The following is a 57,387-nucleotide window of genomic DNA, read 5'->3' as shown; positions in this document are numbered from 1 at the left end:
CCCGGAGCTCGCCGGAGCCGGCACCCTGCACGTCGGCGGCACCCGCGCCGAGATCGCCGCGGCCGAGCGCGACGTCGTCCAGGGCCGGCACAGCGAGAACCCGTACGTGCTGGTCTCGCAGCCCTCCGTGCTGGACCCGACCCGCGCGCCGGAGGGCAAGCAGGTCCTCTGGGCCTACACGCACGTGCCGCGCGACTCGCCGGCGCACCAGCGCGAGGCGATCACCGCGCAGATCGAGCGCTTCGCCCCGGGCTTCCGCGACCGCGTCCTCGCCGTGTCCTCGATGACGGCCCGCGACATGCAGGCCTGGAACCCGAACTACATCGGCGGCGACATCGCGGCCGGAGCGGCGAGCGTCGCGCAGCTGCTCTCGCGGCCGATCCCCTCCTCCGACCCGTGGCGCACGCCCGCGAAGGGGCTCTACCTCTGCTCGTCCTCGACGCCGCCCGGCCCGGGCGTGCACGGAATGGCCGGCTGGCACGCCGCCCGCAGCGCGCTCCGGCACGAGTTCGGGATCCGGCGGGCGCCTGATCTGTCGCCCTCGCCCGATCAGAACCGCTCGCCCGATCTGGCACCCTGAGGGTCGGGCGGCATGACCCGCCCGACCCGCCCGACCCCGCCCTCACGACAAGGAGCCCGCGATGTCCCGCAACACCCGCGTCTTCCACTGCCCGCCCGAGTCCGTCTTCGCCGTCTTCGCGTCCGGCTGGCTCTTCCCCTCCTGGGTCGTCGGCTCGTCCCGGATGCGCCGGGTCGGCCGAGACTGGCCGCACGTCGGCTCGAAGCTGCACCACTCCTTCGGCGTCTGGCCGCTGGTGATCGACGACGAGACGACGGTCCTCGAGTGGGACCCGTCGAGCCGCTTCATCATCCAGGCGGCCGGCTGGCCGATGGGCGAGGCGCGCGTCCGCCTCGAGGTCGAGCCGCACCGCGACGGCTGCAGGGTCCGCATCCACGAGACGGCGGTGAAGGGCCCGGGCACGCTGATCCCGAAGCCGCTGCTGCACTCGTTCCTCTGGGTGCGCAACATCGAGACGCTCCGCCGGCTCGCGCACATGGCCGAGGCGGGCGCCAACGGCCGCACCCTGCAGCCGGCCGCGCTGGCCTCGCCGAAGGACCGCGCGGGGCTGGACTCGCCGAAGCACGTCCTGCCGCGGCTGCTCGGAACCGTCGCCTCGATCGCAGTCGGCTCGCTGGCGCTCCGGGCCGTCCTCGCCGTCGCGCGCCGCGCCCGGAGCTAGCGAGAGGCGCCGGCATCGTGATTCTCCGACCTTCGCGGAGTGTCGCTCCACCGCTGGACCTCCGAGCCGCTCAGCCGCGCTCACCGTGTCGAAGGCTCACTGCGCACGGTGGTATTCCGGTGGTTTTCAGGGGGCCTCGTGAGTAGGCTTCCCTGCATGGAGATCCTCACCCCCGCTGCTCAGCACGGTCGCACCCTGCGCATGGACATCCATGACATCGCACGCGAGCTCACTGCGGCCCTGGGCCCGACGCTCGTGGCAGGCCTGGCGGGAACGAAGGATCGCAAGCTGCCCCTCCGCTGGGCCAAGGCCGACGGACCGGAGCCGCGCTCGGAGGCCGCCAACCGGCTGATCTTCGCGCATCGTCAGTGGACGCTTCTCTCCGCTGCCGACGGCGACCACGTCGCACGGCAGTGGTTCATCGGAGGGAACCCGCACCTCGGTGAGAGCACGCCCATCACCGCGATCCGCGAGGGGCGCCACAGCGACGTCGCCGCGGCCGTCGAGTCCTTCATCGCCGGAACCGCCGACGCGTGACGGTCGCTCGTACCTGCTCGGTCACCGGACTCCGACTCGTCTCGGACCCGGGAGCCCAGGGGTACCACGTCGGCAAGAGGGTCCACCCGCCGCTGTCGGGGGCTCCTCGTGACGCCGCGGCGCGATCCCGTCACGAGTGGGGACGCTACGACGTGCTCGGCCAGACGTTCTACCTCGCCGAGACTCGGTCGGCGGCGTACGCCGAGGTGCTCTCCGGTTTCAAACGGGCCAACGGCATCGACGACGCACTCGCTCGAGACGCCGACTACGCCGGGGTCACGCTCGAGGAGTACGTCGAGGAGATCGCGCGCGAGTGGTCCGAGCGAGACTTCATGGGCCTCGGAGCGGTCCCCGCGGGTTGGCGCTACGACCGGGCGATGACCCTCGCCGCGCTCCCGGACTCGGGATGGCTCGTCGACGTCGAGCACCCCGACTCGCTCGCGTCGATCGAGCGCGCGATCGGCACGCTCCTCGCCGAACTCCAGGTCCCGCACCTCACCACCGGCACACTGCGCTCCGAGGATCGCGCCGTCACGACCCGGATCGCCGAGCATCTGCATGGACTGACACTCGACACCGGCGGGACACCGCTCGGCGTCCACTTCGGCAGCAAGCACGGCGCCGCGTGGTGCAGAGCGCTCTGGCTCGACCATCCCGACGCGCACCGTGTGCTCGTGCGTGCCGTCGAGCCCGTCCTCGTCACCGATGACGACCTCAGGACGGTTGCGGATCGCTTCCGCATCCGGATCTTCTGACGAAACGCCGCCCCGCCCCGCTCAGACGATGCGCTCGACGAGCCGGACGTGGTGCACGGCCACGCGCGTCGGCTCGCCGGCGAAGGCGGCCTCGCGCTCGGGGGAGGCGAGGTAGGCCTTCTCGATCTCGGCGAACGCCTCCGCGTCGCCCGGGGTGCTGACGGCCCAGACGAACTCGTTCACCTCGCGGTCGGCGAAGGCGAACTCGATCGTGAAGCCGTTCGCGGCGCGGGCGGGGACGATCTTCGCCCGGTACCAGGCCAGGAAGTCGTCCATCACCCCGTCGACGAGCTCGTAGCGGCGGAGCTGGACGGTGCGGTTCTCGGAGTCGCTCATGCCCTCGACGGTACCGGGCCCGGATGCGGTGGAGGCGGAGTCGCTGCCGGGCCGCGCGCTACGCTCGCCCTTGTCGTCCCGGCGCCGCCCGCCGCACCCGTCCCCGCAGGAGGCCCGCCCTGGATCCCCGCCGTCAGCGCGCGATCGCCTTCCTCGTCGCGGGCTGCTTCTTCATGGAGAACCTGGACGCGACGATCGTCACCACCGCCGCGCCCGCGATCGGCGCCGACCTGGGCGTCGACTCCGCCGCCGTCGCGATCACCGTCACCGCGTTCCTGCTGACCGTCGCGGTGCTGATCCCCGCCTCCGGCTGGCTGAGCGAGCGCTTCGGCGTGCGCCGGGTCTTCACGACCGCGATCGCGGTGTTCACGCTCGCCTCGCTGCTCTGCGCGCTCAGCCCGACCCTGCCGCTGCTCGTGGCGGCCCGCGTGCTGCAGGGCGTCGGCGGCGCGCTGATGGTGCCGGTCGGCCGGCTCGCGGTGCTGCGCGTCACGCCGCGGGAGGGGATCATCCGCGCCATCGCGATCCTGGTCTGGCCGGGGCTGGTCGCGCCGATCCTCGCGCCCTTCGTCGGCGGGCTGCTGACGACCTACGCCTCCTGGCACTGGATCTTCCTGATCAACCTGCCGCTGGGCGTCGTCGCCTTCGTGATCGCGCGGCGGATCATCCCGGCCGGCGTCGAGGCCTCACCGCCTCCGCTGGACGTCGTCGGTCTGCTCCTGGTCGCGGTCGGACTCGGCGCGCTGGTCGGCGCGACCGGCTTCGTGACCGGCAGCGGCTCGGACACCGTCGCGCTCGGCCTGGCCGTGACCGGCGCGCTCGTCACCGCCGTCGCGGTGCGGCACCTGCGCCGCACGCCGCACCCTCTGGTGCCGCTGGACGCGTTCCGCTTCTCCACGTTCCGGGTGGCGAACGCGAGCGGCTCGCTCTACCGGGCGACGATCAACGCGGTGCCGTTCCTGCTGCCGCTGCTCTTCCAGGACGCCTTCGGCTGGAACGCGGTGCAGGCCGGCTCGATCGTGCTCGCGCTCTTCGTCGGCAATCTGGCGATCAAGCCGGCGACGACCTGGCTCCTGCACACGGTGGGCTTCCGCGGGGTGCTCGTCGCGGCGAACGTCGTCGGCATCGCCTGCATGGTCGCGATGGCGTTCCTCGATCCGGACGTGCCGATCCCGGCGATCGTGGCGCTGCTGGTGCTCAGCGGGGTCGCGCGCTCGGCCGGCTTCACCGCCTACAACACGGTCACCTTCGCCGAGGTGGCGCCCGAGGGGATGTCCGGCGCGAACACCCTCAGCGCGACGACCCAGCAGATCGCCGCGGGCTTCGGCGTCGCCGCCGGCGGCATCGCGCTGGCCGCGGGCTCCGCGTTCGGCCCCGGCCTCGTCCCCTACCGCTTCGCCTTCCTGACGCTCGCCGTCCTGACCCTCGTCCCCCTGATCGCCGCCGCCCGCCTCCCCCACGACTCCGGCAGCACCCTCACGCGCTGACCCTCCCCGCGAGATGCCACTTGGGTACGCGACACGCCGAGGAAGGCGTACCCAAGTGGCATCTCGCGGCGGGGATCAGAGGTGCAGGGGATCAGAGGGTGAGGGCCAGGCCGTCGAGGATGTCGTGGGCGGTCGTCGTCACCGTCGTCACGGCGGGGGAGGCCTCCTGGACGGCGCGGAGGACCTCGGCCCAGATCGCGGCGCCGGCGCCGAGGACGTCCTCGCGGCCGGCGCGGACGTAGGGGAGGGCGGCGGTCTCGGCGGGGGAGAGCGCGGCGAGCTCGTCGCAGGCGGCGAGGACGTCGCGGATCGGCAGGGTCGCCTCGAGCGCATCGCGGTCGTAGGCCTCGAGGCGGAGGACGTGCGCGGTGACGGTCAGGACCGTCGCCGCGACGCCGACGACACTGCGCGCGGCCGAGAGGTCGACGGGGGAGGCGGCCAGTGCGCGGCGGACGTCGGCGCGGATCGCGGCCCGCTGCTCCGCGGTCGGCGCACCGCCCCCGGAACGGTGGCGCTCTGTGAGCCGGACGCTGCCCACGTCCATCGAGTGCGCCTGCTCCGGTTCCGCTCCACCGAGCACCAGCTCCGTCGAGCCGCCGCCGAGGTCCACGACCAGGACGGGCCGGGGCGCGTCGACGGCCGAGAGCGCGCCGCGGAAGGAGAGGGCCGCCTCCTCCTCGCCGCTGATCGTCTCGGGGCGGACGCCGATGATCCGCTCGACCGCGCCGAGGAAGTCCTCGCGGTCGGCCGCGTCGCGGGTGGCGGAGGTGGCGACGAAGCGGACGCGCTCGGCGCCGGCCTCGCGGACCAGCTTCGCGTACTCGCGGGTCACGGCGAGGGTCCGCACGAGCGCCTCGGGGTCGAAGCGGCCGGTGCGGTCGACGCCGTGGCCGAGCCGGACGAGCTCGGTGCGGCGGAGGACGTCGACGAGGCGGCCGTCCTCGACGTCCGCGATCAGGAGCCGGAGGGAGTTGGTGCCGCAGTCGAACGCGGCCACGCGGGTGGCGGTCATGCCGACAGTCTGCCCGGCGGCCCCGCCGCTAGATTGGCAGGGACGAGCCGAAGGAGCCCCCGTGCACGAACACCACGTCCGCGTCCACCGCAGCGACGAGGACCTCCCGCGCCACGGGCAGCTCGCGCACGCCCTGGCCGAGGTCGCCGCCGATCCCGTCGAGGTCGAGGCCGAGGTCGCCGAGATGGTCGTCAACCGCGTCATCGACAATGCGGCCGTCGCCGCCGCGTCGCTGGTGCGCCGCCCCGTCGTCGCCGCGCGCTCGCAGGCGCTGGCCCACCCCGCCTCCATCGGCGGCGAGGGCGCGACGGTGTTCGGCGTCGACCCGGGCCGCCGCGTCTCGCCCGAGTGGGCCGCCTGGGCGAACGGCGTCGCGGTCCGCGAGCTCGACTACCACGACACCTTCCTCGCGGCCGAGTACTCGCACCCCGGCGACAACATCCCGCCGCTGGTCGCCGTCGCCCAGCACGCGGGCATCGACGGCGCCCGGCTGGTCCGCGGCATCGTCACCGGCTACGAGGTCCAGGTCGACCTCGTCCGCGCGATCAGCCTGCACCGGCACAAGATCGACCACGTCGCGCACCTCGGCCCCTCGGCCGCGGCCGGACTCGGCACGATGCTCGGCCTCGACGTCGCCGTGATCGAGCAGGCGATCGCCCAGGCGCTGCACACCACCACCGCCACCCGGCAGTCGCGCAAGGGCGAGATCTCGAGCTGGAAGGCGTACGCCCCCGCCTTCGCCGGCAAGGCGGCGATCGAGGCCGTCGACCGGGCGATGCGCGGCGAGACCAGCCCGTCGCCGATCTACGAGGGCGAGGACGGCGTGATCGCCTGGCTGCTCGACGGCCCCGACGCCTCCTACGACGTGCCGCTGCCCGACGCGGGCGAGGCCAAGCGGGCGATCCTCGACACCTACACGAAGGAGCACTCGGCCGAGTACCAGGCGCAGGCGCTGATCGACCTGGCCCGCCGCCTGCACCACTCGCACCCCGAGGCCGCCGATCCCGAGCGCGTCGAGCGGATCGTCCTGCACACCTCGCACCACACCCACTACGTGATCGGCTCCGGCGCGAACGACCCGCAGAAGTACGACCCGACGGCGTCCCGCGAGACGCTCGACCACTCCGTGCCGTACATCTTCGCGGTCGCGCTGCAGGACGGCGCCTGGCACCACGAGCGCAGCTACGCCCCCGAGCGCGCCGCCCGCCCCGACACCGTCGCGCTCTGGCAGCGCACGACGACGGAGGAGGACGCGGAGTGGACCCGCCGCTACCACTCGACCGACCCGGCGGAGAAGGCGTTCGGCGCGCGCGTCGAGATCCTGCTCACCGACGGCACGACGATCGTGGACGAGATCGCGGTGGCGGACGCGCATCCGCTCGGCGCGCACCCGTTCACCCGCGAGCAGTACGTCGCGAAGTTCCGCACCCTCGCGGCCGACGTGCTCGAGGAGGCGGAGGTCGAGCGCTTCCTCGACCTCGCGCAGCGCCTGCCCGAGCTGACGGCCGACGAGGTCGCCCGCCTGACGATCGTGGCAGCCCCCGGCGTCCTCGCCTCGGTGGAGTCGCCGCGCGGGCTGTTCTAGCGGGCGGTGGATCTCGATACGCCCGCTGCGCGGGCTACTCGATCAGCATGAAGGCCAGCAGACCGCGCTGGTCGGTCAGCTGGGATGCCAGCACCGCGCTGGTCGGTCCACGGCCGCGCGTCAGTCGAGCTGCTCGGCCACCCAGTCCTGGAGCTCCTCGATGAAGCGGGAGCGGGAGAAGACGCCGGCGCGCTCGCGGAAGCAGGCCGGGTCGAGGTCGGTGGCGCGCTGCAGCAGGTCGTTCCAGTCGGCGCGCCCCTCGAGGTCGCCGGTCACGCCGCCGCCGGCGAGCGCGACGCTCTCCCGGACGCCGCCGATGTCGGTGCCGATGACCGGGGTGCCGCAGGCCATCGCCTCGACGGGCATGATCCCGAAGTCCTCGACGGCCGGGAAGACGTAGACGAGCGCCTGGGCGTAGAGCGCGCGGATCAGCTCGTCCGACGGCGAGATCACGAACGTCACGTCGGCGGCGATCTCCGCGGCGTAGGCGCGCAGCCGCGCCTCCCACGGCCCGTGCCCGGCGATGACGACGGGGAGCCCGGTCCGCACGCCCGCGTCCATCACCTTCTCCAGCCGCTTGTACGGCACGAAGCGGGACGCGCCGAGCAGGTACGGCCGGGAGAGGGAGTCGAGGATCCGCAGCTCGTCGTCGTTCAGCGGGGCCCGCCAGTCGTTGATCGCCTGGAGGACCTCGGTGTTCACCGGCGGGTAGATGACGCGAGAGGGCCGGTGCCAGGCGTCGGCGACCCGCTCGCCGGTGAAGCGGCTGTTGACCGCGATCGAGGTCGCCTCGCCGGCCCGGTGCCGGTCGATCGGCTTCAGCAGCATGCTGGCGGCGCGGGCCGACCGGCTGCTGCCGCGGCCGTCGCGGTCGGGCTCCCAGATGTACCGGGCCGGGGTGTGCGCGTAGACGAGCTTCTTCGTCGGCGCGGTCGTCCGCACGTGGTGGGCGAAGAGGTGCGAGCTCACCAGCACCCACTCGTGCGCCGCGCCGAGCGGCAGGCGCCAGGTCGGCAGCATCGCCGGCAGGGCCAGGATCTTGTGGCGGCGCAGCGGAGTCCGCGCGAGCCACGACTCGGTGACGGGACGGCCGACCACCGCGTCCGCGTCGCTCCAGAGCACGCGGACGTCGGCGTCGGTGAAGGCCTCGGTCATCGCCTCGAGGACGCGCTCGGCTCCGCCGCGGCGCTCGACCCACTCGTGCACGATCAGGCCCGGACCGGTCGCCGCGCTCGCTCGCTGCCGATCGGTCACTTCGATGAAGGCAGTGATGATGGGCCCCGTTCCCCGTGATGAATGCTGATCTCACGTCAGCCCGTCGCCCCCGTCAGAGGGGTCACGATGCCTTGGAGGCTAATCGCCTGATATCGCCGGAGAAGAAGAAGACAGAGGAGCCGTCGCAGAATGACGGAGGTGATTCCTCTCTGTCATTCATCACGGCTCGATGAGCATTCGAAAGCTGTCGAGAATCGCCGGGCAATCGTCGGCGATCGCCTTTCCCGCCGATATCGGAGCGGCTGTCGGGAGGGTCAGCGGGCGAGCGTCCGGCCGGCCGTCTGCCGGTGCCACTGATCGCGCACGGCCTCGCCGATCGTCCTCGTCGCGGTCCAGTGCAGCTCGCGGGCGGCCTTGCCCGGGTCGGCCCAGCTCGCGGCCACGTCGCCGGGCCGGCGGGCGGCGGTGCGCCGGCGGACGACGGCGCCGCTCTCGGCCTCGAACGCGGCGATCAGCTCCAGGACGCTGGTCGGCGTCCCCGTGCCCAGGTTGTAGACCGCGTGGCCGGCGGCCGCGTGCTCGAGCGCGGCGACGTGCCCGGCCGCGAGATCGGCGACGTGGATGTAGTCGCGCAGGCCCGATCCGTCCGGCGTCTCGTAGTCGTCGCCGAACACGTCGACCGCCCGCTCCGGGTCGGCCGCAGCGCGCGAGACCAGCGGCATCAGCCCGCTCGCCGCCCCGTCCGGGTCCTCGCCGAGCAGCCCGGACGGGTGCGCCCCGACGGGATTGAAGTAGCGCAGGCTGACGGCGCGCAGGCCGGGATCGGCGCGGGCGAGGTCGGTGAGGATCTCCTCGATCACCCGCTTGGTCTTGCCGTACGGGTTGGCCAGGTCGAGCCCGGTCGGCGCCTCCTCCGCGAGCGGCATCGGCCCGTCGCCGCGGTAGACCGCGGCCGAGCTGGAGAAGACGATCGTGCGGACGCCGGCGGCCGCGGCGACCGAGAAGGCGGCCATCGCCAGCCCCAGGTTGACGGCGTAGTACTCCAGCGGCCGGGCGACCGAGTCGCCCACCGCCTTGAGCCCGGCGAGCAGCACCACGGCGTCGACGGGGCCGTGCTCGCGGACGAAGCGGGCGACCCGCTCCTCGTCCCTCGCGTCGGCGACCAGCAGCGGAACGCGCGCTCCGGTCAGCGTCTGGACGGCCTCGACGGTCCCGGCGCTCGAGTGGGACAGGTCGTCGACGACGAGGACCTCGTGCCCGCCGTCCAGGAGCGCGACGGCGGTGTGGCTCCCGATGTAGCCCGCCCCGCCGATCAACAGCACTCGCATGCGCGCCACCTAAGCACCTCGGGCGCGCTGCCGCTCGCCCCGCGGGTCAGCGCCGGGCGGCCCGCCGGTAGCCGGCGATCGCGGCCGATTCGACCGCGAGCGCGACCAGCTTCCGGCCGATCGCCCGCGGAACGGCGGGCAGGACGGCGTCGATCCCGCCGGCGAGGCGGGCGAGCCGATCCTCGGTCTCGACGCGCGCGAGCGCGCCGACCGCGCGGTCCCAGACTCCGGCGGGCGGGGCGGGCGGGCGCACCTCCTCCGGGTGCAGCCGCTCGAAGGTGCGCCGCGCCGCGCCGGAGAGGAACGCGCGCCGGCTGCGGATCGCGGTGCTCGTGGAGGCTCCGTGGTGCAGGGCCTCGGCGCCCGGCACGAGCCGCACGGGCAGGCCGAGCCGGTGCAGGCGGTAGCCCCAGTCGACGTCCTCCCAGCCGTACTCGCGGTACTCGGTGCCGTAGCCGCCGACCCGGTCGAAGACGGCGCGGGTCACCGAGACGTTGCCGCCCCAGAGCCGCCAGGTGCTCTCCGGAGGAGCGGCCGCCGCGTGCGCGCGGAAGCGGGCGTCGGCGTCGCGGCCGTAGGCGCGGGCGTAAGCCGAGTCGGGGTAGGCGTTCGGGCAGAGGCCGACGACGCCGACCGGATCGCCCGCGTGCGCGGCGACGTGCGCGGCGGCCCAGCCCGGCGGCGGCTCGAGGTCGTCGTCGCAGCGGATCAGCACCCCGCCGGTCGCCGCCGCGAAGCCGGCGTTCAGGGCGGCCGAGCGTCCGCGGTTCTCCGGCAGCACCACCCGGCGGACGGGGAAGCCGTCGAGCACTTGCTCGCTGCCGTCGACGACGCCGTCGAGGACGACGACGACCTCGAGCTCGGCGTGCGACTGCGCGGCGAGGGCGGTGAGCAGGCGGGGCAGCCGGTCGGCGCCCGCGTAGCTGGGGACGATCACGCTCGCTCTCACCGCGTGGACCCGTCGTCCGCGTCGCCGCTCCCGGAGCCCTCGACGAGCAGCAGCTGCTCCATCTCGGCGAGCATCGCGGCGAGGTCGTCCTCGATCTTCGCGGCCGCGGCGGTGTGCAGCTCGGCGAGCCGGGAGGCGAGGACGGCGAAGTCCTGCGGGTCGTCGCCGAGCTCCCGCCAGGTCTCCGCGACGCTCGCCCGCAGGGCGGCGGGACCGCCCAGCGGCGAGGTGCCGAGGGGGAGCACCAGGACGCGCTCGCCGTCGTCGACGAAAGCGGTGTCGGGATGCCGGCGCCAGCGTCGCGCGCGGGGATCGGCTGGCAGCATCCGCTTCTCCTCTTTCCGCAGCCGATATCGGAATACGACTCGGAGAGACGATTCTCTCCGATCCTCCGTCACCGCGCATCAGCGCCAGGAGGAGTAGAAATCCGCCAGAGGCTCTCTCCCCGGAATTCCTTCGCTACATTCGCCACCGACACCACCACGAGGGTGATCTGTCGAGCATCCCGGGAAAGGGCCGCACATGACGGAGTCTCATCCGCTCGAATCCTCCGGGATCAGCGAGAAGAAGACCAGGAAGCCCGGGAGCAACGGCCTCGGGGTCACTCGACGCACGGTCGTCGCGGGTGCCGCCTGGTCGGTGCCGGCGATCATGGTCGCGCAGTCCGCCTCCGCGGCCTCGGTCAGCTGCTACCCCGTCGGGACGCTGTTCCGGGCGCAGGCGCGCGGCATCCTGCTGAGCGGATTCCTCGGCGGGGTGAACCTCGACAACGTCGCCACCCTGCAGGGCGAGCGCGCGCTCGTGCCCGACCAGAGCACGCCCACCTCCACGCGGTTCGGGACGACGAGCGTCGCGGCGCTGAACACGCTGCAGATCAACGCGACCGGCCTGACCGGCGCCCTCTCGACGCTGCTCTCGGTCGCCGCGCCCAGCGGTGTCGGCGTCCTCGACCAGTACGCCTTCGCGAACATCGACGGCAACAGCCGCGGAGCGGCGGGAGCGGTCGACAATCAGGGGCAGCTCGAGCTCAATCCGGCGTCGGCGACGTTCCCCGACTTCGCCACCCTCGACCTGCGGCGGATCCTCACCGGCATCGGCGGCACGCTCGCCTCGAACCTCGTCGGGCAGGTCACCGACCTCCGGCTGCAGATCGGCGCCGTCACCGGCCGCGCCGCGATCCAGTCGGCCTGCGTGCCGAGCACGCTCAACATCCAGCGCGACTACCAGGTGACGCGGCTGAACCTGGTGCTGGCGTCACCGGTGCTCGCGTCGATCGTGGCCGCGGTCACGGCGACGCTCGGCGCGGTGTCCGCGCTGTCGCTGCCGATCCTCCCGATCACGGTGAACAGCACGGCGATCTTCGCCGGCAACATCCCCGGCGGCGCCCAGCCGATCCAGGCGCAGCTCGGCGTCACGCCGGCCACGATCACCGTCGACCTCCTGTCGCTGCTGGGCCCCGCGCCGGGCCAGCCCGGCAACACGCCGTTCGGCACCTACTCGGCCTACTTCAACAGCCTGCCGCCGAACTCGACGCTGTTCGTCGACAACAACCTCGCGCTTCCGGCCGCCGCGATCAACACCTTCACGACCGCGCTGGTCAGCACGCTGACGACCCGGCTCCAGGCGAACATCCTGGTCAACGGCGTTCCGCTCTCCGCGGCGACCGGGGCCGTCGTGGCCACGATCAACGGCCTGCTGAACACGCTGCTCAACACGACGCTCACGCCGCTGATCGCCTCGGTGCAGTCGGCCCTGCTGACCCCGCTGTTCTCCGCGCTCACGACGCTGATCAACATCGACGTCAACGCGCAGAACCGCTCGACCAACCCGCCCGGGCCGGCCGCCTGGGACAGCCTGCCGGCCCGCCGGTTCGACGTCGCCGCGCTGTACATCCGGGCGCTGGGCGTGGTGAACCTGCTCGACCTGTTCCTCGCTCGAGGCTCGGTCGGCGAGAACACCCCGCAGCCCTGAGCCCTCGGGCTCCGAGCCGGCGGCTCGGAGCCCCTTCAGTCCTGATCGGGTGGTTCTGATCGGGTGGTGCCGGTCGGGCGGCATGCTGCGGGCGGTGCGTCCTCCGGGGGGAGAGCGCGCCGCCCGGTCTCATGCCCGGGGCGGGACCCGCTCGACGAGTCCGCGCTCGACCAGCTCGGCGAGCACCGCCTGGACGGCGTGGCGCGCGTCGCCGTCGGGCGGCGCGCCGTGCTCGGCGACGACGGCCGCCGTCAGCTCCTCGAGGCTCGCCGGCCGCTCCAGAGTGCGCCAGAGCGCCGGAGCGATGCCGGTCAGCGATTCGACGAGGCTCCCGCGCAGGCAGGAGACGACGCCGTCTCGCTCGATCCACTCCGTGCCGGCGTCGCGGCGGTACCCGCCGGGAGCGCCCTCCGCGGACGCGGCGCGCTCCGGCTCCTCGACGACGACCGGCCCCTCGACGACGACCGCCGGCTCGCCGACGCCGTCCAGGAGCGGCAGCACCGACTCCGCCTCGCGGTAGCGGAGCCGCCGCACGCCGCCGATCGCGTCGACCAGCGCCGCGAGGTGGTGCAGCGCCGACGGCAGCTCGGCGAACCAGCTGAGCTCGGGCAGGAGCGCGCGCAGCGCCTCGTCGAAGCCGAGCTCCTCGAGCACCGGCGCGTCGGGTCCATCGGCGTCGCGGGCGAGCAGCCAGAGCCCCGCGAGCCGCAGCGGCGCGTCCGGCAGCGGGAGCATCCCCGACGCGGCGGGGGAGCGGTGCCGCTTCCAGCCGGAGCCGCCTGCGTGCAGGGCGATCGGCTTCCGGAACGGCAGGACCGTCCCGTCGCGGCGGACGGCGACCGTCTCGTCGGTGAGGTAGCCGAAGCGGCGGCCGGCCAGGCTGATCAGCGTCGACTTGCCCGCGCCGGGGCGGCCGGTGAACGCGACGACCCGCCCGTCGGGGAGGGCCAGGGCGGACGCGTGGATGCTGAGCAGCCGCCCGCGGCAGGCGTCGACGGCGGCGACGGTCAGCGCCGCGCCGAGGTGCTCCGCGAGCGCCTCCTCGGTCGGCTGGGCGATGACGCCCGCGACGCCCTCGGGCTCGGTCAGGGAGACGCGGTGCGCGGAGCCCGGGCGTTCCGCGACGTCGGTCACGTCACTCCACGACTCCTGGAACCTCGCGATCAGGGCCTCGGGAACGGTGTCGTCGAAGCTCAGGCGCACGCCGAGACCGAAGGGCGCGATCGTGAGATCCCGGGTCATGCGGGGGTCCGATCCGCGCCGTGGTCGGCCTGCCGGAGGAGTCGCCAGGCCTCCGGAGCGGTGCGGACACCGCGGCGGAAGCGGCGCCACCAGCCCGCCACGGCGTCGCGGCGGCGCGGTCCGATGCTCGGGTCGGCGGCGCGCAGGGCGGAGCCGGAGGGGAAGAGGGCGCGGCGCAGGAGCGCCGGCCGGCGTGCGGCGGGGGCGGCGCGCAGGGCCTCCACCCAGCCGGCCGCGGCGTGCCGCGAGAGGGCGCCGAGCCGCCAGGCGCGCAGCTGGTCGGCCGGGGCCTCACCCGCCCGGGCCGGGACGCCGAGCGCGTGCAGGAACGGCGCGGCGGTCGGCACGGCGCCGAGCGACTCCGCCGCGTCGCGCAGCGGGGCGTGCAGGGCGGGGCGGGCGGCGACCGCGTCGACGAGGAGCTCGTAGTCGGAGGGCCCGGTCCGCCGCGGATCGGTGATCTGCCAGGCGTCGCGGAGCGAGTGCAGCGCCAGGATCAGGGCCATGTCGGCGACGCCGACCGTCGCCACCGGACGGCCCGCGATCTCGACCGTGCGCCGGCGGTTCCAGAGGCTCTCGAACGCCTCCGCCGCGGGTGCCAGGAACCCGGGCCAGCGCCAGTGCACGTCGATGTCGACCGGCCAGTCCGGGTGCCGGTAGCTGCGGGAGTGCTTCTGGGCGAGCGTCGGCGCGTCGGGCCAGGGGCGCTCGGTCCAGCCGTCGCCCGCGAGCAGCGCGACCAGCCGGGGCGCGTCCTCCGGCGGCACGAGCACGTCCACGTCGCCCGAGGCGCGGGGCGGTCGGAGCCCGTCCGCGTCGGCGATCGGGCCCTTGAGCGCCAGCGCGCGCAGCCCGGCCGTCTCGGCCCGCCGGTGCACGAACGCCGTCAGCAGCGGGACCGCCTCCTCGGCGAAGAGAACGGTCACGAGCTCCATCCGGCCAGTATCCCAGTCGCCCTCCTCGCGCGCCCGGTCGTCCTACCGTGGGGAGCAGTCGGGCCCGGAGTGGTCGCGGATCGAGCGGGGAGTGGCGGATGACGGAGGCTCGCGGGCGCGCCGGCGGGGGGCTGTGGAGCAAGGGGGTGGTCCTCGCCACCAACAACGGCGACATCGGCGGCGGTGAGGTGATGCTGCTGAGCATCGCCGCGGCCCTCGAGGAGCAGGGCGTCGCGGTGACCGTCGTCGGGCCGTCGGAGCCGGGCCGCCTCGTCGCCGCGGCCCGCGCGGCCGGCCACCCGGTCGTCGAGCTCGAGGCCTCGGGCCGGCGCGCGTGGATGCGCGCTCTGCGGCGCTGGGACGCGTCGTCCCGCCGGGGCGTGCTCTGGTGCAACGGGCTGGTGCCGGCGGCGGCGACGGCCGGGCGTCCGCGCCGGCTCGTGCACCTGCACCAGCGCCCGTCCGGCCTGCAGCGCGCGCTCGTGCCGCTCGCCCGGGCGGGGGCGCTGGCGACGCTGGTGCCGTCCCGCTACCTGGCGGACCTCGTCCGCGGCGCCACCGTGCTGCCGAACTGGTGCGCGCCCGTCCTGCCGACGGCGCGGCACGAGCGCGGGGACGGCCCGGTCGTGCTCGGCTTCCTCGGTCGTCCGTCCGTCGCCAAGGGTGTCCGGGTGCTCGCGGCGGCGCTCGCGCGGCTCGACGCGGCCGAGCCCGGGGCGTACCGGCTGCTCCTGGCCGGCGAGCCGCGCTTCGTCTCGGAGCGGGAGCGCCGCGAGGTCGAGTCGGCTCTCGTCCCGGTCGCGGCGCTGGTGGAGAGGCCGGGCTGGCTGGCCCCGGCGGACTTCTTCGCCCGGGTCGATCTCGTCGTGGTGCCCTCGATCGAGCCGGAGTCCTTCGGACTGGTCGCGGCGGAGGCGATGTCCGCGCGGACACCGGTGCTGGTGAGCGACGCCGGAGCTCTTCCCGAGGTCGTCGGTCCGTCGATCAGCGCCATCTCTCCGGCGGATGACGCCGATGCTCTGGCCGCCGCTATCGCCCTCGCCGTCGCCGCCTCGACGAGAGGAGAGGGAGAGGGCGAGACGGGGGAGAAGTGGCGGAGATGGAGAGATCACTTCTCGCCCGCCGCGGGAGCGGATCGAATGGCGCTGCTTCTGCGATCTCTCGAGGAAAGGGAATCGGAACGATGAGTCCTGGGATATCCGCTGAAGACGCATTCACGGAGGATCGGGATGTCCGGCCGCTCCGGATCCTCGGGCTCTTCCTCAAGCATTCGACGATCCTCGCCCGACCCGGCGAGCCCTTTCTGCGCGGACGTCTTCCCTATCGCGCGGATCTCCTCCGGGACGAGAGCACCCGGCTCCTCGCGAGAGGGCACGCGGCGCATCCCGCCCACGTGAAGCTCCGCGACGTGCTGGAGCACCGCACCGGCCTGGCGCTCGACACCCAGCTGCGCTCGCTGCGGGCCGTCGCCTCGGCCGACGTGGTGCTCGCCGTGCTGGAGCCGGAGGCCGAGTTCCCCGCGCTGCTGCGCCGCGCCGGGATCCCGCCGTACGCGCGGACGCCGCTCGTCGCGCTCTCCTGCTGGTGGGCGGAGGAGCTGCTGTCCGGCGCTCCCGAGCGCCGCCGCCGGGTGCTCCGGGCGCTCGAAGGGGTCGACCGGATCCTCGTGCTCAGCGCGAACCAGCGCGAGGTCTTCGCCCGGCACGGGGTGGACGAGCGGAAGGTGGTCCCCGTCGGCTTCGGGGTCGACGCCGACTACTACACGCCCGGCCCGGGGCGGCCGAAGCGCTTCGAGGTGCTCGCCGCCGGGGTCGACCGCGGGCGGGACTTCGGCACGCTCGTCGCCGCGGCCGCGCTGCTGCCGCACCGGCGCTTCGACGTGTTCACCACGCCGCAGCGGCTCGCGGGCGGGTCGCTGCCGGCGAACGTCGTGCTGCACGCCCCCGTGCCCGTCGCGGAGCACCGCGAGAACCTGCGCGACGCCGAGCTCGTGGTCGTGCCCACCCACGAGCTGGCGTACCCGACCGGGCAGAGCGTGCTGCTCGAGGCCGCCGGCTGCGGAACCGCCGCGGCGGTCACGAGGAGCGCCGCGATGGCGGGCTACCTCGAGGACGGCGTCACGGCGTTCGGCCTGCCGATGCACGATCCGGCGGGGGTCGCGGCGGCCGTCGAGGCGGCGCTCGGCGATCCCGCCGGCCGCGCCGAGGTCGCGCGGGCGGGGCGCGCCCGGGTGCTCGCCGACGCGAACACCGTGCGGATGTGGGCCGACGTCCGGGCCGTGCTCCGCGAGGTCGCGGGGCGCTAGCTGCGGGGGCGCTCGGTCAGCGGGAGCTCGGTCCCGGGGAGCGCCGTCCCGGGGAATCCGGCTCCGGGGAGCGCGTCCGCGGCCGCCTCCGGCCGCCGCTCGGCCAGCAGCGCCAGCCCGGCGCCGACGACGACGAACGACATCGGCGCGAAGAACACCTCGCCGAGCTGCGTCGCGCAGAGCAGCACCACGACGGTCGCCGCGCCGACCGCGTGCCGCGCGAACGTCTCGGGGCGCCGCGGCAGCAGCCCGAACCCCGCCACCGCGTAGATCGCGAGGACCCCGACGAGCAGCACGACGCCGCCCTCGGCGAGCAGCGCGAGGTAGGAGTTGTGGAAGAACCAGGCGATGCCGTCGACGTCGGCCGTCGCCGTCCCGAGGCCGCCGCCGCTCCACGGCGCGAGCGCGACGCGGTCGAAGGAGGCCTGCAGGATCCTCTCGCGGAGCGCGTCGGAGCCGGCCCGCTCGACGCCGTAGACGCCCGCGGTGGACAGGTTCGCCTCGGCCCAGACGAAGAGCGCCGCGATGCCGACGCCGGTGAGCGCCCGGAAGGCGAGGCCCAGCCGCGGGGTCACCACGAGCCAGAGGATCCCGCAGGCGTAGGCGGCCATCGAGGTGCGCGAGTCGGTGGCGACGACGGCGAGGCCCGCGGCGGCGAGCACCGCGATCCGGAGCCACCGGCGCTGGAGGGTCGCCGCGAGGAGCAGGGCGGCGACGCCGTAGTAGAGCCCGGCGACGTTCTTGTCCTGCAGATAGCCGGTGAGGGCGCCCTGGTAGGCGTCCGGGGCGACGCCGGCGGCGAAGAGCGCGGCGTTCAGGGTCAGGGCCACGCCGATGCCCTTGATCGCGGAGGCGACGTCGATCCGGCCGCTGGCGAGGAAGGCGGCCATCAGCATCAGCAGGCCGATGTTGCCCGCTCTCCGCTCGAGATCGAGTCCGTTCACCGCCGAGATCACGACGGCGAAGCCGAGGAGGCCGAGGCAGAGGAAGGGATACCAGCCGACGGCTCGAAGAGAGCGGGCAGGACGGCGGAAGAGGCTGATCAGAAGAAGTCCGATAACCGCGGTCTGGGCGGCCGGAAAGGATCCCGGAAGGAAAGGAACGGAGAGTCGATAGATGATCAGGCCCATCAGTGCCGCATCGATGATCCGCGCCGAGTGTGCTATCGGGAACACCGCTCCGAGATCCGGGCGCCGCGGCACCCGGAGGCCGATTCCGCCCCCGGAGAGGTCCGCACTGTCCACGTCGTGGGTCATACCGGAATCCTCGCAGAACATCTCCTCGGGCGGAGGAATTCCTTTGCGCGGGAGAGGGCGCATCAGGCTAGCCTGACGCGAAAAGCCCGGCATCGTCGAGTAGCTCTGCTCGGAGAGAACCGCTGCTCTGATCGGAAGAAAGGCGCACAGTGACTGTCGTCGATTTCATCGCCTTCATCCGGCGGAACTGGAAGATCCTCGTCGTCGCCGTTCTCGTCGGCGTGAGCGCGATGGCCGCCTTCTCCGCGGTGACGCCGAAGGTCTACGACTCCAGCTCGGCCGGCTTCGTCATCGCGGCCACCGACGGCAGCTCGGCCGATGCGATCAGCGGAGCGCAGACCGCGGTCACGCGGGCGAACGCCTACCTGCCGCTCATCTCCAGCAGCGCGGTCTACGAGCGGATCGAGTCCGATCCCGAGGCGAACCCCGGTGGCGAGCCGCTGAACGGCCGGCTGACCGCGGCCGTCGCCCCGGGCAGCACCCTGATCGAGGTGACCGCCTCGGCGGCCACTCCCGAGAACGCCGCGGCGCTCGCCAACGGCGCCCTGGCCGCGCTCGCCGACGTGATCGCCGACATCGAGACGCAGTCGACCGCCGACCGCACCCCGCAGATCACGGTGGTGCCGCTCGAGAACGCGGAGCCGGCCGCCGCGCCGACGAGCCCGAACTGGCTGCGCAACCTGCTGCTCGGGGCCGCCGGCGGTCTCGTGCTGGGCTTCGTCCTCGCGATCCTCCGCCGCGCCCTCGACATCCGGGTGCGGACCGTCGACGACCTCACGCAGCTCTTCGGCGTCGGCGTGCTCGGGCGCATCCCGAAGATGGGCAAGGGCCGGGGCGGGCGCCGCGGCGACGCCCGGGCGGTCGACGGGATCACCGCCGAGGCCTTCCGCGCGCTCCGCACCGGGCTGCGCTTCTCCAGCGTCGACGACGAGACCCGCAGCGTCGTGATCACCAGTGCGAACCAGGCCGAGGGCAAGTCGACGATCGCGTCCGGCCTCGCCCGGGTGATGGCCGACTCCGGGCAGCGCACCCTGCTGATCGACGCCGACCTGCGCCGTCCGACCGTCGCGAAGCTGCTCGGGATCGACGGCGCCGTCGGCCTCAGCGAGGTGCTCAGCCACCAGATCCCGGTCGAGGACGCGATCCGCCCGACCGCCACCGAGGGCCTGTTCGCTCTGCCCGCGGGGCACATCCCGCCGAACCCGTCCGAGATGCTCGGCTCCTCGGCGATGCGCGCGCTGATCGAGCGGCTCGCGGAGGACTACTTCGTCATCATCGACGCGCCGCCGATCCTGCCGGTCACCGACGCGTCGATCGTCGCGACCGTCGTGGACGGCGTCGTCTTCGTCGTCGCCTCCAACCGCACCCGCCGCCCCGAGGTCACCGCCGCCCGGCGGATCGTCCAGCAGGTGCGCGGCCGTGTGCTCGGGACCGTGCTGAACATGGTCTCGGCGCAGGACGGCGACGCGGGCTACTCGTACTACTACGACCGCAAGAACCCGTACTACGCGGAGCCGGACGGCGGACGCTCGCGGGGCCGGTCCACCGGCCGCCGGGCCGCCGCGGAGGAGCCCGCCCGCTCCCTCCCGGCGGTCCGGCCCGCGGAGCCGGCGCGCGCGGTGGAGCCCGAGCGCACGCGCGCCGCCGAGCCCGAGCGCGCCGCTGAGCCCGCGCGCTCCCTGGAGCACGTCGTGCGTGCCGCGCCGAAGGCGGAGGTCCCGTCGTCGTTCCGGCGGCCGGCTCGATGAGCTCCCGGCTGCTCTTCCTCTGCCACGCGAACGTGGCCCGCTCGCCGTCGGCCGAGCGCCTCGCGGCCGAGCTGCTCGCCGGGTCCGACCTCTGGCAGGTCTCGAGCGCCGGGACGCACGCCCCGGTCGGCCGCGGCCTCGACCCCGACCTGGGCGACGCGCTCCGCGCCCGCGGCCTCTCCGTCGCCTCGCACCGAGCGCGCCAGGCCGATGGCCGCCTGCTCCAGGACGCCGATCTGGTGCTGGCCTTCGAGTCGCAGCAGCGCGAGTGGGTCGCCCAGCACTTCGCCTCGGCGGCGCGGCGCACCGCGACGATCCGCCGTGCGGCCCGGCTGGCGCAGGCGGCCCCCGGAGCGGATCTGCGCGAGTTGATCGCGCGCGACACCGCTCCGTACGGCGCCGAGGACGACTTCGCCGATCCGCACGGGCGCGGCGCCGCTGTCGCGGCGAGCGCGGTGGACGAGATCGACGCGCTCCTGCGCACGATCCTGCCGGCCCTGGGCGCGCTGCCCGCGGATTGGGATCCGCCGCGCCCGGCGGTGCTGCCGACCCGCCGCTCCCTGCGCCGCGCGCGCGAGAGCCGGGCGGTCGCGTCGTGAGCGAGCGGGAGCGGCCGGGGCCCGGCGTCAGCGTCGTCGTGCCGCACTACGGCGATCCGGCTCCCGCCCTCGCCCTGCTCGGGCAGCTGCGCCGCCAGGTCGGCGCCCCGGAGCACGAGATCGTCGTCGTCGACGACGCCTCGCCGGTGCCGTTCCCCGCGGGCGAGGGCTTCGCGCTCGTCCGCCGCGCGCGCAACGGCGGCTTCGGTGCCGCCGTGAACAGCGGAGCGGACGAGGCGGCGCACCCGCTGCTGCTGGTGCTGAACAGCGATCTCGAGATCGGCGAGACCTTCCTCCGCGACCTCGTCGCCGCGGGCACCCCCTGGCTGCCGGCGGTCGTCGCCCCGGCGCTGCGCGACGGCGCCGGGCAGCCGCAGTGGGTCGGCCGGCGCTTCCCACGGCTCGGCCACTACGTGGTGGAGTGGCTCACTCCGCTGGCGCGCTGGCGGCCGCAGCTGCGCGCGGCGGTCGGTCTCGACACCCGCTGCGTCGAGGGCGCCGTGCTGCCGGTGGACTGGGTGGTCGGCGCGGCGATGCTGCTCCCGACGGCCGAGTTCCGGGTGATCGGCGGCTTCGACGAGTCGTTCCACATGAACTGCGAGGAGGTCGACCTGCAGCGGCGGCTGCGGGCGCGCGGTGTGCCGTCGGTGTACACCGGGGACGTCGTCGCGGTGCACACCGGCGGCGGCTCCTCCGATCCCGCCCGCCGGCTGGTCTGGCTGGTCGCCGCCCGGCTGCGCTACGCGCGGAAGTGGCGCTCGCACCCCGGTCTGCTGGCGGCGTCGCTGCGCGCGGCGTCGGTGGTCAACCTCGCCGCCAACGCCCTGCGCGCGCTCGCGGGGCGCGGCGTCCGGCCCTTCGCCGTCCTCCGCGGCGAGCTGCGCCTGATCGCCGCGGCCGAGAGGGCGGCGGCATGAGCCGGCCCGTGCTGGTCGTCAGCCCCGTGTTCCACGACTACTGGCGCGCGATCGAGGCCGCGCTCGTCGAGCTCGGCGAGGACGTCGTCGTGCACCGCTACGACGACACGGCGGGCGTGGTGCGGCTGCGCGACGCGGTGGCGCACCGCTTCCCGCGGTCCCGGCTGCGCCGGTGGTCGCGGCGCTCCGAGACCGAGCGGGCGATCCGGGCGCTGCGGGAGACGTCGCCGCGCGCGGTGCTCGTGGTGAAGGGCGACTCGCTCGGCGACGAGTGGTGGGCCGCGCTGGCCGGCGGCGGCGCGCCCGTCGTGCTCTGGCTCTACGACGAGCTGGTCAACATGACCTTCGATCTCGAGCGGCTCCGCGCGCTCGCCTCCGCCCGGGTCTCGATCGCCAGCTACTCGCCGCGCGACGTCGCGACGCTCCGCGCGGCCGGGATCGAGGCGACGCACGTCCCGGACGCCTTCGACTCGCTCCTGGCCTGGACGCCGCGCCCGTCCGCGGCGGTGACCTTCATCGGTGCGCGCTACCCCGAGCGCGAGCGGGTGCTGCGCGAGCTCGCCGCCGGCGGCGTCGACGTCGAGGTCTTCGGCCGGCAGTGGTCGCGTCACCCGGGCGACGTCGTGCGCACCGGACGGCTGCGCGGAGCGGGTCTGCGCGCGCACGGCGACGTCTCGCGCGCGGCCTACTACGGCGCGATGGCCGGCTCGATCGCCACGCTCGCGATCCACGGGACCGGGCACGGCGGGCTGTCGATGCGGGCGTTCGAGGCGCCGGGCGTCGGCGCACTCGCCCTGCTCGACCGGCCCGACATCGCCGACCACTACGAGGTGGACCGCGAGGTGCTGGTCTTCGACGGCCGCGAGCAGCTCGTCGAGCACGTCCGGCACGCGCAGGCCGACCCGGTCTGGGCGCACCGCGTGCGCGACGCGGCGGCCGCTCGGACCCGGGCGGAGCACACCTTCGTGCACCGGATGCGGGCGGTGAGGGCGCTGTGGGGCTGAGGCACGCGACCGATCTCGAGGGCTGGCGCCGCTGGCAGCGCGGCCGCGACCCGCTGCGCGCGGCGCGGTCCCGCCTGCGCCCGTCGGCCCCGGCGCCGCTCGTGCTGCACCTGCGCGGCGCGGAGCCGTCGATCCTGCTCGCCGTCGAGGCGGCGACGGCCAGCGCGGTCGCGGCGACCGCCGCCTCGCTCGCGCACCTGGACGGGCCGCCCGTCGCCGTCCTGGCGCCCGGGGACGTGACCGCTCTGCTCCCCGGCGAGTGGACCGTCCGGCCCGTGCCCGACGGCTCGCCCGCCCCGGTCGAGCTGCGGGGGCTGCGCGCCGTCGTCGCGACCGGCCACTACCTCCGCTCCGGCGCGACCGCGCACCGCTGGGCCGGGCCGCTCGGCGCCAGCGTCCTCGTGGTGCAGCACGGCCTCCTGACGCCGTTCGCCCCGCCGCTGCCGCCGGAGTCGACGCTGCTCGCCTTCTCGGCCGCGGACGCCGACTTCTGGCGCTCGGGGCGGAGCGACGTCACGACCGCCGTCGTCGGCAGCCAGCTGCTGTGGTCGGCGGCGCAGCGCCCGCGCGCGGCCCTGACGGAGGAGCGCCCGCTCTTCCTCGGCCAGCTGCACGGCGCCGAGCTCCCGCGCCGGATCGCCGCCGCCACCGCGGGCCGCTTCTGCCGCGACACCGGCGCCGACTACCGCCCGCACCCGGCCGAGGTCGACCGCCGCTCGCGCTGGCAGCACGCGGCCTGGCGCCGCAGCGGCATCCGCGTGCTCGCCGGCGGCGACCTGGCCGCGCAGCACCGGCCGATCGCCTCGGTGTTCTCGACCGGCGTGCTCGAGGCCGCGGCAGCGGGCACGCCCGCCTGGGTGACCTGCGTCGATCCGCCGGCCTGGGTGCGCGAGTTCTGGGGCCGCTACGGACTGTCCGTCTGGGGCGAGGGGCCGCCGACTCCGGCGCCGCTCGCGCCGGCGCTCGAACCCGCGGCCGCGGTCGCCGCCGCGGCGCTCGCGATCACCGAGGGAGGAGTGCGATGAGCATCCTGTGCGTCATCCCCGTGCGCGGCGGCTCGAAGGGCCTGCCGCGCAAGAACGCGCGCCTCGTCGCGGGGAAGCCGCTCGTGGTCTGGAGCATCGAGCAGGCGCTCGCCGCCGGTCTCGACGTGCTGGTCTCCACCGACGACGCCGAGCTGGCCGCGATCGCCGCGGACGCCGGAGCGGACGTGCCGTTCCTCCGTCCCGCCGAGCTCGCCCGCGACGACACCGCGACCGAGCCTGTCGTGCTGCACGCCGTCGCGCACCGCGTCGCCCTCGGGTACCGGCCGGACTCGGTGCTGCTGCTCCAGGCGACGTCGCCGATCCGCCTCCCCGGCACGATCGACCGCGCCGTCGAGCAGTTCGCGAGCACCGGAGTCGACTCGCTCGTCGGCGTCGTCGCGCAGACCCCGTTTCTCTGGCGCTCGCGGGGCGAGGAGAGCGCGCTGGCGCACTACGACGTCGCCGCGCGTCCGCGCCGGCAGGAGCTGACCGCGCCCGAGTTCTTCTACCGGGAGACCGGCTCGCTCTACCTCACCCGGACCGAGGTCTACGAGCAGGAGCGGAACCGCATCGGCGGCCGGGTCGGGCTGTTCGTGATGGACGAGGTCGAGGGCGGCGACATCGACGGCGAGCACGACCTCGTCGTCGCCGAGCACCTGCTCGCCGACCTGAGACGGCGGGGGCGCGCGTGATCGTCGACCGCCACCTGGCGCCCTACATCGTCTTCGCCGAGGACCCGGTGCTGACCGCGCTGGCCAAGATCAACGCGAACAAGCAGCGCATCGTCTTCTGCGTCGACGGCCACGGCGTCCTGCGCGGCTCGCTGTCGGACGGCGACTTCCGCCGCTGGATCATCGCGAACCCGACCGCGTCGCTCGACGTCGCGGTCCTCGCTGTGGCGAACACGGCGGTGCTGACCGCGCCCGTGGACGACCCGGCCCAGGCCGCCGCCGCTCTGCTCGGGGCGGACGGGATCAGCCACGTGCCGCTCGTGGACGAGCGCGGCCACCTCGTCGCGATCGCGATCGAGGGCGGCGCGGCGCTGCAGATCGGCCGCCACCCGGTCGGCGAGGGGCATCCGGCCTTCGTGATCGCCGAGGTCGGCAACAACCACAACGGCTCGGTCGACTTCGCCAAGCGCCTCGTCGACCTCGCCCTCGAGGCCGGCGCCGACGCGGTCAAGTTCCAGCTGCGCGACCTCGACTCGCTCTACCGCCAGGGCGGCGGCGCCACGGCGGGGGAGGACCTGGGCGCGCAGTACACGATCGACCTGCTGCGCCGGTTCGCGCTGCCGGCCGAGGCGCTCTTCGAGGTGTTCGACCACGCGGGCGACGCCGGGATCGACGTCCTCTGCACCCCGTGGGACTCGCCGAGCGTGCAGGCCCTCGTCGACTACGGCGTCCCCGGACTCAAGATCGCCTCGGCCGACCTCACCAACCACGACCTGCTCGCCGACGCCGGCGCTCGCGGCCTGCCGCTGCTGCTGAGCACCGGGATGTCGCGCGAGAGCGAGATCCTCGAGTCGGTGGCGCTGCTGCGCTCGCTGGGCACCTCCTACGCGCTGCTGCACACCCAGTCGACCTATCCCGCGCCCTACCGCGACCTCAACCTCGCCTATCTCGAGCGGCTCGCCGAGATCAGCGGCGGCGTCACCGGCTACTCCGGGCACGAGCGCGGCTGGCACGTGCCGGTCGCCGCCGTCGCCCGGGGCGCGCGGATCATCGAGAAGCACTTCACCGTGGACCGGGCGATGGAGGGCAACGACCACTCGGTGTCGCTGCTGCCGGACGAGTTCGGCCGGATGGTCGCCGAGATCCGCGACATCGAGTCGGCGCTGGGCTCGGCCGAGCCGCGCGGGGTCTCGACCGGGGAGTCGATGAACCGGGTCTCGCTCGCGAAGTCGCTCGTCGCCGCGCGGGAGCTGCGCAGCGGCGAGGTGGTGCGCGCGGCGGACGTGGCGGTGCGCAGCCCCGGGCGCGGCCTGCAGCCCAACGAGCTCCCGCGGCTGCTCGGCCGCACGCTGCACCGCGACGTCGCCGCGGGCGGCTTCTTCTTCGACGGCGATCTGCGCGCGAGCACCCCGGCCGGCCGGCCGTTCCGGTTCCGGCGGCCCTGGGGGCTGCCGGTCCGCTACCACGACCACGCCGAGCTGCTCGGAGCGTCGAATCCCGGCTTCCTCGAGTTCCACTTCTCCTACCGCGACCTCGAGATCGACGTCGACGACGTCTTCACCGCGCGTCAGGAGCGGGGCTTCACCACCCACCTGCCGGACCTCTTCTCCGGCGACTTCCTGGTCGATCTCGCCTCCTTCGACCGCGACGTCTGGGAGCGCTCGATCGCCGAGGTGCAGCGGACGATCGGGGTCACCCGGTCGCTCTCGCGCTGGTTCCGCCAGGACGAGGACCCGATGATGGTCGTCACGATGGGCGGCTTCACCCGCCACGCCCACGTGGACCCCTCCCGCCGCCCGGCGATGTACGCGCGTGTCGCCGAGGCGCTCGACCGGATCGACGCGGGCGGCGTGCGCCTGCTGGCGCAGACCCTGCCGCCCTACCCCTGGCTGATGGGCGGCCAGCAGTTCCACAACCTCTTCGTCGATCCGGAGGACACAGCCGCGTTCGCCCGCGAGACCGGCACCGCCCTCTGCCTGGACGCCTCGCACACCAAGCTCGCCACCACCTTCCTCGGCACGTCGTTCTCGGCGGCGGTCGAGCTGCTCGCGCCGCTCAGCGCGCACCTGCACCTCGTCGACGCGACCGGGATCGACGGCGAGGGCGTGCAGATCGGCGAGGGCGAGATCGACTGGCCGGTGTTCGCCGCGGCGCTGGACGCCTTGGCGCCGGGGGTGCCGTTCATCCCCGAGATCTGGCAGGGCCACGTCGACAGCGGCGAGGGCTTCTGGACGGCCCTCGAGCGGCTGGAGGAGTGGCTGTGAGCGCGGGCGGGAGCGGGAGCGACGCCGTGCGCGGGGCGGCCCCGATCGCCCTCTGGCTGGTGCCCGTCGCCGACGACGGCGGAGTCGCCCGGCACGTCGTCGACGTCGCGCGGGAGGGGATCCCCGGCCACCGCGTCGTCGTGCTCTGCCCCGAGGGCGCCCTGGCGCACCGGCTGCGCGCCCAGGGCTCGGCGGTGACGACCGGCCGCTTCGGCACGGCCGCCGGCCTCGCCGCCTCCGTCCGCACGCTCGCCGCCACGGCCGGGGCCCTGCGGCCCGCGATCGTGCACTCGCACCTCGCCCACTCCGACCTCGTCAGCGCCGCGACCCCGCTGCCCCGCGGCGTCCGCCGGCTGACCACGGAGCACGGCATCGCCGGCCCCGACGCCGTCTACCACCGCTCGGGTGCGCAGGCCCGGACGATGGCGCTCGCCCACCGCGCCCGGCTGCACCGGTTCGACGGGGCCATCGCCGTCTCGCAGGCCACCCGGCACGCGATGCGGGAGAAGTGGCACGCGGTGCTGCCCGTCGCCGTCGTGCTGAACGGCGTGGACGCTCCCGCAGCGCACGCCGCCGGCGCCGCCGCCCGCCACCCCCGCCCCGCCGGCGCGCTCCGCGTCGTCTCGCTCTCCCGCCTCGCGCCGGAGAAGCGGATCGACGCCCTGCTCGAGGCCTTCGCCGTCCTGCACGGCCGGGTGCCCGGCGCGACGCTGACCGTCGCGGGGGAGGGACCGCTCGACGGCGCCCTCCGCGCCCGGGCGAGCGCCCTCGGCCTCGGCGACGCGGTCGCCTTCCCCGGCTTCGTCGACTCCGCCCGGATGCTCGCCGAGGCGGACGTCGTGGCCCAGCTCTCGGTCTGGGAGAACTGCTCGTACACCCTCCTCGACGCGGTCGCCCGCGGCCTGGGCGTCGTCGCCACCGCGGTCGGCGGCAACCCGGAGATCCTCGACCGCCGCTCCCTCGTCGACGCGGACGATCCCGCGGCCGTGGCGCGGGCGCTCGAGCGGCAGGCGGAGGAGCCGGCCGCCGCCGCCGTGCCGCGCTCCGTCGCGCGGATGTGCGCCGACATCGCCGGGGTCTACGCCGACGTCCAGGCCGGGAGCGCGGCATGAGGGGCTCGATCCGGCAGGGACTCGGCACCCTGCTCGCCCTCGCCGGTGCGGCATCGCCCGGCTGGCTCGTCGTCGCGGTGGCCGGCTCGATCGTGCTGGCCGTCCTCGACACCCTCGGCGTCGCCGCGATGGTGCCGCTGATGGCGCTGCTCACCGGCGCGGACACCGGCGCCGGCTCGGTGACGAGCACGATCGCGGGCCTGGTCGGCACCTCGGACGTCGCGACCCTCGTCCCGCTCGTCGCCGGCTTCGTCGCCGCCGTCTTCGTGCTGAAGAGCATCGGCACGATCGTCTTCCGCTGGTGGCTGCTCGGCCGGACCACCCGGATCGCGGCAGACGCGTCGACCGAGCTGCTGCGGCGCTACGTGCTCGCCCCCTTCGCCGTGCACCGCACGCGGCGGCTGTCGGAGGTGTACCGCAACATCAACGACTCGACCGCGCAGGCGTCGGGGGTGCTGCTCGGCGTGCTCGGCGTCGCCTCCGACCTGCTGGTGCTCGTCGCGCTGGTCGCGGTCCTCGTCGTCGCCTCGCCCGGGGCGACGCTGTTCGCGGCCGTCTTCTTCGCGCTGCTGCTCGGCGGCACGCAGCGACTGCTCCGCCGCCGGCAGGGGCGGATCGGCGAGGAGACCGCCGAGGCCTCGCTGCAGACCTGGCAGTTCCTCCTCCCGTCGCTCGACGGCTTCCGCGAGGCGCGGCTGTCCTCCAGCGCCTCGAGCCTCGTCGCCGGCTTCCAGGCCGCGAAGCGCCGCGGCGCCCAGGCGTCCCGGATGCTCTCGCTGGTCTCGGAGCTGCCGAAGTACCTCCTCGAGATCGGCTTCGTCGTCGCGATCATCGGCGTCTCCGGCATCCTCGTGGCGACCGGCTCGTCCGCCGAGGCGCTCTCGGTGCTGGGCGTGTTCGCCGCCGCGTCGCTCCGCGCCCTGCCCACCCTCAACCGGATCTCCGCCACCTTCGCGATCGTCCGCAGCGGCCAGGCGAGCCTGCGCATCGTCGACGACGCGGCCCGCGAGCTCGACGCGCACGGCTCGCACGACGAGACGCCCGGCCCCGGCGGCCGCTTCGCCGGCGACATCGAGCTCGAGCGGGTCGTCTACCGCTACCCCGACGCCTCCCGCGACGTGCTCCGCGGCGTGACCCTGCGCCTGGCGGAGAACGCCACCACGGCCTTCGTCGGCTCGAGCGGCGCGGGCAAGAGCACGCTCCTGGACCTCGTGCTCGGCCTGCTCGAGCCGACCGAGGGCCGCGTGCTCTGCGGCGGCCGGCCGATCCAGGAGGATCTCGCGGGCTGGTACGCGGGGCTCGGCGTCGTGCCCCAGGACGTCTTCCTGCTCGACGACTCCTTCGCGGCGAACATCGCCTTCGGGGTGCCCCGGGACGGCGTCGATCCCGAGCGGATCCGCGAGGTGGTCCGCATCGCCCAGCTCGAGGACTTCGTCGAGCAGCTGCCGCTCGGCCTCGACACCCGCGTCGGCGAGCGCGGAGTACGGCTCTCGGGCGGGCAGCGGCAGCGGATCGGGCTGGCCCGCGCCCTCTACCGCCGGCCGTCGGTCCTCGTCCTCGACGAGGCGACCTCGGCGCTGGACAACCGGACCGAGCACGAGATCTCGACGGCCATCGCCGCCCTGCACGGCAGCATGACGGTGCTGATCGTCGCGCACCGCCTCTCGACCGTGCGCGGCGCCGACCGGCTGCTCTTCCTCGAGGACGGGCGGATCGAGGGCGAGGGCACCTTCGAGGAGGTGCGCGCCGCGCATCCCGGCTTCGCGCAGCTCGTGGCGCTGGGCGAGCTCTCGTGAGGCCGCGGCTCGGCGATCTGCGGGCGGCGGTCCTCGAGCCGCTCCGCCGGCGGGGCGCGACGGTACTGATCCCGCAGGAGGCCTTCGGCGTCGGCAACCTGCTCTACTTCTGGCTGCAGGCCGCCGCGCGCCGCGAGCGCGGCGAGCCGACGGTGGTGCGCGGCACGGCGCGGTCGGCGGAGTGGGCGGAGCTGCTCCCGCCCCTCCGAGAGCTGATCGTCGCTCCCGCGGACGTCTCCTTCCTCCAGCCGCGCGAGGCCGGCGGCACGCACCAGCGCTTCGGCGTCGACTTCGGGGCCGACCAGCTGGACGCCTTCCTCGACTCGCACCTGCTCGCCGGCCCGTTCGCGGAGCTGGTCGCGGCGGCGCGGCCGTCGGCCGACCTGACGATCAACATCCGGCGGGGCGACTACTACAGCGTCCCGGAGTTCCGCGGCCGCTACTCCTTCGACGTCGTCGAGTACGTGCGCGCGGCCCTGGCGCGGGCGCGGGAATCGGCCGAGGTGCGCAGCGTGCTCCTCGTCTCGGACGACCTCGACTGGTGCCGGCTCAAGCTCGGGCCGCTCCTGACCGGAGTCGACGTGCGCTGCCCCGAGCCCGGCACCTCCGTGCCGCACCAGCTCGCCCTGCTGGCGGCCTCGCGCCGCCTCGTGCTGACGAACTCGACGTTCTCCTACTGGGGCGGGTACCTCGGCCGGCACCGCCACGGCGACGCCGAGGTGATCGCGCCCTGGTTCCACAGCCGGGCTTGGAACGGCGGAGCGGCGACCCAGCTCGACCCGCGCTGGAGCGTGATCCGCGACCTCCCCGGCGGCTGGGACGCCTGACCCCCCTCCCTCCCTCCGCGAGATGCCACTTGTGCACGCTTTCGTCGGCGTGTCGCGTGCACAAGTGGCATCTCGCGGGAGGGAGTCAGCCGACGTGACCCTCGTCGTCGACCGGGGCGCGCGCCGTCAGCCGCTTCAGCCGCATCGCCGGGCGCTCGATCAGCAGCCAGCTGGCCCAGGCGAACGGCAGCGTCGCCGCGATCGAGAGCAGCACGTACGCCACGAGGGGCACGTCCGCGTCGATCAGCGCGAGCGCGAGCAGCTGCTGCACCGGGAACGCGTAGATGTACATCCCGTAGGAGACGTCGTGGGTCGCCCCGAGGCGCCGCAGGGGGAGGCGCGCGCCGAGGGCCAGCATCAGGTAGGCGAGCGGCAGCCCCGCCAGCACCCGGTACAGCCCCGACGCCACCACCAGCGCGAAGAGGGCGAGCGCGAGGAGTGCGAGCGGCAGGGTGAGCGGGATCCGGTCGCGGAAGAGGTGCACGATCGCGCCGGCCAGGAAGTACGCGACGAGCGTCACCGTCTGGTTGAGGGCCGCGGGGAAGGGCACGAGATCGGTGGCCAGCACGCCGGCGACCAGGGTCAGCCCCGCGAAGCCGACGACCACCAGCGGCGCGACCCACCGCCGCGGCACCACCGAGATCAGCAGCCCGATCACGAGGTAGCTGACGAACTCGAAGAAGAGGCTCCACAGCGAGCCGTTCCAGGCCCCCGGGTACGGCACCGAGCCGAGCATCCCGTCGATCCCGTACTCGCGGATGAAGAGCGCGAGGTTCCCGAGCACGAACCGCGCACCGCCCGCCGCGCTCCACGGTCCGGCGCCGAGCAGCAGCGACGCGAGCGGCGCGATCGCGAATCCGACGACGAGCAGCGAGACGAGGAAGGCGGGGTAGATGCGCAGGAACCGCCGCCAGAGGTAGTCGCCGAGCGAGCGCGAGCGGAGCCGGCTCGCGGTGATCAGGTAGCCGGAGGTGACGAAGAAGCCGCCCACCGCCCAGTCGCCCAGATCCGAGTGGCCCGGCCCGGAGCCGCCGCTGCCGCCGGCGCCCGGCGCGTCACCGTAGCCGCCCAGCGGGAACGAGTGCGACACGATCACGAGCACCGCGAGCCCCAGCCGCAGCGCGTTGATGCTGTTGCTGCGCGGATCGAGCGCGGCCCCGATGCTCACCCACCGGGTGCTCACCGCGGCCGGGGGCGCCTGCTCCTGCCGCGTCATGCGCACAGCCTGGCGCCCGCCGCCCGCCCCGTCGACCGTCCCCCCGCACCCTGTCGCGAACGGGCGGACTCCCTTCCGCGAGATGCCACTTGTGCACGCTTTTCACGGCGTGTCGCGTGCACAAGTGGCATCTCGCGGGGGAGGGGGAGGGGAAGGGGGTCAGAGCAGGGCGTCCGTCAGGTGGTCCGGGGTGCCGAAGCGGTGGGCGGTGATCGAGACGGCCTGCTCGCGGAGGAACGGGAGCAGCTCCAGGCGGCCGGACTCGGTGGCCTCGTTCGCGTAGACGGCGAGGTCGGGGCGGCCGCCGGTGACGGCGGTCACGGAGGATGCGTCGGCGCCGAGCAGGCGCACCCGGCCGGCGCCGTGCTCGCGGACCCGCGCCGCGAAGGCGGCCTCGTCCTCGACGGCGACAGCGGAGGCTCCCGACGCGATGGCGGAGACGAGCTGCGGCGGCACCTCCGTCGCGCTCGAGACCGCCACCCGGGTGCCCGCGGTCGCCGCGGCGACGACGACCTGCGCGAGCGAGCCCACCGGCTCGCCGTCCGCGAGGCGGATCAGCACCGGGGCGTCGTACGGCAGGTGCCGGAACACGTTGCGCTCGGCGGCCAGCCCGGTGATGTCGCGGGCGGCACCCGCGGCCAGAGCCTGCGCCGCACTGCGGGCCGTCCGCTCGACGGCGTCCGCCTCCGCGGCGGGCAGCTCGGCGCGGGCGGCGGCCACGAGCCTGCCGACGCGCGGGTCCTCGACCGCGGCGGTGGCCGTGGACGGCGCGGTGGTCCACGACCCCAGCCCGAGCAGGTAGTCCGGCCCGCCGGCCTTGGTGCCCGGTCCGACCGCCGACTTCTTCCAGCCGCCGAACGGCTGGCGCTCGACGATCGCGCCGGTGATGCCGCGGTTGACGTAGAGGTTGCCGGCCTGGATCCCGTCCAGCCAGGTGCCGATCTCGGCGGGGTCGAGCGCGTGCAGCCCCGAGGTGAGGCCGTAGTCCACCTCGTTGACGAGCGCGATCGCGTCCTCGAGCGTCGCCGCCGTCATGATCCCGAGGATCGGGCCGAAGTACTCGGTGCGGTGGTACTCGGAGCCGCGGCGCACGCCGTCGCGGACGCCCGGGCTCCACAGCATCCCGGTGTCGTCGAGCGCGCGCGGCTGCAGCAGCCAGCTCTCGCCCTCGCCGAGCGTCGTCAGGCCGCGCAGCAGCTTGCCCGCGGCGGGCTCGATCACCGGCCCCATCCGGGTCGCGGGATCGGTCGGCAGGCCGACGGTGAGCGAGTCGACCGCGTCGAGCAGCTGCGCGCGGAAGCGCTGGGAGCGCGCGACCGAGCCGACCAGCACGACGAGCGACGCGGCCGAGCACTTCTGGCCGGCGTGGCCGAAGGCGCTCGCGACGACGTCCTTCACGGCGAGATCGAGGTCGGCGGAGGGCGTGACGATGATCGCGTTCTTGCCACTGGTCTCGGCGAGCAGCGGCAGGTCGTGCCGGAAGGAGCGGAACAGCTCGGCGGTCTCGTACGCGCCGGTGAGGATCACCCGGTCGACGGAGGCGTGCGCGACGAGGTCCGCGCCGAGCTCCTCCTCGGGCAGGCGGAGCAGCAGCAGTGCCTCGCGCGGCACACCCGCGGCCCAGAGCGCCTCGGCCAGCACGGCGCCGCAGCGGGCGGTCGGCCCGGCGGGCTTCAGCACCGCGGCCGAGCCGGCGGCCAGCGCGGCGAGCGCCCCGCCTGCGGGAATCGCGACCGGGAAGTTCCACGGCGGAGCGACGAGCGTCAGCTGCGCGGGGTGGAAGACCGCGCCGTCCACCGCGTCCAGCTCGCGGGCCCGCTCGGCGTAGTAGTGCGCGAAGTCGATCGCCTCGGAGACCTCGGGGTCGCCCTGGTCGATCGTCTTGCCCGCCTCGGCGGCCATCACCTCGAGCAGCTCGCCGCGGCGCGCCTCGAGCTCGTCGCCGGCGCGGTGCAGGATGCGCGCTCGCTCGTCGGCGGGCAGGGCGCCCCACGCGGAGCCGGCGGCGCGGGTCGCGGCGAGGGCCGCCTCCAGCTCCTCGCGGGTGCTGATCGTCGCGGCCTCGATCGCGTCGATCCCGGCGCGGGAGGCGGGCACGCGGGCGAGGATCTCCTGCGCCCAGGCGCGGTTCGCGGCGACGGACGGGTCGGTGTCCGGAGTGCTGCGGAAGTCGCCGAAGCCGGGGCGGCCCGACGCGGCGAAGCGGTCGGCGACCCGGTGCGCGGGCGGCACCGCGCCGTCGAGCGCGGCGACCGAGGCACGGAAGCGGGCCTCCTCGCGGGCGAACAGCGCGGGCTGCGCCTCGAGCTCGAACACGGCCGACATGAAGTTGTCGCTCGACGCGCCCTCCTCGAGCCGGCGGATCAGGTAGGCGATCGCGACGTCGAACTTGGCGGGCGAGACGACCGGCGTGTAGAGCAGCAGCGAGCCGACCGTGCGGCGCACCGCCTCCGCCTGGCCCTGCGCCATGCCGAGGAGCATCTCGTACTCGATGCCCTCGCGGACACCGCGCTCGCCGGCCAGCAGCCAGGAGTACGCGACGTCGAAGAGGTTGTGGCCGGCGACGCCGACCCGGACGTTCCGGATCCGGTCCGGGTGCAGCGCGTAGTCGATCACACGCTTGTAGTGGGTGTCCGAGTCCTGCTTCGTCGACCAGGTCGCCAGCGGCCAGCCGTGCACCGACGCCTCGACCTGCTCCATCGGCAGGTTCGCGCCCTTGACCAGGCGCACCTTGATGCCGGCGCCGCCGCGGGACCGGCGCGCGGCGCTCCACTCCTGCAGCCGGATCATCGCGGACAGCGCGTCGGGCAGGTAGGCCTGCAGCACGATGCCCGCCTCGAGGCCGAGGAACTCGGACCGGTCGAGCAGGCGGGTGAAGACCGCGATGGTGAGGTCGAGGTCCTTGTACTCCTCCATGTCGAGGTTGACGAACTTCTGCGGCGTCGCGGCGGCCGCGCGGGTGAAGAGCGGAGCGAGCTCCTCGACGATGTCGTCGACCGCGGCGTCGAACGCCCACGGGTTGTGCGGGGCGACGGTGGAGGAGACCTTGATCGAGACGTAGTCGACGTCGTCGCGCGCGAGCAGGCGGTGGGTGCCCTCGAGGCGGCGCTGTGCCTCCTTGCGGCCGAGGACCGCCTCGCCGAGCAGGTTCATGTTCAGCCGGACGCCGTCGCGGCGGATCTTCGCGATCGCCGGGCCGAGGCGCGAGTCGGTCGCGTCGATGATGAGGTGGCCGACCATCTGCCGCAGCACCCGGCGCGCGATCGGCACGACGACGTCGGGGAGCAGCGGGGCCACCGCGCCGCCGAGGGCGACCGCGCCGCGCATCGGCGCGGGCAGGAAGCGCGGGACGCCGCCGGCGATCGAGCGCAGCGCCGCGGCGGCGACCTTCGTGTCCTCGGGGCGGACCACGCCGTCGACGAAGCCGACCGTGAAGTCGAGGCCGGTCGGATCCTTCAGCACGCCGGCGAGCTGGGCGCCGGAGGCGTCGACCGGGATGTCGGCGGCGTCGCGCAGCCACTGGCGCACCAGTGCGACGCTCGCGTCGACGAGGCCGGCGTCGACGCTGTCCGGGGCGGGGCCGGAGTGACCGGCGGAACCGGCGTGACCGGCGGCGTCGTCGGAGGAGGGACCGGTGGAGCGGGCGGGCGCGGCGAGATCCGTCATGACGTCAGTATCCGACCGGGGTACCGTTGAGCAGAAGCGACCGTTCCTTACCGGTACCGGTCACTCCTCCTTACTGATCAGCTCTGCCGAATCGAGGTCGCCCGTGCTCGACGTCCGCCGCCTGGTGCTGCTGCGCGAGGTCGCCATCCGCGGCACGCTCGCCGCCGCCGCGGAGGCCCTCGCCTACAGTCCCTCCGCGGTCTCGCAGCAGCTCACCGTGCTCGAGCGCGAGACCGGTGTCGAGCTGCTGCGCAAGGTCGGGCGGCGGGTGCAGCTCACCCCGCAGGCCGAGATCCTGGTCGCGGCGGCCGGCGAGGTGCTGGCGCTGCTCGAGCGGGCGGAGGCGGCGCTCGCCGCGTCGGGGGAGTCGGTCACCGGTCGGGTGCGGGTCGCGGTCTTCCAGTCCGCGGCCCTGGCGCTGATGCCGGGCGCGCTGCGCTCGATCGCCGAGCGGGCGCCCGAGGTGCGGGTCGAGATGGTGCAGCGCGAGCCGGAGGGGGCGCTGCACGAGACCTCCTGGGCGCGCGAGTTCGACCTGGTCGTCGCCGAGCAGTACCCGGGCCACTCCGTGTCCTGGCTGCCGGGCCTGGTGCGCAGCGACCTCACGACCGACGCGATCCGGCTCGCGGTCCGCCGCGACTCCGAGGTGCGCGATCTGCAGAGCGCGCGCGACGCCGCCTGGGTGATGGAGCCGCGCGGCACCGCGAGCCGGCACTTCGCCGAGCAGACCTGCCGGGTCGCCGGCTTCGAGCCCGACGTGCGCTTCGAGACCGCTGACCTGCAGGCGCAGATCCGCCTCGCCGCCTCGGGCAACGCGGTCGCGCTGATGCCCGACCTGGTCTGGGCCGGCGGCGAGCCCGACTGCCGCCTGCTCGAGCTGCCCGGCCGCCCGCGCCGCACCATCTTCACGGCGCAGCGCGAGGCCCAGCTCGCCTCGCCCGCCGTCCGCGTCTTCCGCGAGTGCCTCGCCGAGGTCGCCGCCCACTACGCCTGACCCGCGCGTCCCCCTCCCTCCCGCGAGATGCCACTTGTGCACGCCTTTCCCGGCGTGTCGCGTGCACAAGTGGCATCTCGCGGAGGTGCTCATCGGGGGGTGTGGCGCGGACGGGGGACTGCTCGTGGCGGAGGAGGTGCGCTTGGCTGGCCGCACAGTGCCATGACAGCGCTACCACTCCGCCGCACCGAGGCGCACTCCGCCTCACGATCGAAAGGACCGCCGTGTCCTCGTCCTCCACCCCCACGCCCGGACCGTCCCGCCGAACCGTGAGCGCAGCGGCGGTGTGGAGCGCTCCGGTCGCCGCCGCGGTGATCGCGGCGCCTCTCGCTGCCGCCTCCACCGCCGCCCTCTGCGACAGCGCGGTCGCCTTCAGGCGGACCAGCAACACCGGCGGTGACACCGCGGTGCTCCTGGCGCCCAGCTCCTCCGGTGCGGTGTCCACCGTGCGGATCACCTCGGTGCTCGCTCCCGGAACCACGACGACGACGCAGGGTCAGAGCTTCAACCTGACTCAGAGCGGACTCGGATGGGGCGCGGTCACCGGGGAGACCGACCTCGAGAGCACCGAGGTGCAGTACTCGGGCACCGCGCCGAGAAGAGCGCTGGTCCTGAATCAGCGGCGCGAGGGTCCGGCCACGACCCTCCCCAGTCCGGGATCCGACTCGCAGACCCTGACCTTCCAGTTCTTCGATCCGCAGGGGCGGCTGTTCGATCCGGTCGACCTCCGGTTCGAGTTCTACGACTTCACCTCGCAGGACCGGCAGGCCTGGCAGCCGGATCACTGGGACGCGATGGGCTTCAGTGTCGCGCCGACGACGATCGTCCAGGACGGCCTCTTCGCGGGGACCGGTGCCGGCACGCTCGCCGACCCGTACCGTCGCGTCGAGGGAGACGTCTCGACCATCGCGTACTTCAAGAACGACATCTTCGTCTTCGACGTCTTCCCCTCCGGGAGCACGCTCACCTACACCCAGCACGAGGGCAGACAGGGCTGGCACGGGGTCTTCCTCACCGACCTCCGGTTCCGCTCCGCCGTCTGCTGACCTCCGCGAGATGCCACTTGTGCACGCTTTTCTCGGCGTGTCGCGTGCACAAGTGGCATCTCGCGGGGAGCGATGGGAGCGTGAGGGGCGTGACTGCGAACGAGGCGCGGATGGTCGAGACGACGGCGGCGGATGTGGTGGCGGGGCGGCTGTTCGCCGTGCAGGAGGCCGAGATCATGCGGCGCTACGGCGGCGACGACCCGGGGCCGCGGCCGCCTGCGGAGGCGCCGACGCTGCTGCTGCAGGTCGGACCCGAGGTCGTCGGCTGCGTCGCGCTCGCCGCCGAGGGCGCGGTCGGCGAGATCAAGCGGATGTTCGTGGCCGAGTCGGCGCGCGGCCGCGGCTACAGCCGCCTCCTCCTCGCGGGAGTCGAGGAGCTGGCCGTCCGCCACGGCGTGACGCTGCTCCGCCTGGTCACCGGCATCGAGCAGCCCGAGGCGATGGCGCTCTACAGCAGCTCGGGCTACGACCCGATCCCCGGCTTCGGCTACTGGGGCGACGAGCCGGCGACCCGCTGCTATGCGAAGCGGCTCGGTCCCGCCGCGGTCATGGGCTGAGCCCGGGCCCTCAGAGCTTGGCGAGCTTCGCGCGGGCGATCAGGAAGGCGCCGTACATCACGAGGCCGGCGCCGATCGCGGTCAGCGCGATGGTGCCGTAGGGCGGGACGTCGAGGAAGCGCAGGGCGCCGTCGAGCCCGGTCGCCCGCCGGGCGTCGCCGGTGATCGCCGCGACGACGAAGAGACCGCCGGCGATGCCGAGGGCGATCCCCTTCGAGACGTAGCCGGCGGCGCCCAGGATCAGCACGGCCAGGCCGCGGCGCCCCGCTGGGATGCGCACCAGCTTGCGGAAGCCGCGCCGCACGCCGATGGCGAGGAAGCCGATCCCGCTGCCGAGGACGATCCCGCCGACGATCGTCAGCACGATCGACCCGGCCGGGCGGGCCAGCAGGTCGGTGCTGATCGCGCGGATGGTCGCGGAGGAGCTCGTCGACCCGCCGAGCGCGAACACCAGCGTCGTCCCGGCCAGCGCGAGCGAGGCGAAGCCCTTGCCCGACTCGACGATCCGCCGCCCCCAGCGCTTCGCGCGGCTCGGATCGCTCGAGCGGCTCTGGAAGGTGAACTGCCACAGCCCGAGGGCGACGAGCGCGACCAGTGCCGCCCAGACGACGACGAGGCCGGCCGGCGACTCGGCCAGGCGCGCGATCGCACCCGACGGATCCGCCTCCTGCGTCGTCTCGTCGCCGAACGCCACCCGCAGCGAGAGGCCGCCGATCAGCAGGTGCACGACGCCGTTGACGGCGAAGCCGAGGCGCGCGAGGCGCCGGAATCGCCGCGTCCGCACCCCCGAGCGCGGCGTCGGCACGCTCACTGTGGACACCGGACCACCCTCTCACGCGTCCAGCCGTGATCCGCGTCCACCCCTGTCCCGGGGAGCCCGGGCGGCGGTGGAATGGAGTCCTGCCCGCGCCGTCCGCGGGCACCTCGAGGAAGAAGGACCGCCATGACCACCTGGCTCATCACCGGCTGCTCCACCGGACTCGGCCGCGCGCTCGCGACCGCCGTCCTCGCCCACGGCGACCGCGTCGTCGTCACCGCGCGCGACGTCGATTCCGTCCGCGACCTCGCCGAGGCGCACCCCGACTCCGCGCTCGCCCTCGCGCTGGACGTCACCGACGACGCGCAGGTGGCCGCCGCCGTCGACGCCGCCGAGGAGCGCTTCGGCGGGATCGACGTGCTCGTCAACAACGCGGGCTACGGCTACCGCGCGGCCGTCGAGGAGGGCGAGGCGGAGGCGGTGCAGCAGCTCTTCGACACGCAGCTCTTCGGCACGGTCCGCACGATCAAGGCGGTGCTGCCCGGGATGCGCGAGCGCCGCTCCGGGGTGATCGTCAACCTGTCCTCGATCGGCGCCCGGATCTCGCCCGAGGGCTCCGGCTACTACGCGGCGGTCAAGGCGGCGATCGAGGCGCTGACCGAGTCGCTGCGCAAGGAGGTCGCGCCGCTGGGCATCCGCGCGTTCTCGGTCGAGCCGGGCGGATTCCGCACCGACTTCGCCGGCCGCTCGCTCACCCAGTCGTCGCGGCCGATCGCGGACTACGCCGAGACGGCGGGCAAGCGCCGCAAGGAGCACGACACCGTGCACGGCACCCAGAAGGGCGACCCGGCGAAGGCGGCGACCGCCCTGATCGAGGCCGTGGAGTCGGACGCGCCGCCGTCGATCCTGCTGCTGGGCAACGACGCCTCGGACGCCTTCCGCGCGGCGCTCGACGCCCTCCGCTCCGACGTGGACGCGTGGGAGGGGCTCAGCCGCAGCACGGACTTCGCCGACGGGGAGTGAGGGGCCGGGTGCGGCAATGGGGCGGGGTCTCGTCGACACCTTCACGTTCCGCACCTTCCCGTCGGGGAGCACGCTCACCTCCAGCCGGTACGCACGGCAGCCCCGGCGCGAGATCACCTCGTACGTCTGCGGAGAATCATGCTGATCGAGTAGCCCGCGGAGTGGGCGTATCGAGATCCGCCACCGTCGGAACGCGAGTCTGCAGACCCGCCCTGCTGGTGGTGGCGGGTCTCGATACGCCCCTGCGGGGCTACTCGACCAGCATGTCTGCGGGCGTCTCTTCCCAGGAGATCCGCCACCGTCAGCACCTGAGTTCCTTGAAATGATCACCTCGTACGTCTGCGGAGAATCATGCTGATCGAGTAGCCCGCGGAGCGGTCGTATCGAGATCCACCACCGTCGGAACGCGGGTCTGCAGACCCGCCCTGCTGGTGGTGGTGGGTCTCGATACGCCCCTGCGGGGCTACTCGACCAGCATGTCTGGGGCGTCTCTTCCCAGTAGATCCAGCCCTGTCAGGACGTCGGTTCATCCGCCCGCTCGCGCCGGGTCGCGGGACTCCCGCGCCGGCCCGCGACCGGGCGGCCGCTCAGAGCGCCGCCGCGACCGCCGCCCCGGCCACCACCACGGCCGTGTGCCGGCCCGGCCCGAGGGCGCGCGGCTCCGCGCCCTCGAGGTCGAGCACCGCGGTGGCGCCCACCGGCACCTCGACCTCGACGCGCAGCTCGCCGTCGGCGAGGGTCCACGCGATGGAGGCGCGGCCGTAGGGCGTGAGGTGGGCGGCGCTCGCCGAGGTGAGCCCGCCGCCCGGGCGCGGCCGGAACAGGATCGAGCGGTAGCCCGGCTCGGCCGGCGCGAGACCCGCGACCACCCGGTGCAGCCAGTCGGCGACCGCCCCGAGCGCGTAGTGGTTGAACGAGGTCATCGTCCCCGGATTCACCGTGCCGTCGGGGAGCTGGCTGTCCCAGCGCTCCCAGATCGTCGTCGCGCCCTGGGTCACCGGGTACAGCCAGGACGGGCACTCGCGCTCGAGCAGCAGCGCGTAGGCGCGGTCGATCCCGCCCGTGCCCGAGAGCGCGTCCGAGACGATCGGCGTGCCGACGAAGCCGGTCGAGATGCGGTTCCCGGCGGACGCGACCAGCTCGGCCAGGCGGGCCCCCGCGGCGGCGCGCAGCGACTCCGGCAGCAGCTCGAACTCGAGGGCGAGCGCGTACGCGGTCTGCGCGTCGCTCACCATCCGTCCGTCCGGCTCGACGTAGCGATCGACGAAGGCGGCCCGGACCTCGGCGGCCAGCGCGAGGAAGCGGTCGGCGTCCCGCTCGCGGCCGAGCACGCGGGCGGTCTGCCCCAGCCGCCGGGCGGACTGCGCGAAATAGGCCGTGGCGACCAGGTAGCGGTCGGTCTTCGCGTCCGCCGGGTCCTGGGGAGGAGCGTCCGGATCGAGCCAGTCGCCCAGCTGGAAGCCCTCGTCCCAGAGCCGCGACGGCCCGGCGAGCCGTTCGACGAGCTCGACCCAGGCCTTCGCGCTGTCGTACTGCGCCGCCAGCACCCCCGCGTCGCCGAAGCGCTCGTACAGGGTCCAGGGCACGAGGACCGCGGCGTCGCCCCAGGCCGCGCCGGGGCGGATCGGCGTCCACATCGCGTGCGCGGGGATCACCGGGACGTACCAGGGCACCGTGCCGTCGGGCAGCTGCTCGGCCGCCACATCGCGGAGCCAGGACGAGAGCATCCCGGAGACGTCGAAGAGGAACGACGCGGTCGGCGCGAAGACCTGGATGTCGCCGGTCCAGCCGACCCGCTCGTCGCGCTGCGGGCAGTCGGTGGGGATGTCCACCATGTTGCCGCGCATGCTCCACAGCACGTTCTCGTGCAGCCGCTCGACCAGCGGGTCGGAGCAGGCGAACCAGCCGGTGCGCTCGAAGTCGGTGTGCAGGACCCGGGCGACGACGTCCCCCGCGGCCACCGCCGCCTCGAGGTCCCCCGGCCAGCCCTCGACCTCGACGAAGCGGAAGCCGTGGAAGGTGAATCGCGGCTCCCACTCCTCCTCGGCGCGGCCCGCCAGCGTGTAGACGTCCGTGGAGCGGGCGTCGCGCAGCGGCCGGGTGTAGAGCTCGCCCTCCTGCATGATCTCGGCGGTGCGGAGGGTGACGGTCGCCCCGCGCGGCCCGCTCAGCCGGATCCGCATCCGCCCGACGAGGTTCTGCCCCAGGTCGAGCACGCTCCGGCCGCTCGGGGTGCGCAGCACGGCGACGGGGCGCACCTCCTCGGTGCAGCGGACCGGCGGGCCCTGCGGAGCGACGAGGGTCGCTGGATCGCGCTCCGCCACCGCGACCGGCGTCCAGCCGGCGTCGTCGAAGCCGGGGGAGGACCAGCCGTCCCGCTCCTCGCGCGCGTCGTGCACCTCACCGTCGTAGTTGCCGGAGAAGAGGATCGGGCCGGGCGCGGCCCGCCAGGACGGGTCGGTCGCGACGGTCTCGCGCCGGCCGTCGGCGTAGACGATCTCCAGCTGCGCGATCAGCGAGAGGTCGGTGCCGTAGAGGTTCCGGAAGCCGCCGCGCCAGCCCAGCCGGCCGCGGTACCAGCCGTCGCCGAGCCAGGAGCCGAGCGCGTTCTCGCCGGGGACGAGGGCGTCGGTGACGTCGTGGGTGGCGTAGCGGAGGCGGTCGGCGTAGGCCGTCCAGCCGGGCGCGAGGGTGTCGTCGCCGACGCGGGCGCCGTTGAGCTCGACCTCGTACAGGCCGTGCGCGCTGAGGTAGAGGCGCGCGGAGGCGACCTCGCCGCCGACCGTGAAGGAGCGGCGCACCAGTGGCGGCCGCCGGTCGGACTCCGGGTCCTCCGGCCAGGCGGCGCCGACCGGCACCGCGCTCCAGTCCTGCGGCTCGAGCAGGCCGGCCTCGACGGCCGTCGGACGGCTCCAGGGGGCGTCGTCCTCGCCGCGGCCGAAGACGCGCACCCGGACCTCGACCCGCTCCCGGCTCGTCAGCGGAGCGAACGGCCACGGCACGAGGACCGACTCGGCGGAGCCGACGCGTCGGCGCTGCACGTCGCCGGCGGCGTCGACGCGCTCGAGCTCGTACGACTCCTGGCGCCAGTCGTCGCCGGCGAGGCTCGTCCAGGAGAGGCGGGGTCGGCGCTCGCCGATGCCGAGCGCCGCACGGTGGTGCTCGATGCGGGGGGAGGAGGGGATGGCCACCGGGGTGCCTCGTTCCTGCTGGGCGAGCACTCCTCTGCGTGAGCGTCTCGATTCTGACACGTTTCAATCGAGCGCCAGCATAGCCCCGGAACTGCTGTTTGACACGTTTCAAAATGCGAGTCATCATGGGGACAGCTGCTGGGCGGGCCCGGCGCACCACGACGACGTGGACCGGAGCGATCCGGCCAGGAGGAGGAGAGCCGCGATGACGCCAGCACCCCCAGGACCGGCACCCCGGACACCGGCACCCCGGGTGGCCCTCGTGGGCACCCTCGACACCAAGGGCGCCGAGTACGCCTGGACGGCCGCCCGTCTGCGCGACCTCGGCGTCGAGGTGCTGCTCGTCGACGTGGGCGTCGGCGCCCACTCCGGAGCGGCCGCTCCCGACGTCACCGCCGCCGAGACCGCCCGCGCCGCGGGCGCCGAGCTCGAGGAGCTGCGCTCGCGCGGCGATCGCGGGGCCGCGATGACCGCGATGGGCGAGGGCGCCGCCGTCGTCCTCGAGCGCCTCCGGAGCGACGGCGGTCTCGACGGCGTCCTGGCCCTCGCCGGCAGCGGCGGCTCATCCATCGCCGCCCGCGCCGTGCGCGACCTGCCCATCGGGCTGCCGAAGATGCTCGTCTCGACGATGGCGTCGGGAGACGTCGCCCCCTACGTCGGCGCGAGCGACGTGACGATGACCTACAGCGTCGTCGACATCGCCGGCATCAACAGCCTCTCCCGCGAGGTCCTCGACAACGCCGCCGGCGGCATAGCGGGGATGGCCGCCGCGCACGCCGCCCGGCGCGAGCAGCCCGCGGAGGAGTCCGGCCGTCCGCTCGTCGCGGCCACCATGTTCGGAGTGACGACCGCCGCCGTCGACGTCGCCCGCGCCCGCCTCGACGAGCTCGGCTACGAGGTCCTCGTCTTCCACGCCACGGGCTCCGGCGGCCGGGCCGTCGAGGCCCTGGCCCGCTCGGGGCACCTCGCGGGGGTGCTCGACCTCACCACCACCGAGCTCGCGGACGAGCTGGTCGGCGGCGTGCTCACGGCCGGCCCCGACCGGCTCGAGGCGGCCGGGCGCGCAGGCGTCCCGCAGGTCGTCAGCCTCGGAGCGCTGGACATGGTCAACTTCGGCCCGCGGGACGGCGTCCCGGAGCGCTTCGCGCAGCGGCGGGTCTTCGTGCACAACCCGACGGTGACGCTGATGCGCACCACCGCCGACGAGAGCGCCGAGCTGGGCGGCCTGATCGGCCGGAAGCTCGCCGCGGCCGAGGGGCCGACCGTGCTGGCCGTGCCGAGGGGCGGGCTCTCGGCGATCGGGGTGCCGGGCGCCGTCTTCGCCGACGCCGAGGCCGATGCCGCGCTGGTCGACGCTGTGCTCGCCGCAGTGGCCGGCTCCGCGGTCGAGGTCCTCGACTCCCCGCTCGACGTGAACGATCCGGAGTTCGCCCGCGCCGCCGCGGACGCGCTCGACCGGCTGATCCGCCACGCCGCGGATCCCGCCGCCGACCACTCCGCGGCCCACGCCGCCGGCCAGGACAGGAGCTGACATGGACCGCGCGACCGCACTCGCCCGCCTCCGCCGCACGATCGCCGCGGGGCGACCCGTCATCGGCGCGGGGGCGGGCACCGGCATCTCGGCGAAGGCCGCCGAGGCCGGCGGAGCCGACCTGCTGATCATCTACAACTCCGGCCGCTTCCGGATGGCGGGACGCGGCTCGCTCTCGGGGCTGCTGCCCTACGGCGACGCCAATCAGATCGTCGTCGAGATGAGCCGCGAGGTGCTGCCGATCATCCGCGACACCCCGGTGCTCGCCGGGGTCTGCGGCACCGATCCGTTCCGGCGGATGGAGGTCTTCCTCGACGAGCTGGCGCGGCTCGGCTTCACGGGGGTGCAGAACTTCCCGACGGTCGGGCTCTTCGACGGCGTCTTCCGGCAGAACCTCGAGGAGACCGGCATGGGCTTCGACCTCGAGGTCGAGATGATCCGGCTCGCCGCCGAGCGCGACCTGCTCACCGCCCCGTACGTCTTCGACGTCGCGTCGACCGTGGCGATGACGGAGGCCGGCGCCGACGTCCTCGTCCCGCACATGGGCCTCACCACCAGCGGCAGCATCGGCGCGCAGACGGCGCTCTCGCTCGAGGAGTCGGCCGCGCGCGTGCAGGAGCTGCGCGACGCGGCGGTCGCCGTGAATCCGGACGTCATCGTGCTCTGCCACGGCGGCCCGATCGCCGAGCCCGCCGACGCCGCGTACGTCCTCCAGCACACGACGGGGGTCGCCGGCTTCTTCGGCGCCTCCTCCGTCGAGCGCCTGCCGACCGAGCGGGCGATCCGCCAGCAGCTCGTCGACTTCACCAGCATCCCGCTCACCTCGAAGGAGACCCCGTGACCACGACACCGCCCGCCACCCCGTCCGTCCCGTCCGCGCAGTCCGGCCGCCGCCCCGACGACGTGCCCACCCGCGTCTTCGACTGGGGCACCATCAAGTGGCTCGTCACCCCGCACCTCGACGGACCCGTCGGCCTGACCACCGGCGAGGTGATCATCTACCCCGGTCAGGGCCACGATCCGCACAGCCACCCCGGTGAGGAGGAGGTCATCTACGTCGTCTCGGGCGAGGGCGAGCAGACCGTCGGCGACGGCCCGGCGTTCGCGATCCGCGAGGGCGACGCCCTGCACATCCCGCGCGACACGGTGCACTCCACCTACAACACCACCTGGCGGCCGCTGCGCCTGCTCGTCGTCTACACGCCCGGCGGCGCCGAGACCGGCCTCGACGAGCTGCCCGGCGCGCGGATCCTCGAGCCCGGCACCGCGCCGCGCTGGGCGCAGGCCTGATGCCGGTCTACGAGCCCGGCACCTGGCTGCATCCCGGCGACCGGCCGGAGTGGTGCGCTGTCGGCACCCTCGGCCGCTTCGCCGTGCCGCTGGAGGGCGGGCGGTTCGACCGGCACCACCACGACGACCACGAGGTGTGGTTCTTCGCGGAGGGGAAGGGGCGGATCCTCGTCGACGGCGCCGAGCGCTACGTCCAGGCCGGCGACATCGTGCTCACCCGGGCGGGCGACGTGCACGACATCGTCGCGGTCTACGAGCCGCTCCGCGGGTTCTTCACCGAGACCGGCCTGCCGGCGGGCGGGCGCACCGGGCACCTGCACGCCGACGAGTCGGACGCCGCCGGGCATGAGGTCCCGGCCCTCCCGCTGCCCGCGGACTTCCCCGTACGCTGACGCCCGACCCCGCCCCACTCCGCTCGACCCCCGCCCGACCCCGCGAGAGGACCCCCATGCGCATCGCCGTCACCGGCTGCTCCGGCACACTCGGCACCGCGACCCTGGAGCGGCTGCTCGCCGACGGCCACGAGCCGATCGGCCTCGACCTGACGCCGCCGACGGTCGCGGTGCCCTTCACCCGCGTCGATTTCACCGACTACGGCCAGGCGCTCGACGCCGTGCTCGGCATCACCGCGCGGCACAGCGGAGTCGACGCGATCGTCCACCTCGCGGCGATCCCGGTGAACGGCCTGGTCCCGGACGCGGCGACCTTCCACGCCAACATGACCGTCTCCTTCAACCTGTTCCACTCCGCGCTGCGGGCCGGAGTGACGCGGATCGTGCACGCCTCCAGCATCACCGCGATGGGCTTCCCCTTCGCCGAGCCGCCCGCCTCCCTCCCGCTCACGGAGGAGGACGGCGACCGCGCGAACAGCACCTACGGCCTGGTCAAGGTCCTCGAGGAGGCGATGGCCCGGCAGCTCGTCCGCTGGGACCGGGACTGCTCGATCACCGCGCTGCGCTTCACCAACATCACCCGGGCCGGCGAGTACTCCCGCTTCGTCGAGCGCGCCGGCGACCCGGCCTACCGCCGCGAACTGCTGTGGAGCTACGTCGACGCCCGCGACGGCGCGAGCGCGATCGCGCGCGCCCTGGAGGTCGGCGAGCCCGGCTTCGCCGTCTACGACATCGCCGCCTCCGACACCGGCCTGATGATCCCCTCGGCCGAGCTGGTCGCTGGAGCCTTCCCCGACGTACCGCTGACCCGCCCCCTCGAGGGCTTCGAGACGGTCGTCTCGATCGACCGCGCCCGCGAGGCCCTCGGCTGGGAGCCCGCGCACCTCTGGCGCGCCGAGGCGGAGCTCGAGCGCCGCGCCTGAGCGGCACCCGCCTCAGCGGACACGGCCCTGTCGGATCAGCGCGAAGCGAGCGATCGGATCCCTCGCTCGCCCGACATCAGGGTCGGCTCGCGCGGACGGGCACCTCGGGGAGTTCGATCGGGGTGACGGATGTCATCCCGCTGGCGTACGCGCGGGCCGTCTCCTCCCACTCGCGCTGCGCCCGGAGCAGGAGATCGAACGTGCCGAGCTCGCCGGCGCTGTAGACGAGCTTCTCGATCTCCGCGGCGTAGGCGGCGAGCTCGCCGGCGGTGAACTCGCTCGTCCAGGCGAAGAGGTCGGTCAGGGCGGCGGGGACGTCGCCGCGATGGCGGCCGATGGCGCGGAGGAGGCGGCTCGAGAGCGCGATCCCGTTCTCCAGGACGGCGAGATCGTGACCGCGGAGGATGACGAGGTCGTCGCCGTCGCGACGGGTGATCTGGACCCGGCCCTCGTCGATGTGCGCGAGGACGTCCTTCGGCTTGCGGAGGAGTTCGGTGAAGGTCGCGGTGCTCATCTGCTCAGGATACATCTGATCATGATCAGATATCTGACCGCGGCGTGCGTCGGCGTAGGACGTCGGAAGGCGCGAGTCGCCCGAGAGCGCCAATCGTCAGCCGAGGCGGAAGGTCAGCTCCAGGGACGCGTCCTCGAGTGGGACGCGGTAGCGCTCCGGGAGCGCCGGGCCGCAGGAGGCGCTGCCGACGCCCTGCTGGCGGACGTCGAGGTCGAGCACGACGTGGCCGGAGTCGCGCAGCTCGTGGGGATGCGCGGCGACGGCGAGGGCCTCGCTCGTCCAGCGGCGGGCGGTGAAGTCGAAGCCGTCGCCCGTGACGACGAGGGGCGGCAGGCCCGGACCGCTGAGCGAGAGGCGCCGGGTGCCGACGTGGTTGCCGTTCTCCTGCGGCACGACGTACGGCGTCTGCAGGGCGTCGATGCTCGCGGCGAAGCGGCCGAAGCGGACGGCGTCGAGGGTGTCGGCGTAGGACTCGCCGGGGCCGCGGCCGAGCCAGTCGGCGTCCGCGTAGCCGCCCGGGAGCGTCAGGCGGAGGCCGAGGCGCGGCGGGGTCACCGAGTGGTGGCCGTGCGGGGTGTCCTGCCAGGCGCCGGTGAACGCGAACTGCGCGGCGAGGTGCATAGCGCCCTCCTCCGCCGTCCAGACCAGGCGGCTGAGCACGGCGAGCGTCTGGGTCGCCGGTCCGCTCCGGGTGGTCACGGTCACGGAGTGCTCATCGCGCTCGACCGAGACGGTGCGGTGCAGGACGCGGTCGAGGCCGACGGCCGACCAGCTCGCGGCGAGCGCGTTCAGCGTCCCCTGCCCGCGGTCGTTCTCGGTCGGCGCGCGCCAGAGGTCGACGAGGGGCCCGTCGACGGGCACGCCGCCGAGGGAGAGGATTCGCCCGGTGCGCGGGTCGAGCAGGGCGTCGCCGAGGCGCAGCACGCCGTCCTCGTCGGCGACCCGTGCTGAGCGGCGGCGGACGGCGGGGGTCGGCGCGTCGATCCGCTGCCCCCACGCCACCTCGTGGCCGGCGGGCGCCCAGGGCGCCGCCTCGGCCAGCTCGGCCGAGACGGTGAGGACACCCGCGACCGGTGCCGTGAACGGCACGACGACGCTCCCGCGGGCCGGCACGGCGGGGACGTCGAGCAGGCCCTCCGCGAGCAGCGCCCCGTCGTCCTCGACCCGCCAGCGCCAGCGCAGTGCCGCGGTGTCGACGACGTCCTGCCGGCTGCGGATCGCGATCGCCCCCTCCGCCACGTCGATCACCACGGGTGCGATCGCCCGCGCGAGCGACGCGAGGCCGGGCGAGGGCGTGCGGTCGGGGAAGAGCAGCCCGTCGATGCAGTAGCTGCCGCCGTTCGGCTGGAAGTCGATGTCGCCGCCGTGCCGGAAGTGCTCCGACCCGTCGGCGGCGGTCGCGCGGAAGCCGTGGTCGATCCACTCCCAGACGAAGCCGCCGGCCATCCGGTCGGACGACTCGAGGATCCGCTGGTACTCGTCGAGCGAGCCCGGGCCGTTGCCCATCGCGTGCCCGTACTCGCAGAGCACGAAGGGCAGGCGCCGGCGGCGCGCGTCGTCGGGCGAGCCGGCCACCACGCCCTCGGGGGTCGGCTCCCGCCGCTCGGCGATCGCCGCGAGCTCCTCCAGCGCGGGGTACATCGCCGAGGAGAAGTCGGAGTTGCGGAAGCTCGGATCGCGCTCGTAGTGGATCGGCCGGCTCGGATCGAGCCGGCGCACGACCCGCTCGAGCACGTCGAACGACTCGCCGACCATGCTCTCGTTCGCGAGCGACCAGATGACGATGCTCGGGTGGCTGCGGTCGCGCGCGACCATCCGGGTGACGCGGTCGACGAGGGCCTCGCGCCACTGCGGCTCGGTCGGCGGGTTGCCCTGCCAGCCCGCGTAGATGAAGCCGTGCGTCTCGATGTCGCACTCCTCCAGCACCCAGAGCCCGAGCTCGTCGCAGAGGCGGAGGAAGGCGGGGTGCGGCGGATAGTGCGAGGTGCGCACCGCGGTGACGTTCGCCCGCTTCATCAGCTCGATGTCCCGGCGCATGGTCGCCTCGTCGAGGGCGCGGCCGCGATCGGGGTCGTGCTCGTGCCGGTTCACGCCGCGCAGGCGGACGGGGGAGCCGTTGACGGTGAAGACGCCGTCGCGGATCCGCACCGTGCGGAAGCCCACGGCGAGCTCGATCCGCTCACCGGCGACCTCGAGCGTGCCGCGGTACAGGCGCGGCGACTCGGCGCTCCACGGCTCGACCGGCAGCCGGACGCTCTCGCCCGCCGGGGCCTCGAGGCCGAGCTCGGGCAGCCGGACCACGCCGGGCAGCTCGCCGCCCGCCTCGTCCAGCGCGCGCACCAGCAGGGTGCCCGTGCCGTCCTCGTAGTCGGCGCTGACGAGCACGTCGTCGGCCGCGCCGTCCGGTCGCCAGAGCAGCTCGACCTCGCGGAAGATGCCGGGCAGCCACCACATGTCCTGGTCCTCGAGGTAGCTCCCCGCCGACCAGCGCTGCACGCGGACGGCGAGCAGGTTCTCGCCGCGCCGCAGCGGCGTCGTGACGTCGAACTCGAAGGGCAGCCGGCTGCCCGTCGACCAGCCGAGCGGCTCGTCGTTCAGCCAGGCGGCGCCGCAGGAGTCGACGCCCTGGAAGCGCAGCACGGTCCGGCCGCCCTCCGGCCAGCCGGCGGGCAGCTCGAAGCGCAGGCGGTGGTCGCCGGTCGGGTTCTCCTCCGGCAGGTGCGGGGGATCGAGCGGGAAGGGGAACGCGGTGTTCGTGTAGAGCGGGTCGCCGTGGCCCTCGAGCACCCAGTGCGACGGGATGCGCAGCAGGTCCCAGTCCGCATCGTCGAGCAGCGGATCCGCGAACCCCGGCCCGGTCCCGCGCGCGGTCGGCGCGAGCCGGAAGCGCCAGTCCCCGTCGAGCCGCAGCCGCGGCGCGTCGCTGAGCACGTCCGCCCGCGGCCGCCTCCGCCCCTCACCCGGCCGGGGATCCTCCCAGTACGCCTCCTCCGCGAGATGCCACTTGTGCACGGCTTTCACGGCGTGTCGCCCGCACAAGTGGCATCTCGCGGGAGAGGGGAGGGGGAGGGGGAGGGGGAGGGGGAGGGCGCGCGCATCCGTCAGCCCTTCACGGAGCCGGCGGCGAGGCCCGCCATGATCTGCTTGTTGAGGAAGAGGTAGAGCACGAGCATCCCGAGGATGTTGATGCTGATCGAGGCGAACAGCGGCCCGTACTGCGTCGAGCCGTACTCGTCGCTGAAGTTCAGCAGCCCGACCTGCACCGTGGCCAGCTCGTCGTTCGTCGTGAAGGTCAGCGCGATCAGCAGGTCGTTCCAGACCGCGAAGAACTCGACCAGCGCGATCGTGATGATCGCGTTGCGCATCATCGGCACGCCGACCCGCCAGAAGGCGGTGATCATGCTCGCGCCGTCGATCGCGGCGGCCTCGAAGATCTCGCGGGGGATCGCGCGGAAGTAGGCCGTCATCAGGAACACCGTCAGCGGCAGCCCCATCACCGTGTAGGTGATGATCAGCGGCCAGAGCGAGTTCGTCAGGCCGGTCCGGAAGTACACCGTGAACAGCGGGACCAGGATCATCTGGCCGGGGATCATGATGCCCGCGATGAACAGCAGCAGCACCGTGTTGCGGCCGCGCCAGACCAGGACCTCGAGCGCGAACGCGGCGGCGACGCCGAGCACGATCATCAGGGCGAGCGAGGGGACGGTGACCAGGACGCTGTTGCGCAGGTTCGTCGCCAGGTCGCCCTCCGTCAGCGCCGAGACGTAGTTCGAGAAGTCGAGGCTCTGCGGCAGCGCCCAGGTCGGGTTCGCGAAGAACTCGTTCTGCGTCTTGAACGAGCCCATCACGATCCAGAAGATCGGGTACGCCTCGACGACGACGAGCAGGCCGATCAGGACGCGGCCGATCCAGCGCCGCGTGCCGCGACCGAGGCTGCGGACCCGGCGGTGCGGGCCGGCCGGCACCGAGGGGCGGGTGCGGGGTGCCGGGCGGGAGAGGGTTCCGGTGGACACCTCAGGCCTCCTTCGTGTTGTCGCGGCGCGACGAGCGGAAGATGAAGAGGGTGACGAGGAAGCACATGATCGTCAGCACCAGCGCGATCGTCGAGCCGTAGCCGTAGTCCGAGTAGCTGAAGACGGTGCGGTACATGTAGAGCGTCAGCGGTGTCGTCGAGCTGCCCGGTCCGCCGTTGTTCAGCGCGAGCAGGGTGTCGAAGACCTTGAGCGTGCTGTTGAAGCTGAAGATCACCGACGACAGCAGCACCGGCAGCGACAGCGGCAGCACGATCGAGGAGACCAGGCGCCAGCCGGTCGCCCCGTCGAGGCGGGCCGACTCGAGCGTCTCCTCCGGGATGTCGACGAGGCCGGCGTAGAGCAGGATCGCGAAGAAGCCCATCGAGCGCCAGAGCTCCATGATCACGGCGACGGCGAAGGTGCCCTCGGCGGTCGCGAACCAGTCGATGCTGCCGAGACCGAGGAACCCGAGTCCCGCGTTGACCGGGCCCTCCTGGCCGCCGACGGCGAACATGCTCTTGAAGAGCAGCGCGACGGCGACCGTGGGCAGCACGGTCGGGAAGAACACGACGGTCCGGACGAAGGAGGACGCGTTCTTCAGCACGAAGACGTAGAGCAGGGCGAGCGCGTAGCCGAGCACGACCTGCCCCGCGGTGATCACGAGCGAGTAGCGGACGGTGAACCAGAGCGCCTCGAGCGCCTGCGGATCCTGCAGGAAGCGCAGGAAGTTCTCGCCGCCGGAGAACTCGAAGCCGCTGAGCGGATTGCCGGTGAAGAAGGTGAGTCCGAGCGACCAGAGCACCGGGACGAGCTTGATGAGCGTGTAGACGGCGAGGGCCGGTCCGAGAAGGATCAGGATCGCCTTCTTGTCTCCGAGGACGCTGTTCACGGAAGCGCTGTCCTTTCGACGTGCGCGCAGGGCGTGCACGCGGGGGAGGAGGAAGAGGAGGGACGCGGGCCGGCGGCGGAAGGAGCCGCCGGCCCGCTCGGGATCACTGCGCCTGGTCGAGATCGGCCTGGAGGGCCGACATGTAGTCCTCGGCGCTCATGCCGCCCGAGACCAGCAGCGAGACGTTGGTCTGCGCGTCCGAGGTGGTCTTCGCGTCGAAGAGGGCCTCGAACCAGAGCACGGTCTCGTCCGCCTCGTTCACGTACTCCTGGACCGTGGTGGTCAGCGGCGGGACGTCGGTGACCTCCTCGTTCAGCGCGAAGCCCGAGATGACGCCCTGGTTCTGCAGCACGCTCGAGCCGTAGTTCTCGGCGATGCAGGTCAGCCAGTCGCCGACCCCGTCGTCGTAGGCCTTCGTCGAGGTCGCGGTCGCCGCTCCGGCGTTGGCCGGCCACTGGCTGCTGTCGCCCGCGCCGCCCGTGACGTTCGGGAACGGCAGGAAGCCGACGTTCTCCTCGCCGATCTGGTTCTGAGCGGGGTCGTTGAGATTCGCCAGGAACCAGGAGCCGTTGTAGGTCATCGCGGCCTCGCCGGTGAGGAACTGGGCGTTCGCGGTGTCGGTGTCGCGCGAGGTGACGCCCTCGCCGAACAGGCCCGCACTGCCGAGATCGGCGACGGCCTGAGCGCCCTCGATGTACTCGGCGTCGGTGAGCTTCGCATCGCCGGACTGGATGTCCTTCATGGCGTCCGGGCCGATCGAGCGGAAGAGGTAGTTGCCGATCAGGCGGGTGAGCGGCCAGCCCTGGCTGCCGGCCTCGGTGAGCGGGACGACTCCGGCGGCCTTCAGCGTCTCGAGGGCGGCGACGAGCTCGTCCCAGGTCTGCGGCTCGGCGATGCCGTTCGCCGCCAGGATCTGCTTGTTGTACCAGATGCCCTCGACGTTGTACTGGAACGGCAGCGAGACCATGCCGCCGTAGACCGAGGTGATCGTCGAGCGGGCGGCGGGGAGGACGTCGTCCCAGACGCCGAGCTCGGTGAGCTTCTCCTCGTAGTCGACGATGAGGTCGTTCTTGCCGAGGTCGCCGTCGGGGCGGACCTGCGCGGTGCCGGCGACGAAGCTGGTGGGCAGCGCGTCCTGGCTCGCGAGCAGCGTGATCTTCTGCACCACGTCGGCCTGGGCGACCGTCTGGCTGTCGAGCGGCATCGCCTCGTTCTCGGCGGAGCAGGCGCCCTCGCCGAGGGTGGCGAGCTCGTCGCGGATGATCGAGTTCTCGGCCGGGGTGAGGACCGAGAAGGAGCCGGCGGCGCCGGACTCGGACGAGCCGCCGCCGTCGCCCGAGGCGCAGCCGGTGAGCAGCAGCACGGCGGCTCCGGTGCCGGCGACGAGCCCGGTGAGGGCCGAGCGGGAGCGACGTCCGCGGGATTCTGCAGAGCGGGACACATTTCCTCCTTGAAAGGTGCAACGGCGTTTCGAACGGGCGATGCCGGGCGGGCATTGTTTGAAACGTTACAATTCAGGAGGCTACCGACGGGTGTGCGAGCTGTCAAGACTGTCTTGACACGTTTCAAAAGCTGCGGAACGATGAAGCCGTCGTCCGGGTGCTGGAGCCCGATGGCCGCTCCGGCGGCGCACGACGAGGATCGGAGAGACATCGCATGGAACTCGACGGGCAGCGCGCCCTGGTCACCGGTGGCGCGGGAGCGCTCGGACGAGTCGTCTGCCGCGAGCTCGCCCGCGCGGGAGCCGACGTGGTCGTCGTCGATCTCGACGCGGCGGGAGCGGAGGAGGTCGCCCGGAGCGTGCGCGAGGAGGGCAGGGCCGCTCGCGCCGTCGCGGTCGACCTGACCGACTTCGACGCCGTGCAGCGCGCCCTCGGCGCCGTGATCGAGGAGGACGGCGCGATCGACGTGCTGGTCAACGGCGCCGGCGGCGGCGCGGTCTCGTTCTTCCACGAGATGACGGAGCAGACCTGGCGCACCCAGATGTCGCGGAACCTCGACACCGTCTTCGCGGTCACCCGCGCCGTGTTGCCCGCCATGCTCGAGCGGCGCTCCGGCCGGATCGTGAACATCGCCTCGGTCGCGGCCGTCGCCGGGGGGCGGCTCGTCCGCGGGGCGACCGCCTACGCCGCCGCCAAGGCCGGGGTCGTCGGCCTCACCAAGGCGCTCGCGATCGAGGTCGCCGACCAGGGCGTCACCGTCAACGCGCTCGCGCCCGGCGCGCAGCGCACGCCCGGCCGGGACAACGACACCCCCGAGCGGCGCGCGGCGCTGCTCGACCAGATCCCGTCGCGCCTGCTCGGCGAGCCCGAGCACCTCGCCCGGACGATCGTGTTCCTCGCGTCGCCGGCGGCCGTCAACATCACCGGAGTGATCCTGCCGCTCGACGGCGGACACTCGATCTAGTGGATCCCGGAGACTCCGCCATGACGCAGCCCACCCCCGACCCCGAGCGCCTCGCCCGCGGCCGGGCCGCCTTCGACGCCGTCTACGGCGAGGGCAAGGCCGACGGCCTGATCGCGCTGCAGCGCGGCCGCGCCCAGGACCTCGCCCGCTACGGCCTCGAGTTCAACTTCGGCGACGTCAACTCGCGCCCCGGCCTCACCCTGCGCGAGCGCGAGCTGATCACCCTCGGCGTCCTCACCGCGCTCGGCGGGGTGGACGCGCAGCTCCGGGGGCACACCCGCGCGGCCGTCAACACCGGGGCGACGGCGGAGGAGATCGTCGAGGCGGTCATCCACACGGTGCAGTACGTCGGCTTCCCCCGCGCGCTCAACGCGGTGAAGGTGGTGTCGGAGGCGCTGGAGGCGCACGGCGTCGCGCTGCCGGAGCCGCTGCTGCCGGAGTCGCCGCCGGAGTCGCCGCTCCGCGAGTAGGGAGCGGCGCGTGAGAGCATCGAAGCCCGTTCGTCGCCGCGTCCGGGCGCCCGCCAGCACGAGGAGACAGCGATGACCAGGGTCGGCATCCGCGACGTCGCCGCCGCCGCCGGCGTCTCGATGGGGACGGTCTCGCACTTCCTCAACCACCCCGCGCGCGTCTCCGACACCAAGGCGAAGCGGATCCAGGAGGCGATCGAGGCGCTGGGCTTCGTGCGCAACAACGCCGGCCGCCAGCTCCGGCTCGGACAGAGCTCCACCATCGCCTACATCGCACCCGACGTGTCCAACCCCTTCTTCGCGATGATCGCCGAGGGCGCGGAGCGGCGCGCGGCCGAGCTCGGGCTGTCGCTGTTCCTCGCCAACTCCGGCGGCGAGACCTCCCGCGAGGACGCCTACCTCGAGCTGTTCGAGGAGCACGGAGTGCGCGGGATGCTGGTCGCGTCGCACGGCTCGATCGAGGACCGCCTCGCCTCGGTCCGCTCGCGCGGGACGCCGACCGTGCTCGTCGGCCGGCACGCGGCCGCCGAGACCCAGCCCTCGGTCTCGATCGACGAGGTGCTCGGCGGGCGGCTCGCGGCCGAGCACCTGCTCGCGCTCGGCCGCCGCCGCCTGGCCTTCGTCGGCGGCCCGCTGTCGATCCAGCAGGTCGGCGAGCGCCTGTCGGGCGCCAGCCGCGCGGTCGCCGCGGTGCCCGGCGCGACCCTCGAGATGATCGACGTGCAGCACCGCGTGATCGCGGAGGGGCACGAGGTCGGCGAGGCGATCGCCGACCGGGAGCCCGCCGCGCGCCCCGATGCGATCTTCGCCGTCAACGACCTGCTGGCCATCGGCCTCGAGCAGGTCCTGATCGGCCGGGGGATCCGCGTGCCCGAGGACATCGCCCTCATCGGCTACGACGACATCGAGTACGCGGAGGCCTCGATCGTGCCGCTGAGCTCGATCCGGGCGCCGCAGGAGTCGTTCGGCGCGTCGGCGGTCGACCTGCTGCAGGAGGTGGTGTCCGCCGAGGGCGACGGCGTCGTCGACCGGCGCCGGGTCTTCGCGCCGGAGCTCGTCGAACGCGCGTCCACGCGCGGTCGCTGACCCGCGGGGCGGGCGCGCCCGTGCCCGCCGCCCGGGAGAGGGCCCGACGTGCTCGGGGTGGGTGGGTCTCGATACGCCCCTGCGGGGCTACTCGACCAGCATGCAGGCTCCCCCTCGGGGCTGCTCGACCAGCATGCCGGCGCCCCTGCGGGGCTGCTCGGCCAGCATGCCGATCGCCCTGCTCGCGGCTGCGAGCCGGCAGCGGGGCCCGATCATGCTGATCGAGTAGCCCGCGGAGCGGGCGTATCGAGATCCTCGCGCGGGCAGCCCCGTGCGCACTGGTCGCGGCGCGGGCCCGTCGACCGCCGTGCTGATCGCCCTGCTCGAACCGACGTCCCGCGCCAGAAGTGAGGCAGTTTCGCCTTCTCAAGCCGACCGGCCTAAGCTGCCGTGTCGGTCAGCCGCTCCTCGCCGGTTCGTGCCCTCGCTGAACGGATCCGCCACCAGGTCCTCTCCCGGGTTTCCCGGAGCGGTGGGGGCGGCGCCGGACGCGTGTGGCGCGGACGGGGGGCGTGCGCCGGGCGGTGCGACTGCGATTCACTGAGGCTTCCTGCAGTGATGACAGCGTTACCACCGCGCACCTGTCTCGATTCTTGACGAGTCGCTCCAGCTCGTCCTCACCCACTCTCAGAACGGATCCGCCATGTCCACTCACCCCTCCGATTCCTCCGGTCCCTCGCGCCGCTCCGTGACCGCGGGCGCGATGTGGAGCATCCCCGTCGTCAGCGCGGCGGTCTCTGCTCCGCTGGCCGCGGCCTCGACGCTGCCCTGCACCAGCACGACGCTGTTCACGCAGTCGGTCGTGTCGGCGACGAACCCGCTGACCCTCTCCGCGACCTCGCCCACCGGCACGACGTCCACGATCCGCATCACCTCGGTCCTGGCAGCGGATACCACGACCACGCCCACGACCGACAGCAGGAACTTCAACCTGACCCAGAACGGCACGGTGTGGTTCGCCGGTGGAACCGACAGGCAGGCCTATGAGAATGCGGTGGACTACTTCGGGCCCGGCCTGCTCATCCTGAATCAGCGCCGCTCCGGGCCGGTCTCGACGGATGGCGCGATCACCACGGAGGTGCCGACGCCGGGATCGGACTCGCAGACGCTGATCTTCGAGTTCTTCGACGCGGACGGGAAGCCGTTCGACCCGACGGACGTCCAGCTCACCTTCCTGAACATCCTGTCGGACGCGACCAGCCTGGGGCTCTACTGGGCGCTGAAGTCCTGGTCGACCGTCGGCTTCAGCGTCGCGCCCACCTCGATCTCCTCGCGCGGCGGAAACGCGGGAGTCGGCGCCGGCACG

The 57,387-nt window shown here is 73.9% G+C and carries 50 protein-coding genes (2 of these 50 only partly in view); 32 read left to right on the top strand and 18 right to left on the bottom strand.

The window, feature by feature from the left end:
- The 4 genes from EDF35_RS04145 to EDF35_RS04130 form a co-directional block, all read left to right on the top strand.
- Positions 1-580, top strand: partial view of an NAD(P)/FAD-dependent oxidoreductase gene (locus EDF35_RS04145; protein ID WP_133960824.1) — the final stretch only. 899 nt of this gene lie to the left of the window's left edge; the window shows 580 of its 1,479 coding nt (coding positions 900-1,479); its start codon lies beyond the left edge, outside the window; it ends in the stop codon at positions 578-580.
- Positions 581-641: 61 nt separating this feature from the next.
- The gene (locus EDF35_RS04140; protein WP_123731858.1) at positions 642-1,241 is read left to right on the top strand and encodes an SRPBCC family protein; all 600 of its coding nucleotides are present in this window, start codon (positions 642-644) and stop codon (positions 1,239-1,241) included.
- Between the two features lie 156 nt (positions 1,242-1,397).
- Positions 1,398-1,778 (top strand): hypothetical protein, encoded by a 381-nt coding sequence (locus EDF35_RS04135; protein ID WP_123701458.1) that lies wholly within the window; start codon positions 1,398-1,400, stop codon positions 1,776-1,778.
- A 152-nt stretch (positions 1,779-1,930) separates the two neighbouring features.
- Positions 1,931-2,533: a hypothetical protein gene (locus EDF35_RS04130; protein ID WP_133960823.1), complete on the top strand. Its 603-nt coding sequence runs from the start codon at positions 1,931-1,933 to the stop codon at positions 2,531-2,533.
- A gap of 21 nt (positions 2,534-2,554) precedes the next feature.
- On the opposite strand, the gene EDF35_RS04125 is transcribed toward EDF35_RS04130, so the two are convergent.
- Positions 2,555-2,869 carry an NIPSNAP family protein gene (locus EDF35_RS04125; protein WP_133960822.1) on the bottom strand — a complete coding sequence of 105 codons (315 nt, stop codon included), beginning with the start codon at positions 2,867-2,869 and terminating at the stop codon, positions 2,555-2,557.
- Positions 2,870-2,988: 119 nt separating this feature from the next.
- Here EDF35_RS04125 and EDF35_RS04120 point away from each other — a divergent pair, with 119 nt between their 5' ends.
- Complete coding sequence (locus tag EDF35_RS04120) at positions 2,989-4,356, top strand: MFS transporter (RefSeq protein ID WP_279587517.1); 1,368 nt, start codon at positions 2,989-2,991, stop codon at positions 4,354-4,356.
- A gap of 91 nt (positions 4,357-4,447) precedes the next feature.
- Here the strand turns inward: EDF35_RS04120 and EDF35_RS04115 are convergent, their stop codons facing one another.
- Positions 4,448-5,368 (bottom strand): exopolyphosphatase, encoded by a 921-nt coding sequence (locus EDF35_RS04115; protein ID WP_133960820.1) that lies wholly within the window; start codon positions 5,366-5,368, stop codon positions 4,448-4,450.
- 61 nt (positions 5,369-5,429) lie between these two features.
- Here EDF35_RS04115 and EDF35_RS04110 point away from each other — a divergent pair, with 61 nt between their 5' ends.
- Positions 5,430-6,953 carry an MmgE/PrpD family protein gene (locus EDF35_RS04110; RefSeq protein ID WP_243839833.1) on the top strand — a complete coding sequence of 508 codons (1,524 nt, stop codon included), beginning with the start codon at positions 5,430-5,432 and terminating at the stop codon, positions 6,951-6,953.
- A gap of 120 nt (positions 6,954-7,073) precedes the next feature.
- On the opposite strand, the gene EDF35_RS04105 is transcribed toward EDF35_RS04110, so the two are convergent.
- The 4 genes from EDF35_RS04105 to EDF35_RS20635 all read right to left on the bottom strand — a co-directional run bounded on the left by EDF35_RS04105 (position 7,074) and on the right by EDF35_RS20635 (position 10,771).
- Complete coding sequence (locus EDF35_RS04105; protein ID WP_133960818.1) at positions 7,074-8,207, bottom strand: glycosyltransferase; 1,134 nt, start codon at positions 8,205-8,207, stop codon at positions 7,074-7,076.
- 275 nt (positions 8,208-8,482) lie between these two features.
- Positions 8,483-9,496: a UDP-glucose 4-epimerase GalE gene (gene galE / locus EDF35_RS04100; RefSeq protein ID WP_133960817.1), complete on the bottom strand. Its 1,014-nt coding sequence runs from the start codon at positions 9,494-9,496 to the stop codon at positions 8,483-8,485.
- Positions 9,497-9,542: 46 nt separating this feature from the next.
- Positions 9,543-10,433 (bottom strand): glycosyltransferase, encoded by an 891-nt coding sequence (locus tag EDF35_RS04095; RefSeq protein WP_166673997.1) that lies wholly within the window; start codon positions 10,431-10,433, stop codon positions 9,543-9,545.
- Between the two features lie 8 nt (positions 10,434-10,441).
- A complete protein-coding gene (locus tag EDF35_RS20635; RefSeq protein ID WP_166673996.1) occupies positions 10,442-10,771 on the bottom strand; it encodes a hypothetical protein in 330 nt (109 codons plus the stop codon).
- 196 nt (positions 10,772-10,967) lie between these two features.
- Between EDF35_RS20635 and EDF35_RS04090 the strand changes: the two genes are divergently transcribed.
- Entirely contained in the window at positions 10,968-12,416 is a 1,449-nt protein-coding gene (locus tag EDF35_RS04090; protein ID WP_133960815.1) for a choice-of-anchor G family protein, read from the top strand.
- Between the two features lie 129 nt (positions 12,417-12,545).
- On the opposite strand, the gene EDF35_RS04085 is transcribed toward EDF35_RS04090, so the two are convergent.
- Together EDF35_RS04085 and EDF35_RS04080 are read right to left on the bottom strand one after the other, a co-directional pair.
- Entirely contained in the window at positions 12,546-13,658 is a 1,113-nt protein-coding gene (locus tag EDF35_RS04085) for a PqqD family protein (RefSeq protein WP_133960814.1), read from the bottom strand.
- Positions 13,655-14,593 carry a nucleotidyltransferase family protein gene (locus EDF35_RS04080; protein ID WP_133960813.1) on the bottom strand — a complete coding sequence of 313 codons (939 nt, stop codon included), beginning with the start codon at positions 14,591-14,593 and terminating at the stop codon, positions 13,655-13,657. Before EDF35_RS04080 ends, EDF35_RS04085 begins: the two co-directional genes overlap by 4 nt.
- Positions 14,594-14,691: 98 nt before the next feature.
- Here EDF35_RS04080 and EDF35_RS04075 point away from each other — a divergent pair, with 98 nt between their 5' ends.
- Entirely contained in the window at positions 14,692-15,780 is a 1,089-nt protein-coding gene (locus tag EDF35_RS04075) for a glycosyltransferase family 4 protein (RefSeq protein ID WP_133960812.1), read from the top strand.
- A 206-nt stretch (positions 15,781-15,986) separates the two neighbouring features.
- Positions 15,987-16,898: a glycosyltransferase gene (locus EDF35_RS04070; RefSeq protein ID WP_133960811.1), complete on the top strand. Its 912-nt coding sequence runs from the start codon at positions 15,987-15,989 to the stop codon at positions 16,896-16,898.
- Here EDF35_RS04070 and EDF35_RS04065 read toward each other — a convergent pair.
- Positions 16,895-18,154, bottom strand: a complete 1,260-nt coding sequence (locus EDF35_RS04065; protein WP_133960810.1) for an O-antigen ligase family protein — start codon at positions 18,152-18,154, stop codon at positions 16,895-16,897. The genes EDF35_RS04070 and EDF35_RS04065 overlap by 4 nt on opposite strands.
- A 149-nt stretch (positions 18,155-18,303) precedes the next feature.
- On the opposite strand from EDF35_RS04065, the gene EDF35_RS04060 reads away from it, so the two are divergent.
- From EDF35_RS04060 to EDF35_RS04015, 10 genes are read left to right on the top strand one after another with little or no spacing between them, the layout of a single operon-like run.
- Positions 18,304-19,902 (top strand): polysaccharide biosynthesis tyrosine autokinase, encoded by a 1,599-nt coding sequence (locus EDF35_RS04060; protein ID WP_133960809.1) that lies wholly within the window; start codon positions 18,304-18,306, stop codon positions 19,900-19,902.
- Positions 19,899-20,501: a hypothetical protein gene (locus EDF35_RS04055; RefSeq protein WP_133960808.1), complete on the top strand. Its 603-nt coding sequence runs from the start codon at positions 19,899-19,901 to the stop codon at positions 20,499-20,501. Before EDF35_RS04060 ends, EDF35_RS04055 begins: the two co-directional genes overlap by 4 nt.
- The gene (locus tag EDF35_RS04050) at positions 20,498-21,418 is read left to right on the top strand and encodes a glycosyltransferase family 2 protein (RefSeq protein WP_133960807.1); all 921 of its coding nucleotides are present in this window, start codon (positions 20,498-20,500) and stop codon (positions 21,416-21,418) included. Before EDF35_RS04055 ends, EDF35_RS04050 begins: the two co-directional genes overlap by 4 nt.
- Positions 21,415-22,422, top strand: a complete 1,008-nt coding sequence (locus tag EDF35_RS04045) for a glycosyltransferase (RefSeq protein WP_123444710.1) — start codon at positions 21,415-21,417, stop codon at positions 22,420-22,422. Before EDF35_RS04050 ends, EDF35_RS04045 begins: the two co-directional genes overlap by 4 nt.
- Positions 22,413-23,447 (top strand): hypothetical protein, encoded by a 1,035-nt coding sequence (locus EDF35_RS04040; protein WP_133960806.1) that lies wholly within the window; start codon positions 22,413-22,415, stop codon positions 23,445-23,447. Before EDF35_RS04045 ends, EDF35_RS04040 begins: the two co-directional genes overlap by 10 nt.
- Complete coding sequence (locus tag EDF35_RS04035) at positions 23,444-24,139, top strand: acylneuraminate cytidylyltransferase family protein (RefSeq protein WP_133960805.1); 696 nt, start codon at positions 23,444-23,446, stop codon at positions 24,137-24,139. Before EDF35_RS04040 ends, EDF35_RS04035 begins: the two co-directional genes overlap by 4 nt.
- The gene (locus EDF35_RS04030; protein WP_133960804.1) at positions 24,136-26,382 is read left to right on the top strand and encodes an N-acetylneuraminate synthase family protein; all 2,247 of its coding nucleotides are present in this window, start codon (positions 24,136-24,138) and stop codon (positions 26,380-26,382) included. The genes EDF35_RS04035 and EDF35_RS04030 overlap by 4 nt, the downstream gene beginning before the upstream one ends.
- Positions 26,379-27,494: a glycosyltransferase family 4 protein gene (locus tag EDF35_RS04025; protein ID WP_243839832.1), complete on the top strand. Its 1,116-nt coding sequence runs from the start codon at positions 26,379-26,381 to the stop codon at positions 27,492-27,494. The genes EDF35_RS04030 and EDF35_RS04025 overlap by 4 nt, the downstream gene beginning before the upstream one ends.
- Complete coding sequence (locus EDF35_RS04020; RefSeq protein ID WP_133960803.1) at positions 27,491-29,290, top strand: ABC transporter ATP-binding protein; 1,800 nt, start codon at positions 27,491-27,493, stop codon at positions 29,288-29,290. The genes EDF35_RS04025 and EDF35_RS04020 overlap by 4 nt, the downstream gene beginning before the upstream one ends.
- Entirely contained in the window at positions 29,287-30,117 is an 831-nt protein-coding gene (locus EDF35_RS04015; protein WP_133960802.1) for an alpha-1,2-fucosyltransferase, read from the top strand. Before EDF35_RS04020 ends, EDF35_RS04015 begins: the two co-directional genes overlap by 4 nt.
- An 85-nt stretch (positions 30,118-30,202) precedes the next feature.
- Here EDF35_RS04015 and EDF35_RS04010 read toward each other — a convergent pair whose 3' ends face one another.
- A complete protein-coding gene (locus EDF35_RS04010; RefSeq protein ID WP_133960801.1) occupies positions 30,203-31,333 on the bottom strand; it encodes an acyltransferase in 1,131 nt (376 codons plus the stop codon).
- 159 nt (positions 31,334-31,492) lie between these two features.
- The gene (locus tag EDF35_RS04005) at positions 31,493-34,999 is read right to left on the bottom strand and encodes a bifunctional proline dehydrogenase/L-glutamate gamma-semialdehyde dehydrogenase (RefSeq protein WP_133960800.1); all 3,507 of its coding nucleotides are present in this window, start codon (positions 34,997-34,999) and stop codon (positions 31,493-31,495) included.
- 103 nt (positions 35,000-35,102) lie between these two features.
- On the opposite strand from EDF35_RS04005, the gene EDF35_RS04000 reads away from it, so the two are divergent.
- From EDF35_RS04000 to EDF35_RS20625, 3 genes are all read left to right on the top strand, one after another.
- Positions 35,103-35,993 (top strand): LysR substrate-binding domain-containing protein, encoded by an 891-nt coding sequence (locus EDF35_RS04000; protein ID WP_123701500.1) that lies wholly within the window; start codon positions 35,103-35,105, stop codon positions 35,991-35,993.
- Between the two features lie 269 nt (positions 35,994-36,262).
- Entirely contained in the window at positions 36,263-37,039 is a 777-nt protein-coding gene (locus EDF35_RS20630; RefSeq protein WP_166673995.1) for a hypothetical protein, read from the top strand.
- A gap of 89 nt (positions 37,040-37,128) precedes the next feature.
- Complete coding sequence (locus tag EDF35_RS20625) at positions 37,129-37,596, top strand: GNAT family N-acetyltransferase (protein ID WP_166673994.1); 468 nt, start codon at positions 37,129-37,131, stop codon at positions 37,594-37,596.
- A gap of 10 nt (positions 37,597-37,606) precedes the next feature.
- Here the strand turns inward: EDF35_RS20625 and EDF35_RS03990 are convergent, their stop codons facing one another.
- On the bottom strand, positions 37,607-38,416 hold the full coding sequence (locus EDF35_RS03990) for a DUF1206 domain-containing protein (RefSeq protein ID WP_123701506.1): 810 nt from the start codon (positions 38,414-38,416) through the stop codon (positions 37,607-37,609).
- A 123-nt stretch (positions 38,417-38,539) separates the two neighbouring features.
- On the opposite strand from EDF35_RS03990, the gene EDF35_RS03985 reads away from it, so the two are divergent.
- Positions 38,540-39,376, top strand: coding sequence for an oxidoreductase (locus EDF35_RS03985; RefSeq protein WP_133960798.1), 837 nt, complete (start codon positions 38,540-38,542; stop codon positions 39,374-39,376).
- Positions 39,377-39,963: 587 nt separating this feature from the next.
- Here EDF35_RS03985 and EDF35_RS03980 read toward each other — a convergent pair.
- Entirely contained in the window at positions 39,964-42,567 is a 2,604-nt protein-coding gene (locus EDF35_RS03980; RefSeq protein WP_133960797.1) for an alpha-L-rhamnosidase, read from the bottom strand.
- A 205-nt stretch (positions 42,568-42,772) separates the two neighbouring features.
- On the opposite strand from EDF35_RS03980, the gene EDF35_RS03975 reads away from it, so the two are divergent.
- From EDF35_RS03975 to EDF35_RS03955, 5 genes are read left to right on the top strand one after another with little or no spacing between them, the layout of a single operon-like run.
- A complete protein-coding gene (locus tag EDF35_RS03975) occupies positions 42,773-44,098 on the top strand; it encodes a Tm-1-like ATP-binding domain-containing protein (protein WP_133960796.1) in 1,326 nt (441 codons plus the stop codon).
- Between the two features lies 1 nt (position 44,099).
- Positions 44,100-44,939 (top strand): phosphoenolpyruvate hydrolase family protein, encoded by an 840-nt coding sequence (locus EDF35_RS03970; RefSeq protein WP_123701514.1) that lies wholly within the window; start codon positions 44,100-44,102, stop codon positions 44,937-44,939.
- Positions 44,936-45,388, top strand: coding sequence for a cupin domain-containing protein (locus tag EDF35_RS03965; protein WP_133960795.1), 453 nt, complete (start codon positions 44,936-44,938; stop codon positions 45,386-45,388). The genes EDF35_RS03970 and EDF35_RS03965 overlap by 4 nt, the downstream gene beginning before the upstream one ends.
- On the top strand, positions 45,388-45,780 hold the full coding sequence (locus EDF35_RS03960; protein ID WP_123444728.1) for an AraC family ligand binding domain-containing protein: 393 nt from the start codon (positions 45,388-45,390) through the stop codon (positions 45,778-45,780). The genes EDF35_RS03965 and EDF35_RS03960 overlap by 1 nt, the downstream gene beginning before the upstream one ends.
- A gap of 56 nt (positions 45,781-45,836) precedes the next feature.
- Positions 45,837-46,703, top strand: a complete 867-nt coding sequence (locus EDF35_RS03955; RefSeq protein ID WP_133960794.1) for an NAD(P)-dependent oxidoreductase — start codon at positions 45,837-45,839, stop codon at positions 46,701-46,703.
- 76 nt (positions 46,704-46,779) lie between these two features.
- Here EDF35_RS03955 and EDF35_RS03950 read toward each other — a convergent pair whose 3' ends face one another.
- The 5 genes from EDF35_RS03950 to EDF35_RS03930 all read right to left on the bottom strand — a co-directional run bounded on the left by EDF35_RS03950 (position 46,780) and on the right by EDF35_RS03930 (position 53,560).
- Positions 46,780-47,217, bottom strand: a complete 438-nt coding sequence (locus tag EDF35_RS03950) for a hypothetical protein (protein ID WP_133960793.1) — start codon at positions 47,215-47,217, stop codon at positions 46,780-46,782.
- 96 nt (positions 47,218-47,313) lie between these two features.
- A complete protein-coding gene (locus EDF35_RS03945; RefSeq protein ID WP_133960792.1) occupies positions 47,314-50,229 on the bottom strand; it encodes a glycoside hydrolase family 2 TIM barrel-domain containing protein in 2,916 nt (971 codons plus the stop codon).
- Positions 50,230-50,318: 89 nt separating this feature from the next.
- Positions 50,319-51,230 (bottom strand): carbohydrate ABC transporter permease, encoded by a 912-nt coding sequence (locus tag EDF35_RS03940; protein WP_243581075.1) that lies wholly within the window; start codon positions 51,228-51,230, stop codon positions 50,319-50,321.
- A 1-nt stretch (position 51,231) separates the two neighbouring features.
- Positions 51,232-52,119 (bottom strand): sugar ABC transporter permease, encoded by an 888-nt coding sequence (locus EDF35_RS03935; RefSeq protein WP_123444732.1) that lies wholly within the window; start codon positions 52,117-52,119, stop codon positions 51,232-51,234.
- 103 nt (positions 52,120-52,222) lie between these two features.
- Positions 52,223-53,560 (bottom strand): extracellular solute-binding protein, encoded by a 1,338-nt coding sequence (locus EDF35_RS03930; RefSeq protein WP_133960791.1) that lies wholly within the window; start codon positions 53,558-53,560, stop codon positions 52,223-52,225.
- 215 nt (positions 53,561-53,775) lie between these two features.
- Here EDF35_RS03930 and EDF35_RS03925 point away from each other — a divergent pair, with 215 nt between their 5' ends.
- The 4 genes from EDF35_RS03925 to EDF35_RS03910 form a co-directional block, all read left to right on the top strand.
- A complete protein-coding gene (locus EDF35_RS03925) occupies positions 53,776-54,525 on the top strand; it encodes an SDR family NAD(P)-dependent oxidoreductase (RefSeq protein WP_123701526.1) in 750 nt (249 codons plus the stop codon).
- Positions 54,526-54,545: 20 nt separating this feature from the next.
- Complete coding sequence (locus tag EDF35_RS03920; RefSeq protein ID WP_132435002.1) at positions 54,546-54,995, top strand: carboxymuconolactone decarboxylase family protein; 450 nt, start codon at positions 54,546-54,548, stop codon at positions 54,993-54,995.
- A gap of 72 nt (positions 54,996-55,067) precedes the next feature.
- The gene (locus tag EDF35_RS03915; RefSeq protein WP_123731891.1) at positions 55,068-56,081 is read left to right on the top strand and encodes a substrate-binding domain-containing protein; all 1,014 of its coding nucleotides are present in this window, start codon (positions 55,068-55,070) and stop codon (positions 56,079-56,081) included.
- A gap of 643 nt (positions 56,082-56,724) precedes the next feature.
- Positions 56,725-57,387, top strand: partial view of a hypothetical protein gene (locus EDF35_RS03910; RefSeq protein ID WP_133960790.1) — the 5' portion only. Its footprint extends 186 nt past the window's final position; 663 of the gene's 849 nt are visible here — the first part of the coding sequence; it begins with the start codon at positions 56,725-56,727; its stop codon lies off the right edge, out of view.

The organism is Rathayibacter sp. PhB151, from assembly GCF_004366415.1.
GTDB classification, from domain to species: domain Bacteria; phylum Actinomycetota; class Actinomycetes; order Actinomycetales; family Microbacteriaceae; genus Rathayibacter; species Rathayibacter festucae.
The sequence above is the reverse complement of the archived record's forward strand: the minus strand, read 5'-3'. Positions and strand labels throughout refer to the sequence as shown.

Excerpts from the sequence above, each read along its gene's own strand:
- EDF35_RS04005 (WP_133960800.1), bottom strand. The coding sequence starts at position 34,999 with ATGACGGATCTCGCCGCGCCCGCCCGCTCCACCGGTCCCTCCTCCGAC.
- EDF35_RS04065 (WP_133960810.1), bottom strand. The coding sequence starts at position 18,154 with ATGACCCACGACGTGGACAGTGCGGACCTCTCCGGGGGCGGAATCGGC.
- EDF35_RS03970 (WP_123701514.1), top strand. The coding sequence starts at position 44,100 with ATGGACCGCGCGACCGCACTCGCCCGCCTCCGCCGCACGATCGCCGCG.
- EDF35_RS03950 (WP_133960793.1), bottom strand. The coding sequence starts at position 47,217 with ATGAGCACCGCGACCTTCACCGAACTCCTCCGCAAGCCGAAGGACGTC.
- EDF35_RS03915 (WP_123731891.1), top strand. The coding sequence starts at position 55,068 with ATGACCAGGGTCGGCATCCGCGACGTCGCCGCCGCCGCCGGCGTCTCG.
- EDF35_RS03955 (WP_133960794.1), top strand. The coding sequence starts at position 45,837 with ATGCGCATCGCCGTCACCGGCTGCTCCGGCACACTCGGCACCGCGACC.
- EDF35_RS04115 (WP_133960820.1), bottom strand. The coding sequence starts at position 5,368 with ATGACCGCCACCCGCGTGGCCGCGTTCGACTGCGGCACCAACTCCCTC.
- EDF35_RS03975 (WP_133960796.1), top strand. The coding sequence starts at position 42,773 with ATGACGCCAGCACCCCCAGGACCGGCACCCCGGACACCGGCACCCCGG.
- EDF35_RS04035 (WP_133960805.1), top strand. The coding sequence starts at position 23,444 with ATGAGCATCCTGTGCGTCATCCCCGTGCGCGGCGGCTCGAAGGGCCTG.
- EDF35_RS04055 (WP_133960808.1), top strand. The coding sequence starts at position 19,899 with ATGAGCTCCCGGCTGCTCTTCCTCTGCCACGCGAACGTGGCCCGCTCG.
- EDF35_RS04010 (WP_133960801.1), bottom strand. The coding sequence starts at position 31,333 with ATGACGCGGCAGGAGCAGGCGCCCCCGGCCGCGGTGAGCACCCGGTGG.
- EDF35_RS03985 (WP_133960798.1), top strand. The coding sequence starts at position 38,540 with ATGACCACCTGGCTCATCACCGGCTGCTCCACCGGACTCGGCCGCGCG.
- EDF35_RS04140 (WP_123731858.1), top strand. The coding sequence starts at position 642 with ATGTCCCGCAACACCCGCGTCTTCCACTGCCCGCCCGAGTCCGTCTTC.
- EDF35_RS04085 (WP_133960814.1), bottom strand. The coding sequence starts at position 13,658 with ATGACCCGGGATCTCACGATCGCGCCCTTCGGTCTCGGCGTGCGCCTG.
- galE (WP_133960817.1), bottom strand. The coding sequence starts at position 9,496 with ATGCGAGTGCTGTTGATCGGCGGGGCGGGCTACATCGGGAGCCACACC.
- EDF35_RS20635 (WP_166673996.1), bottom strand. The coding sequence starts at position 10,771 with ATGCTGCCAGCCGATCCCCGCGCGCGACGCTGGCGCCGGCATCCCGAC.
- EDF35_RS04135 (WP_123701458.1), top strand. The coding sequence starts at position 1,398 with ATGGAGATCCTCACCCCCGCTGCTCAGCACGGTCGCACCCTGCGCATG.
- EDF35_RS03925 (WP_123701526.1), top strand. The coding sequence starts at position 53,776 with ATGGAACTCGACGGGCAGCGCGCCCTGGTCACCGGTGGCGCGGGAGCG.
- EDF35_RS04090 (WP_133960815.1), top strand. The coding sequence starts at position 10,968 with ATGACGGAGTCTCATCCGCTCGAATCCTCCGGGATCAGCGAGAAGAAG.
- EDF35_RS04075 (WP_133960812.1), top strand. The coding sequence starts at position 14,692 with ATGACGGAGGCTCGCGGGCGCGCCGGCGGGGGGCTGTGGAGCAAGGGG.
- EDF35_RS03920 (WP_132435002.1), top strand. The coding sequence starts at position 54,546 with ATGACGCAGCCCACCCCCGACCCCGAGCGCCTCGCCCGCGGCCGGGCC.
- EDF35_RS04125 (WP_133960822.1), bottom strand. The coding sequence starts at position 2,869 with ATGAGCGACTCCGAGAACCGCACCGTCCAGCTCCGCCGCTACGAGCTC.
- EDF35_RS04020 (WP_133960803.1), top strand. The coding sequence starts at position 27,491 with ATGAGGGGCTCGATCCGGCAGGGACTCGGCACCCTGCTCGCCCTCGCC.
- EDF35_RS04080 (WP_133960813.1), bottom strand. The coding sequence starts at position 14,593 with ATGGAGCTCGTGACCGTTCTCTTCGCCGAGGAGGCGGTCCCGCTGCTG.
- EDF35_RS04045 (WP_123444710.1), top strand. The coding sequence starts at position 21,415 with ATGAGCCGGCCCGTGCTGGTCGTCAGCCCCGTGTTCCACGACTACTGG.
- EDF35_RS03960 (WP_123444728.1), top strand. The coding sequence starts at position 45,388 with ATGCCGGTCTACGAGCCCGGCACCTGGCTGCATCCCGGCGACCGGCCG.